The sequence below is a fragment of the Janthinobacterium sp. FW305-129 genome (assembly GCF_020858115.1).
Lineage (GTDB): Bacteria > Pseudomonadota > Gammaproteobacteria > Burkholderiales > Burkholderiaceae_D > Janthinobacterium.
Map to the genome: position 1 here is coordinate 342,211 of NZ_JACYMM010000005.1, position 57,169 is coordinate 399,379.

The 57,169-nt window shown below is 59.5% G+C and carries 57 protein-coding genes and 1 tRNA gene (2 of these 58 running past the window's edge); 12 read left to right on the forward strand and 46 right to left on the reverse strand.

Annotated elements, in window-relative coordinates; all coding sequences use genetic code 11:
* From IGS61_RS12595 to IGS61_RS12685, 19 genes are all read right to left on the reverse strand, one after another.
* Positions 1–968 carry the start of a polysaccharide biosynthesis protein gene (locus tag IGS61_RS12595; RefSeq protein ID WP_230539885.1) on the reverse strand. The gene continues 979 nt to the left of window position 1, outside the view, so only the first 968 of its 1,947 coding nucleotides appear in the window; it begins with the start codon at positions 966–968; its stop codon lies beyond the left edge, outside the window.
* Positions 969–1,083: 115 nt separating this feature from the next.
* A complete protein-coding gene (locus IGS61_RS12600; protein WP_230539886.1) occupies positions 1,084–1,644 on the reverse strand; it encodes a sugar transferase in 561 nt (186 codons plus the stop codon).
* Positions 1,628–2,614, reverse strand: a complete 987-nt coding sequence (locus IGS61_RS12605; RefSeq protein WP_230539887.1) for an NAD-dependent epimerase/dehydratase family protein — start codon at positions 2,612–2,614, stop codon at positions 1,628–1,630. Before IGS61_RS12605 ends, IGS61_RS12600 begins: the two co-directional genes overlap by 17 nt.
* Before the next feature lie 61 nt (positions 2,615–2,675).
* The gene (locus tag IGS61_RS12610; protein ID WP_230539888.1) at positions 2,676–3,464 is read right to left on the reverse strand and encodes a glycosyltransferase family 2 protein; all 789 of its coding nucleotides are present in this window, start codon (positions 3,462–3,464) and stop codon (positions 2,676–2,678) included.
* Positions 3,424–4,992, reverse strand: a complete 1,569-nt coding sequence (locus tag IGS61_RS12615; RefSeq protein WP_230539889.1) for a capsular polysaccharide export protein, LipB/KpsS family — start codon at positions 4,990–4,992, stop codon at positions 3,424–3,426. Before IGS61_RS12615 ends, IGS61_RS12610 begins: the two co-directional genes overlap by 41 nt.
* A 13-nt stretch (positions 4,993–5,005) precedes the next feature.
* The gene (locus tag IGS61_RS12620; protein ID WP_230539890.1) at positions 5,006–6,289 is read right to left on the reverse strand and encodes an oligosaccharide repeat unit polymerase; all 1,284 of its coding nucleotides are present in this window, start codon (positions 6,287–6,289) and stop codon (positions 5,006–5,008) included.
* Positions 6,290–6,310: 21 nt separating this feature from the next.
* Positions 6,311–7,309 (reverse strand): acyltransferase, encoded by a 999-nt coding sequence (locus tag IGS61_RS12625; protein WP_230539891.1) that lies wholly within the window; start codon positions 7,307–7,309, stop codon positions 6,311–6,313.
* Positions 7,306–8,565, reverse strand: a complete 1,260-nt coding sequence (locus tag IGS61_RS12630; protein WP_230539892.1) for a hypothetical protein — start codon at positions 8,563–8,565, stop codon at positions 7,306–7,308. Before IGS61_RS12630 ends, IGS61_RS12625 begins: the two co-directional genes overlap by 4 nt.
* A gap of 23 nt (positions 8,566–8,588) precedes the next feature.
* The gene (locus IGS61_RS12635) at positions 8,589–9,539 is read right to left on the reverse strand and encodes a hypothetical protein (RefSeq protein WP_230539893.1); all 951 of its coding nucleotides are present in this window, start codon (positions 9,537–9,539) and stop codon (positions 8,589–8,591) included.
* An 85-nt stretch (positions 9,540–9,624) separates the two neighbouring features.
* Positions 9,625–10,563 (reverse strand): UDP-glucuronic acid decarboxylase family protein, encoded by a 939-nt coding sequence (locus IGS61_RS12640; protein WP_230539894.1) that lies wholly within the window; start codon positions 10,561–10,563, stop codon positions 9,625–9,627.
* A 115-nt stretch (positions 10,564–10,678) separates the two neighbouring features.
* Complete coding sequence (locus IGS61_RS12645) at positions 10,679–12,004, reverse strand: UDP-glucose dehydrogenase family protein (RefSeq protein ID WP_230539895.1); 1,326 nt, start codon at positions 12,002–12,004, stop codon at positions 10,679–10,681.
* A 118-nt stretch (positions 12,005–12,122) separates the two neighbouring features.
* On the reverse strand, positions 12,123–13,178 hold the full coding sequence (pseI, locus tag IGS61_RS12650) for a pseudaminic acid synthase (RefSeq protein WP_230539896.1): 1,056 nt from the start codon (positions 13,176–13,178) through the stop codon (positions 12,123–12,125).
* Between the two features lie 4 nt (positions 13,179–13,182).
* Positions 13,183–14,715, reverse strand: coding sequence for a UDP-2,4-diacetamido-2,4,6-trideoxy-beta-L-altropyranose hydrolase (gene pseG / locus IGS61_RS12655; protein WP_230539897.1), 1,533 nt, complete (start codon positions 14,713–14,715; stop codon positions 13,183–13,185).
* On the reverse strand, positions 14,712–16,001 hold the full coding sequence (locus IGS61_RS12660; protein WP_230539898.1) for an aminotransferase class III-fold pyridoxal phosphate-dependent enzyme: 1,290 nt from the start codon (positions 15,999–16,001) through the stop codon (positions 14,712–14,714). Before IGS61_RS12660 ends, pseG begins: the two co-directional genes overlap by 4 nt.
* Position 16,002: 1 nt before the next feature.
* Complete coding sequence (locus IGS61_RS12665) at positions 16,003–16,782, reverse strand: cytidylyltransferase domain-containing protein (protein WP_230539899.1); 780 nt, start codon at positions 16,780–16,782, stop codon at positions 16,003–16,005.
* Positions 16,779–17,681, reverse strand: a complete 903-nt coding sequence (locus IGS61_RS12670) for an aldo/keto reductase (RefSeq protein ID WP_230539900.1) — start codon at positions 17,679–17,681, stop codon at positions 16,779–16,781. The genes IGS61_RS12665 and IGS61_RS12670 overlap by 4 nt, the downstream gene beginning before the upstream one ends.
* On the reverse strand, positions 17,678–18,835 hold the full coding sequence (pseC, locus tag IGS61_RS12675) for a UDP-4-amino-4,6-dideoxy-N-acetyl-beta-L-altrosamine transaminase (protein ID WP_230539985.1): 1,158 nt from the start codon (positions 18,833–18,835) through the stop codon (positions 17,678–17,680). The genes IGS61_RS12670 and pseC overlap by 4 nt, the downstream gene beginning before the upstream one ends.
* Before the next feature lie 9 nt (positions 18,836–18,844).
* The gene (gene pseB / locus IGS61_RS12680; protein WP_230539901.1) at positions 18,845–19,855 is read right to left on the reverse strand and encodes a UDP-N-acetylglucosamine 4,6-dehydratase (inverting); all 1,011 of its coding nucleotides are present in this window, start codon (positions 19,853–19,855) and stop codon (positions 18,845–18,847) included.
* Between the two features lie 1,142 nt (positions 19,856–20,997).
* Complete coding sequence (locus IGS61_RS12685; protein WP_230539902.1) at positions 20,998–22,536, reverse strand: DEAD/DEAH box helicase; 1,539 nt, start codon at positions 22,534–22,536, stop codon at positions 20,998–21,000.
* Positions 22,537–22,923: 387 nt separating this feature from the next.
* Here IGS61_RS12685 and IGS61_RS12690 point away from each other — a divergent pair, with 387 nt between their 5' ends.
* The gene (locus IGS61_RS12690; protein ID WP_230539903.1) at positions 22,924–23,142 is read left to right on the forward strand and encodes an oxidoreductase-like domain-containing protein; all 219 of its coding nucleotides are present in this window, start codon (positions 22,924–22,926) and stop codon (positions 23,140–23,142) included.
* On the opposite strand, the gene IGS61_RS12695 is transcribed toward IGS61_RS12690, so the two are convergent.
* Positions 23,143–24,828, reverse strand: a complete 1,686-nt coding sequence (locus IGS61_RS12695; protein ID WP_230539904.1) for a methyl-accepting chemotaxis protein — start codon at positions 24,826–24,828, stop codon at positions 23,143–23,145.
* Between the two features lie 68 nt (positions 24,829–24,896).
* Here IGS61_RS12695 and IGS61_RS12700 point away from each other — a divergent pair, with 68 nt between their 5' ends.
* The 3 genes from IGS61_RS12700 (at position 24,897) to IGS61_RS12710 (ending at position 26,725) form a co-directional block, all read left to right on the forward strand.
* Positions 24,897–25,082 (forward strand): hypothetical protein, encoded by a 186-nt coding sequence (locus tag IGS61_RS12700; protein WP_230539905.1) that lies wholly within the window; start codon positions 24,897–24,899, stop codon positions 25,080–25,082.
* A 250-nt stretch (positions 25,083–25,332) separates the two neighbouring features.
* On the forward strand, positions 25,333–26,052 hold the full coding sequence (locus IGS61_RS12705; RefSeq protein ID WP_230539986.1) for a Crp/Fnr family transcriptional regulator: 720 nt from the start codon (positions 25,333–25,335) through the stop codon (positions 26,050–26,052).
* Between the two features lie 67 nt (positions 26,053–26,119).
* A complete protein-coding gene (locus tag IGS61_RS12710) occupies positions 26,120–26,725 on the forward strand; it encodes a glutathione S-transferase (RefSeq protein ID WP_230539906.1) in 606 nt (201 codons plus the stop codon).
* 9 nt (positions 26,726–26,734) lie between these two features.
* On the opposite strand, the gene IGS61_RS12715 is transcribed toward IGS61_RS12710, so the two are convergent.
* The gene (locus IGS61_RS12715) at positions 26,735–27,142 is read right to left on the reverse strand and encodes a GFA family protein (protein ID WP_268993861.1); all 408 of its coding nucleotides are present in this window, start codon (positions 27,140–27,142) and stop codon (positions 26,735–26,737) included.
* A 121-nt stretch (positions 27,143–27,263) separates the two neighbouring features.
* On the opposite strand from IGS61_RS12715, the gene IGS61_RS12720 reads away from it, so the two are divergent.
* The 3 genes from IGS61_RS12720 to IGS61_RS12730 all read left to right on the forward strand — a co-directional run bounded on the left by IGS61_RS12720 (position 27,264) and on the right by IGS61_RS12730 (position 28,645).
* Positions 27,264–27,758 carry a DUF4265 domain-containing protein gene (locus IGS61_RS12720; protein ID WP_230539908.1) on the forward strand — a complete coding sequence of 165 codons (495 nt, stop codon included), beginning with the start codon at positions 27,264–27,266 and terminating at the stop codon, positions 27,756–27,758.
* A gap of 144 nt (positions 27,759–27,902) precedes the next feature.
* A complete protein-coding gene (locus tag IGS61_RS12725; protein WP_329958055.1) occupies positions 27,903–28,118 on the forward strand; it encodes a BPSL0067 family protein in 216 nt (71 codons plus the stop codon).
* Positions 28,115–28,645: an STY0301 family protein gene (locus IGS61_RS12730; RefSeq protein WP_230539910.1), complete on the forward strand. Its 531-nt coding sequence runs from the start codon at positions 28,115–28,117 to the stop codon at positions 28,643–28,645. Before IGS61_RS12725 ends, IGS61_RS12730 begins: the two co-directional genes overlap by 4 nt.
* Here the strand turns inward: IGS61_RS12730 and IGS61_RS12735 are convergent.
* Positions 28,636–29,361: a pyridoxine 5'-phosphate synthase gene (locus IGS61_RS12735; RefSeq protein WP_230539911.1), complete on the reverse strand. Its 726-nt coding sequence runs from the start codon at positions 29,359–29,361 to the stop codon at positions 28,636–28,638. The two genes, IGS61_RS12730 and IGS61_RS12735, sit on opposite strands and share 10 nt — an antisense overlap.
* 125 nt (positions 29,362–29,486) lie before the next feature.
* On the opposite strand from IGS61_RS12735, the gene IGS61_RS12740 reads away from it, so the two are divergent.
* Both IGS61_RS12740 and IGS61_RS12745 read left to right on the forward strand, forming a co-directional pair.
* The gene (locus IGS61_RS12740; RefSeq protein WP_230539912.1) at positions 29,487–30,200 is read left to right on the forward strand and encodes a YjjG family noncanonical pyrimidine nucleotidase; all 714 of its coding nucleotides are present in this window, start codon (positions 29,487–29,489) and stop codon (positions 30,198–30,200) included.
* 97 nt (positions 30,201–30,297) lie between these two features.
* Positions 30,298–30,786, forward strand: a complete 489-nt coding sequence (locus tag IGS61_RS12745; RefSeq protein ID WP_230539913.1) for a DUF2726 domain-containing protein — start codon at positions 30,298–30,300, stop codon at positions 30,784–30,786.
* Between the two features lie 15 nt (positions 30,787–30,801).
* Here the strand turns inward: IGS61_RS12745 and IGS61_RS12750 are convergent, their stop codons facing one another.
* From IGS61_RS12750 to ybiB, 11 genes are all read right to left on the reverse strand, one after another.
* Complete coding sequence (locus IGS61_RS12750; RefSeq protein WP_230539914.1) at positions 30,802–31,137, reverse strand: FKBP-type peptidyl-prolyl cis-trans isomerase; 336 nt, start codon at positions 31,135–31,137, stop codon at positions 30,802–30,804.
* A 231-nt stretch (positions 31,138–31,368) separates the two neighbouring features.
* Positions 31,369–32,145: a hypothetical protein gene (locus IGS61_RS12755; protein WP_230539915.1), complete on the reverse strand. Its 777-nt coding sequence runs from the start codon at positions 32,143–32,145 to the stop codon at positions 31,369–31,371.
* 67 nt (positions 32,146–32,212) lie between these two features.
* Positions 32,213–32,812 carry a hypothetical protein gene (locus IGS61_RS12760; protein ID WP_230539916.1) on the reverse strand — a complete coding sequence of 200 codons (600 nt, stop codon included), beginning with the start codon at positions 32,810–32,812 and terminating at the stop codon, positions 32,213–32,215.
* 48 nt (positions 32,813–32,860) lie between these two features.
* A complete protein-coding gene (locus tag IGS61_RS28005; protein WP_442908063.1) occupies positions 32,861–33,037 on the reverse strand; it encodes a tyrosine-type recombinase/integrase in 177 nt (58 codons plus the stop codon).
* A 462-nt stretch (positions 33,038–33,499) separates the two neighbouring features.
* Positions 33,500–33,578: transfer RNA gene (locus IGS61_RS12765), tRNA-Ile, on the reverse strand.
* A 107-nt stretch (positions 33,579–33,685) separates the two neighbouring features.
* Entirely contained in the window at positions 33,686–35,929 is a 2,244-nt protein-coding gene (rpoD, locus tag IGS61_RS12770; RefSeq protein WP_076567827.1) for an RNA polymerase sigma factor RpoD, read from the reverse strand.
* Positions 35,930–36,393: 464 nt separating this feature from the next.
* Positions 36,394–38,190 (reverse strand): DNA primase, encoded by a 1,797-nt coding sequence (dnaG, locus tag IGS61_RS12775; protein WP_070287782.1) that lies wholly within the window; start codon positions 38,188–38,190, stop codon positions 36,394–36,396.
* A gap of 130 nt (positions 38,191–38,320) precedes the next feature.
* The gene (locus tag IGS61_RS12780; RefSeq protein WP_070223119.1) at positions 38,321–38,773 is read right to left on the reverse strand and encodes a GatB/YqeY domain-containing protein; all 453 of its coding nucleotides are present in this window, start codon (positions 38,771–38,773) and stop codon (positions 38,321–38,323) included.
* Positions 38,774–38,969: 196 nt separating this feature from the next.
* A complete protein-coding gene (gene rpsU, locus IGS61_RS12785) occupies positions 38,970–39,182 on the reverse strand; it encodes a 30S ribosomal protein S21 (RefSeq protein WP_008451879.1) in 213 nt (70 codons plus the stop codon).
* Positions 39,183–39,364: 182 nt separating this feature from the next.
* Positions 39,365–40,579, reverse strand: coding sequence for an NAD(P)/FAD-dependent oxidoreductase (locus IGS61_RS12790; protein WP_230539917.1), 1,215 nt, complete (start codon positions 40,577–40,579; stop codon positions 39,365–39,367).
* Between the two features lie 56 nt (positions 40,580–40,635).
* Positions 40,636–41,628: a DNA-binding protein YbiB gene (gene ybiB, locus IGS61_RS12795; RefSeq protein WP_230539918.1), complete on the reverse strand. Its 993-nt coding sequence runs from the start codon at positions 41,626–41,628 to the stop codon at positions 40,636–40,638.
* A gap of 160 nt (positions 41,629–41,788) precedes the next feature.
* On the opposite strand from ybiB, the gene IGS61_RS12800 reads away from it, so the two are divergent.
* Together IGS61_RS12800 and IGS61_RS12805 are read left to right on the forward strand one after the other, a co-directional pair.
* Positions 41,789–42,415, forward strand: a complete 627-nt coding sequence (locus IGS61_RS12800) for a hypothetical protein (protein WP_230539919.1) — start codon at positions 41,789–41,791, stop codon at positions 42,413–42,415.
* Positions 42,416–42,521: 106 nt separating this feature from the next.
* A complete protein-coding gene (locus IGS61_RS12805) occupies positions 42,522–43,583 on the forward strand; it encodes a 3-deoxy-7-phosphoheptulonate synthase (RefSeq protein ID WP_230539920.1) in 1,062 nt (353 codons plus the stop codon).
* An 88-nt stretch (positions 43,584–43,671) separates the two neighbouring features.
* Here the strand turns inward: IGS61_RS12805 and IGS61_RS12810 are convergent, their stop codons facing one another.
* Entirely contained in the window at positions 43,672–44,079 is a 408-nt protein-coding gene (locus tag IGS61_RS12810) for a nitrite reductase (NAD(P)H) small subunit (RefSeq protein ID WP_230539921.1), read from the reverse strand.
* 210 nt (positions 44,080–44,289) lie between these two features.
* Here IGS61_RS12810 and tsaD point away from each other — a divergent pair, with 210 nt between their 5' ends.
* Positions 44,290–45,330, forward strand: a complete 1,041-nt coding sequence (tsaD, locus tag IGS61_RS12815) for a tRNA (adenosine(37)-N6)-threonylcarbamoyltransferase complex transferase subunit TsaD (RefSeq protein ID WP_230539922.1) — start codon at positions 44,290–44,292, stop codon at positions 45,328–45,330.
* Here the strand turns inward: tsaD and eutC are convergent, their stop codons facing one another.
* From eutC to IGS61_RS12875, 12 genes are all read right to left on the reverse strand, one after another.
* On the reverse strand, positions 45,331–46,104 hold the full coding sequence (gene eutC, locus IGS61_RS12820) for an ethanolamine ammonia-lyase subunit EutC (protein WP_230539923.1): 774 nt from the start codon (positions 46,102–46,104) through the stop codon (positions 45,331–45,333).
* Between the two features lie 9 nt (positions 46,105–46,113).
* Complete coding sequence (locus IGS61_RS12825) at positions 46,114–47,502, reverse strand: ethanolamine ammonia-lyase subunit EutB (RefSeq protein ID WP_230539924.1); 1,389 nt, start codon at positions 47,500–47,502, stop codon at positions 46,114–46,116.
* Positions 47,503–47,538: 36 nt separating this feature from the next.
* The gene (locus IGS61_RS12830) at positions 47,539–49,002 is read right to left on the reverse strand and encodes a TIGR01777 family oxidoreductase (RefSeq protein WP_230539925.1); all 1,464 of its coding nucleotides are present in this window, start codon (positions 49,000–49,002) and stop codon (positions 47,539–47,541) included.
* On the reverse strand, positions 48,999–49,643 hold the full coding sequence (locus IGS61_RS12835; protein ID WP_230539926.1) for a DUF4166 domain-containing protein: 645 nt from the start codon (positions 49,641–49,643) through the stop codon (positions 48,999–49,001). Before IGS61_RS12835 ends, IGS61_RS12830 begins: the two co-directional genes overlap by 4 nt.
* Entirely contained in the window at positions 49,640–50,194 is a 555-nt protein-coding gene (locus IGS61_RS12840) for a GbsR/MarR family transcriptional regulator (protein ID WP_230539927.1), read from the reverse strand. The genes IGS61_RS12835 and IGS61_RS12840 overlap by 4 nt, the downstream gene beginning before the upstream one ends.
* A gap of 67 nt (positions 50,195–50,261) precedes the next feature.
* Positions 50,262–51,380, reverse strand: a complete 1,119-nt coding sequence (locus IGS61_RS12845) for a fatty acid desaturase family protein (protein ID WP_230539928.1) — start codon at positions 51,378–51,380, stop codon at positions 50,262–50,264.
* Positions 51,377–52,492, reverse strand: a complete 1,116-nt coding sequence (locus tag IGS61_RS12850) for a sterol desaturase family protein (protein WP_230539929.1) — start codon at positions 52,490–52,492, stop codon at positions 51,377–51,379. Before IGS61_RS12850 ends, IGS61_RS12845 begins: the two co-directional genes overlap by 4 nt.
* The gene (locus IGS61_RS12855; RefSeq protein WP_230539930.1) at positions 52,489–53,127 is read right to left on the reverse strand and encodes a phosphatase PAP2 family protein; all 639 of its coding nucleotides are present in this window, start codon (positions 53,125–53,127) and stop codon (positions 52,489–52,491) included. Before IGS61_RS12855 ends, IGS61_RS12850 begins: the two co-directional genes overlap by 4 nt.
* Entirely contained in the window at positions 53,124–54,419 is a 1,296-nt protein-coding gene (locus tag IGS61_RS12860; RefSeq protein WP_230539931.1) for a F390 synthetase-related protein, read from the reverse strand. The genes IGS61_RS12855 and IGS61_RS12860 overlap by 4 nt, the downstream gene beginning before the upstream one ends.
* A complete protein-coding gene (locus tag IGS61_RS12865; RefSeq protein ID WP_230539932.1) occupies positions 54,416–55,246 on the reverse strand; it encodes an MBL fold metallo-hydrolase in 831 nt (276 codons plus the stop codon). Before IGS61_RS12865 ends, IGS61_RS12860 begins: the two co-directional genes overlap by 4 nt.
* The gene (locus IGS61_RS12870; protein ID WP_230539933.1) at positions 55,239–56,276 is read right to left on the reverse strand and encodes an NAD-dependent epimerase/dehydratase family protein; all 1,038 of its coding nucleotides are present in this window, start codon (positions 56,274–56,276) and stop codon (positions 55,239–55,241) included. Before IGS61_RS12870 ends, IGS61_RS12865 begins: the two co-directional genes overlap by 8 nt.
* A 10-nt stretch (positions 56,277–56,286) precedes the next feature.
* Positions 56,287–57,169 carry the 3' portion of a 3-oxoacyl-[acyl-carrier-protein] synthase III C-terminal domain-containing protein gene (locus IGS61_RS12875; RefSeq protein ID WP_230539934.1) on the reverse strand. 98 nt of this gene lie beyond the right edge of the window, so only the last 883 of its 981 coding nucleotides appear in the window; its start codon lies beyond the right edge, outside the window; its stop codon occupies positions 56,287–56,289.

A 57,169-nucleotide genomic window follows, 5' to 3' on the forward strand; every position in this document is an offset into this window, starting at 1 on the left:
TGTTCGATGGAATACAAGGCAAATTCCGACATTTCATACAGAATCAGACAAGCTGGCCGCTGACGCAATATCTGGCGGCACAATTCGGAGCCGATCGAACCACCTGCGCCAGTCACCATAACTGTCTTGCCAGAAATGCACATAGCCATCAAGTCCTGATCCGGCTCCACCGCGTCGCGCCCCAGCAAATCCTCGATTTCGATTTCGCGCAAATCCTGCACCTGCGTACTGGCGCGTATCAAGCTCTTGATCGGCGAAGTCACCAAGGTCTTGATTTTCAGCGGTTCCAGCTTTTCCAGAATACGGCGTTGCTGCGCCTTGCTCAGGGACGGCATGGCAAGCAGCACCTTACTGATGTCCTTGCTTGCCACCAAATCAGACAAAGCTTCGGGTGCATATACCCGTATGCCGCCGATACTGGCGCCATGCAGTTCTTTCTTGTCGTCAATCAGAGCGACTACCTTGTACTCGCCAGCATGGTTCAGGGCCTGGGCCAGTTGATTGCCGGAAGCGCCAGCGCCATAAACGACCACGCGTATGCCATCCGCACGCCGGTTAGCGTACAAAAAATACGCGCGCGCCAGGAAACGGCTGGCCGCCACATACATGATGGCGCACACCCAGAAAATACCGAAAACGCCGCGCGACAAACCATTCATGCCATTCAAAAACACGGCCATGGCCAGCAATACGGCCACGGACAAACTGACGCCAAGAAAAACCACATAAACGATCTTGTAGTCGATAAAGCGGATCACTGCGCGGTACAAGCCCAATTTGATAAAAATAGGCAATGAGACGAGCGGCGCCGCCAGGATCAGCCAAATGTAGGGGGAAAACTGGGCATTTGCCAAGCCATCGAAACGCAATGCAATCGCAATGCAAAAAGTCAGCGGCAAGAAAAACAGATCAGCAAACGCCGCCACAATTTGCTTGTGAAAACGCGAAAAATTGAATATCGGCTTCATTCAAAGGTTCCTTTTTCTACAGCGGCTGGCGCCAATGCCAGGCAGCACCTGGCCTGCGCCATGAGCGATACGCGATTGCCAGGCACAATCTCTGGCAAACCGGACGAGATATTCATCAATGGGTCACTCCATCCCGGCGCACCACCTTCAGGAACGTCAGGAACAGAATGCGCAGATCCAGTGCCAGTGAACGGCGCTGCAAGTACTCGGCATCCAGTTTGACCTTCTCCACGATAGGCAATTCATCGCGCCCATTGATTTGCGCCCATCCCGTCAAGCCAGGCAAGATGCCATCGACACCATGGCGGCTGCGCAATTCGATCAGATCGTACTGGTTGAACAAGGCCGGACGTGGCCCCACAAAGCTCATGTCGCCCTTCAATATGCTCCACAATTGCGGCAATTCGTCGAGGCTGGACTTACGCAAAAAGGAACCCACCGGGGTCAGGAATTGCTTGGGGTCCGGAAGCAAATGCGTCGCCACAGCGGGAGTATCGACACGCATGGTGCGAAACTTCGGCATCTTGAATATCTTGTTTTGCCGCCCCACACGATCAGACCAATAAACAATGGGCCCCGCGGACGTCAGCCGCACCATCAGAGCGACCAGGCCAACCGGAATCAGCAGCAACAACGACGCGATCAACGCCAATACCAAATCAAATACTCGTTTCATTCATCTTCCCTGATATGTATTCCCGTCCCGCGCGCTCGAGTGCCGCGCTACTATTGTATGGCGCGCGCCAACCAAGAATGGACTTTGCTTTAGTTGTATCTACCAGCAATTGTGCGGTCAATTTCGCATACATCTGCCGCTTCCCGCAGAGCGTCGCCACGGCCCGTACCACGGCCGCAGGAATGGGCCATATATGTTGCTTTTTTCCCATGCCCGTCCCTATGTGCCGGAAAATATCTCCCAGCGTCAAACTTTGCTCATCGGACACAAGAAATGTTTCTCCGGCAGCGGCCGGATGCATGGCGCACACATGCAGAAAATCCACCAGATTCCAGATGCTTAACAAACTGCGCCGGGCGGCGATTCTACCAAAGGGCAATGGTAGGGACTTTGCTGCCAGCTTGAGCAACAAGGCAAAATTGCCCGGTGCATCAGGGCCGAAAACCAGCGTCGGACGCACAATGACAAATTGCATTTCGGATGCTGGAATCAGCTCCCCTATCATTTGCTCTGCTTCATACTTGCTGATCGCATACAAGTCATGCGGAGCTGCCGCATCGGCCTCCGTAAATGGATGCGCAGCGCTGGCATTCCCATTCACGCCGATCGAGCTGACAAAGACGAAGCGCTTGACGCCGCAACGCGCCGCATCGGCGATCAGGTGCCGCGTCAGCTCCACATTTACCTTGCGAAACTCCGCCAGCGGATCGGCCACCTGATCGTGCAAGACATGGGCACGCCCGGCAAGGTGGACGACGACATCGCAGCCCTCAAACACCCGACTGTCCGGCGCCAGCGCAGCCAGATCCTGGACGACTTGCCTTACCTTGACCGGCTGCGCGCCCTGCGCACGCACGATCGCCCGCACCTGGTGCTGCTTATCGCTCAAGTGGACGCATAACTGCCTGCCGATAAAGCCATTTGCACCAGTGACGGCGATGTGTCTGGATTCACCTTGATTATTTTGCACAATATAATTACCTGAAGAAAAACTACGATGCCAGCTCACGCTGGCAAGGGCGAATGGCCATCTATAAATTGCGATACTTTCTGGATGCATTCCAGGCATAGTTCACGAAATACCACGACGAAGCCAGGACGCCCAATTTTTCCAGGTCGCGATAGGCACGCCACACTTTCATGGCCGACTTGCTCTTGTTGCGGGAGAGTGATTGATTCACCACACGGTAACGCATCAGGTCTTCGCGCAAGCCATGCGCGACCAACCCGCGCTTGAGCACGGTCAGCCACAGGGCAAAATCATCATAATAGGTATGCGTGATGGCAAATGGCCCCGTCTTTTCGCGATCGATGATGGCCGTGGACGTGGCGATTGCCGTATTGCCCAGCAACTGCCGATACGTGAGGCTCAAGGGGATGGCAATCGGTTCGCCACAGCTATCGCCGTTCTCGGAAATGCGCCGGAAACTGGTGTAGGACAAGGGGGCCGCAGTACTTTCCATGAACGCCAGCTGGCGCGTGAGCTTTTCCGGCAGCCACACATCATCGCTATCGAGAAACGCGATATAGCGGCCGCTGGCAGCCTTCAAGGCCGTTTCGCGCGCCACTGCCGCGCCACCGTTTTTTTCATGGCGAATCAGGCGAATGCGTGCGTCATCCGCAGCCAGGCGCTCGATGACCGCGCAAGTATCATCTTTCGAACAATCATCGACGATCAACATTTCCCAGTGCGGGTAAGACTGGCTTTGCGCCGAACGTATCGTCTCTTCCACAAACCTGGCCGCGTTATAGGCCGGTGTGATGATCGATACCAGTTTATTATTTTCCATGCCACAAATCCCCTGTAGGTAACTTTTCACGCGCGCGGTCCAGCCAGCGCAAACCAACGCGACGGCCGATGTCAATTTCCGGACGTACAGGCCTTGCCTCATCGAATACAGCCAACTGATCCCATTTCTTGTCCAGCATCTTGGCAACCACCTCCATTTCGCTACTGTCGTCGGCGGCCACTTCCGGGTCGTCGGCTTCGAGCATGCCGGAACACAACGCGCGCACGATCCTGTCGGCGTCGGCACCCGCAAAATAGCGGTAGCGCGTGGGCGTCAGCGCTTCGACAAAATCCGTGAATTGAGCAAAGCGGCGCGCCATCGTATAGCCGTAGCGCAAGGTGCGGCGAATCACATCCAGCGGTTCATGTTGTTCCAATGCCTGCAGCTTGTGCAATTCGCTACGCTTGTCCAGATGCACGGCGATACCCGCTTCCTGATACGTGGAATGCCCCAGACAAATAATTTTCTTGCCGCAGGCACCCGCCTCAAACGCCGCGCTGCTGCCATTGACCAGCAAGATGTCGCATTGCTGGATCAAGTCAAAAGTACTGGCTGTTTCGCGTGCGCCGATGCAGCGGATGCCCTGGCCTTTTGCCCAGTCGGCATAATAGCGTTCGGAGCTGGCACCGTCGGCGACGCCAATCTTTTCGCTCCAATTGGGATGACAACGCAGCACTACATTCGCCGCGGGAATACCCAGCGATGCCAGCACCAGTTCAAAGCCTTCCACATAGCTTTCCCAGCCGCTTTCCTGTTCAGGGTGTCCCTGAAATTCATTACGGCTGCTTGGCAGTATCAACACCTTGGGCCCGGCAACGGCATCGGTCGGCCAGTCGGCCTGGGTGGCATTCAGGTTATAGGCACGCCACTCTTTCAGATTCGTGCGCACAAAGCGCGAGGCGATTAACTGGGCCGCCACGCCAGCCTGGCGCGCGGTCAACGGCACGTCGCGGTACTGGATATTCAGACGGTCGACGTCTTTCAAGGACAGACAATTAGCTTGTGGGATGAATTGCAACCCATCACTAAACCATGGCCGTTCCATCGTCAGGTAAGGAATGTCCAGCTGTTCGCACGCATAAGTGATGGCACGCGTGCCATCCATCCTGCCATTAAAGCAAATCACGCCATCCAGCTGATTGCTCTTGATCCATTGCGCGGCATTGCCAAACATCGTTTCGACGGGCTTGTAGAATGTTTCTCTAAGCGCCAGATAGTCCGGCAAATGCGTATCGGCCTCCGTTTCGGTACGCAGCAAGGTGCATGCGCTCGATGAGGCCAATAAGTTACGTTCATCTTCGGACAAGTTGACGCGATGCTTGGCGCGGACCGACGTGATTTGCGAAACCGGGAACGAACGGATACCGCCTGCCATGCAAGTAGGACATTCCGCCAACTTGGAGGTTCCCTTCAAGGCCCGCCCATAACAATTGTCCAGCGCACCGTCGCATGTCAGGAAGAACAATTCATGGCCGGCCTCCTTCAGCAGTGTCGACACATAATACAAATGTTCGACATGGGGCCGAAACGAATACAGGGAAACTAAACCTAAACGCATTTTTACACCTACTTTATTTTGTAATTCTGAATTTGGAAAACAATACGCCAAACATGATAAATTCAAACACGATGAAGGGGAAGCTCATGATGTCCGGCGCGAAAAGCAATGGCGACAAGAAAAGAATTGTATAGACGGAAGAGACGAAACCGACACGCATGAGCGACATCTGCTTTGCCTTGGTGAAAAAATTCGCTACACCAACTAATCCACCCAATATCAAAGTCCCCACAAACAATAAAACATATCCGCCATCATGAAATAATGCTCCTGGCAAAGACGGAAAACGTCCAGCCAGGAACCAATCGGTACTTTGAGGGCCTATCATGCCCAGTTTCGCGAAAATCCCACGCATATGATTGAACAGGATAAATGGATCACCCGCATAATCAGTCTGATGCTGCAAGTACTCGGCAAAGATGAAGGCGCTATGACATAAATATGTGATGATCAACATGCCAAATGCGACCAGGGATCCAAGCGCAGGAAACGATTTTTCCAGAAGCGCCGGCCAGGTCGCAGTTTTCAATTCCATATACTCTTGCATCGCCTCAAGATATTCGGCGCCAGAAACGCCGTCATGGGTAGCACTGGCGCGCGACATGAACACATAGAAAATATACATGATGGCGATCCCACCCAATATCAGCAAACCTATTTTTGTTTTTTTTGAAAAGGTATATGCCCTGTCACCGCGTTCCCGGCGGATAACATAAAACGCCACTGCGAAACATAGTGTCAACAAAATAATCGACCTGCCGCCGATCAAAATCGAATTCAACATTAAAAAGAAGAACAAGCCAAGCAAGGCAATGCCGATCTTTGCCGGACGCAAGAGCCTGGGGCTCAGCATGAGTGGAACGAGCGTCAGGATAAAACAGGTCGAGAGTGCATATCCAATCATGCTATACGGCGATGACACACCTTCGCGTCCCTCGCCCAACTCGCGCCATTCTTCTCGAGCACGCGCCAGTTCACCGCTATAGTCAATATGCTGCACCTGGATTTTATCGAACATCAACGCCAGCAAACCGACCAATGCCAATAACAAAGTGAAGCGAATTAACTTATCCGAAATACCTTGTACCTGTTGCAGATAATAGCCACTATCCACGCGCAGTTTTTTTTCAAGAAAATAATTGGTCAATACCGCCACCAACGACGTCAGCGCCACAAATCCGGCATCCAAAAATACCACCTGATTCATTTCCGACGTCATTGAATATGCCGGTGCAAGTAATACCAGCAAGAAATATAATATCCAGACCCCTACAAATACACGCAAGCTATAAGGCATAAATCCTGCTTTAATAAAATTTCAATTTGACAATTCGCAAGACAATAATGTCACGCTATTGTTCAGGGCTGAGCCAGACAGAATGAACTCATACAGGACTGCGCCTGCGTAACTCTGCCCCGTCGCCTGCGTAACAGGAAAAGACAGCAGGTTGTCACCAGCGACCAAATCCTGCTCATGTTCACCCAGACGCAAACGCCCACCTGCAGCAGCATGCAGCTTCATCCTAAGGCTGGCCGCAACTTCTGACGATAGCGCAATCCTGGTACGTTCACCCATGCGCGCGACCAGCATCTGCGCCTGTAACTGGCAATCGAACCCCTCATATAAATAGGGTATTGCGTCACGCTGTGACGCATCCAGTTTGACCGGCGGTAGCCATATCAGCCGCTGGCCTATCGGCTTGGCGGGCACCCCTGCCACGATACTGTATGGCGCAACAGATTTGCTCACCACGGAGCCGGCGCCCACCACGCAGCCCCGCCCTATCGTCACGCCAGGGAGGATCATCGCGTTGACACCAAGCCAGCAGTCCTCGCCAATCTCCACCGGACGGTCATAATCGCTAGCCAGCCTGGCGCCCGCAGGAGCTGCGACACCTTCGTGAAAAAACTGTTCCTGCCATTGAATAGGCAAGCCTGGCCAACGGTCAAAAATATGCGTACCCGAAGAAATGAAGATATTCGGTGCCAATATGCAGTTCGCACCGATTCTGACATTGCCATTCAAAGTCACACCTTTTTGCAGCGTGGTCCTGCTACCGATCGACAGCACGCCATTGCTGCGTATTTCAATATCACGATAAAACCAGCAATGCGAGCCGATCGCGACCCGAGATGCAGGTCCGATCTCCAGCACAGAAGCAGCGCCAATTTTTGTGGAATGACCAATCCGCAGACGGGCAGCACTACCTTCAATACGGACAGAAGGATGCAACCGGACACGCTGACGCGCCCAGAAAAAACAGCTCCACCAGCGCCAGAACGGTGAAAGCTCGAAAATTCTTTTTATTTTTTTCACGAACCAACCTTATATCCTGCAAAAAATGCAACAACAGCATTCACAATATAGTTTCCCACTGCCAAAAATAAGGCCAGCAAAGTGAAATTATATGGGTCGCTCATCCAATCAGTACCCTGCAAGCCATAACGGCAATACAGGAATGCCGTCAAAATCAAAAAAGATTGCGTGACCAGCAAACTAATGTGCCGATGCACGATGATCAAGTAGCTTGACCAAAAATCCGATACCCTGAAGGCAGCGGCCAACAGTAAAGGCAGGAACAAAGGCAACGCCTCAGTATATTGCCCATACCATTTTGGAATAATCCAGGCAATCAGGTAGTTCGCCAAAAATGCTGCCGCAAATGAAAACAGCAATAAACCAATTGAAACCATGGCTGTGACGCGCAGCGCTTTTCCGTCCGATCCGGCAACCCGCCGCTGCGCAATGAGTGGAAACAGGCCGGCATTCAACAAGCTCTGTATCGACATGGCAGCCACCAAGGGTATCCACGAAAATGAATACAAACCGAATTGTTTGGCACTCAGGGCATCGGCAGCGATCCACCGATCGGCACTGCTGCTCAGGAAAGCCAATGTCGTCCCCAACAACAATATTCCCGCGACAGACCACTCTTTACGCGTAAATCCCTTCTTGCACAAACGTAGGAAAATACCCCACGAAAAATGGGCAGCAGACAATAACTTCTGCATGATCCGGCCAGCCAGGACAAGGGTCACCAATAACTCGCCCAACAAGATGCCGATACCGCCTCCCCCCAGCAATGCGATGACACTAGCCAGTACCATAGAGAAAACTGTTCTCGACAGAATATGCATGGAGTAAGGGATCATTTCCAGCCGGCTACGGCTGTCCAATACCAGCAGCATAAAATTCTGCAAAGCCCAACCATGTAGGACTGCAATCAAAAAAACCAGCGCACTGACTTGCAGCGGAACGAAACGCAACAACGGCAGAAAACACAGCAACAATGCCGCCATCGATGTAATCATGCCGGCCTTGCCCAATATCACCAGGCCATGGCGATAGCGGTGATGCGCAAATACGCTAGGCAAATCACGCTGCGCCAGTATTTGAAAACCAAAGCTGCCAGCCACACAGAAGAATCCGGATATCAACAGCGCCTTGGACAGCAGTCCAAACTCAGCAACGTCCAGCAGTTTGGCGTATATACCTATCCGCACCAGGCCGAGCATGGCTGCAAAACCAAGTATGGGTGTATATTTCAGGTGCGCAATGATGCGCGCCGTCATTGATCTGGTGCGAGCAGCTATATTCAACAATTCACATCCGCAATCTGTTTCAGCCTGTTCGGCGCGACATTGTCGTGCTGAACGCCGTAATCGAACAAGGCGAACTGCATCTGCAGCAGCAATCGTGGCTGATGCATGGGCGTACTGCCTTTATGCATGCAATACGTATCCTCCGCAAATCCGGTACCGGCCTTGCCGTTAATGCTCAGGATATTCTCTTCACCATAAAACTGTTCAATTTCCTGATCGCGCCAGCGTCGAACCAGAAAATGGTCACGCAAGCTCAAACGTGGCGGACGCGTATGCGATCCTGGCACGCAGACATGCGCCCCATCATTTTCAACGTCGCTCAGATAGAAAAAGAACTTGAAGAAACTGAAATCATCCAGGTCGCTATGAAATACATGCGCATGGCGCACCCTATCCTCCGCAGAGGCATCTACAGGGAAGGTCCACCAGCAATTTGTTCCGACGTGCGTCGGTATGCTTCCCAAATACTCGGCGGCAACTAACAACAGGAATGGATCATTACGCAACTGTTCTATCGCCGGGCAATTTTTTTCTGTGTTCAGGTATTGCGCCACCAATACCGGCTTGCCCAGGTGCGCTTCCGCATCACCCCGTTGCTGCGCCATAAAGCCTTTTTCAGGTTCACGGTCCGCATAACATGACGCTTGATCGGTATACGCGCAAATCTCCGCCAGCAAGGCAGGTGGCAAGGCCAAGCCAAAAGCGACACCATCGCGCCGCAACTCTGCTACAAAAGCATCCGGATCACAATTGGCAAAAACGCTATTGGGCAGAGCGGCGCGCAACTGTTGCTTGTATTCCTTCCAAGCATTTTTTTGCGCATAGTGCCGTCCGGCCTTCACCGCATGCCGTACCAGTCTGAAACGAGCAATACTACGCATCGCAACATATCCTGGATTTTTCTTGAATGATCCAGCCAATTGCATCAATTTTGCTACCGCCATTTATGCTCCCAAAGGCATGCATCAGAAAAAATTACCGAGGTCGCCAGGAAGGCTTGCCATTACGCCCCCTCCCTGGAATTCCTGGTTATAAACTTAATTCCTTCTTGAAATACTCGATAGTGCGCGTCAAGCCGTCTTCCAGGCTGACCTTCGGTTCCCAGCCCAGCTTTTCCTTGGCCAGCGCAATGTTTGGCTGACGCTGTTTCGGATCGTCCGATGGCAGGGGCTTGAAGACCAGTTTGCTGGTCGAACCCGTCAGCTTCAAGACCATTTCGGCCAGTTCCAGCATCGTGTATTCACAAGGGTTGCCGATATTCACCGGGCCGGTGAAATCGTCGGGCGAATTCATCATGCGCACCATTACATTGATCAAGTCATCGACATAGCAGAAGCTGCGAGTCTGCTGGCCTTCGCCATAGATGGTGATGTCTTCGCCGCGAATTGCCTGCACGATAAAATTGCTGACGACGCGGCCATCGTTCGGATGCATGCGCGGGCCATAGGTATTGAAGATGCGCACCACTTTGATCAGCAAAGCGTGCTGACGCCAGTAATCGAAGAACAAGGTTTCAGCGCAGCGCTTGCCTTCGTCGTAGCAACTACGGATGCCCACCGGGTTCACGCGGCCCCAGTACTCTTCCGGTTGCGGATGCACTTCCGGATCGCCATACACTTCCGACGTCGATGCTTGCAGGATGCGCGCTTGCAGGCGCTTTGCCAATCCCAGCATGTTAATGGCGCCATGCACGCTGGTCTTCGTCGTTTGCACGGGATCGAACTGGTAGTGCACGGGCGAGGCCGGGCATGCCAGATTGTAGATCTGCTCAACTTCTACATACAAAGGAAAGGTGACGTCGTGGCGCATTACTTCAAAATACGGATTGGTCATCAAATGCGCGATGTTGCGCTTGCTGCCCGTAAAGAAATTATCGACGCACAACACATCATTTCCTGTCCTGATCAATTCCTCACACAAATGTGAGCCAAGGAAACCGGCGCCGCCGCTTACTAGAATTTTTTTCATCGCAATATACTTTTAAAAGTTTGCCTATTCGGCAGGTTTGGCGGTCAAGCGCCCATATCAATATGCGGCGGTGCGGCAGCCAGCACGGAGCCGGCACGCTTCGCCTGAGCCGCTGCTATGCCCGGCGGCCAATCGGGAAATACTCAAAGCCATGCGCAAGCACCGTCGCCGGGTCGTAAATATTCCGTCCGTCGAAAATCACCGGCGTTTTCAATTTTTCCTTGATCGCAGCAAAATCAGGGCTGCGGAATTCTTTCCACTCAGTCACGATTACCAAGGCGTCGGCGCCATCCAGGGCGTCCTGATGCGATTCCGCAAAAGTAATTCCATCTTGCCCAGCATAAATTCGCTTGGCCTCATGCAAGGACACGGGATCGTATGCGCTCACCACGGCACCTGCCGCCAGCAAATCGGCGATCAGTTCACGGCTTGGCGCTTCACGCATGTCATCCGTATTCGGCTTGAAGGCCAGGCCCCAGATGGCGAAACGCATGCCCTTCAGGGTGGCGCCAAAACGGGCCTTGATCTTCTTTGTCAGCACATGCTTTTGAGCATTGTTGACCGATTCCACGGCATTCAATATCTGCAGATCCTGCTGATGTTCCTTGGCTGTGCCGATGAGCGCCTTCACATCTTTGGGGAAACAGGAACCGCCGTAGCCGCAACCGGGATACAGGAAGTGATAACCGATGCGGGGATCGGAACCCATGCCCAGGCGCACCGACTCGATATCGGCGCCGAGGCGCTCGGACAAATCGGCCAGCTCGTTCATAAAGGAAATACGCGTCGCCAGCATCGCGTTCGCTGCATACTTGGTCAGTTCGGCCGACTTCACATCCATGATGATCAGGCGCTCATGGTTGCGCTGGAACGGCGCATACAACTCGCGCATCAGGTGGATAGCCTGTTCATCATCGGCGCCGACGACGATACGGTCGGGACGCATGAAATCGTCGATGGCAGCGCCTTCCTTCAGGAATTCCGGATTGGACACTACGCTGTAGCCGATATCGGCGGAACGCAATGCCAATTCTTCTGCCACAACGGCTGCCACCTTGCTGGCCGTGCCTACCGGCACCGTCGATTTGTCGACAATCACCTTGTAACCCTGCATGTGCTGACCGATGCTGCGCGCTGCCGCGAGCACATACTTCAGATCGGCCGAGCCATCTTCATCTGGCGGCGTGCCGACAGCAATAAATTGCACCGAAGCATGATCAACAGCCTTCTTGACGTCGGTGGTGAACTGCAGGCGGCCGGCGGCGATATTGCGCTGTACCATTTCCAGCAGATGCGGCTCAAAAATTGGGATGCCGCCTTCATTCAGGATACGGATCTTCTCCGCGTCCAGGTCCAGGCACAGCACATTGTTGCCGACTTCCGCAAAACAGGTACCGCTGACCAAGCCAACATACCCCGTGCCAATGACAGTCACATTCATAATCTTACTCTTTTAAAAATCTTCTACTTTATCGATGGATAACGGCTATCCTGCCTGATGCTGGCAACAGAAGCAGGCATCAGGCATCAGGCCCATACGGGCATGGCGAACGCGATGCTTAACCGATCAGGTCCCAGGACAGGGGCGTACCGCGCGGCACATCGCTGGTCACGCACTTGCCCAGGAAAACGTCCATGAACTTGGTCGGCAGCCCCAAGCCAGGACGGATTGCACGCAGATTTTCCTTCGTTAACATCTCGCCCGCCTTGATATCTTGCGAAACATACAGCGAACGACGGAATTGCAGCGATTTCATCTCGGCTGCGGTCGGACCGTAAGCAACGTGACCCAGCGCTTGCCAGGCACGCTCGGTCTCTACCACCAGTTGCGCCATTTCAGCCGGTTCCATCGAGAACGTGCTATCGACGCCGCCGTCGGCACGGCTCAAGGTGAAGTGTTTTTCCACCACGCTGGCGCCCAGCGCCACGCTGGCGACCGACACGCCCACACCCATGGTGTGATCGGACAGGCCGACTTCACAGCCGAATAATTCACGCAAATGAGGAATCGTCAGGATATTCGTATTCGCGGCCGTGGCAGGATAAGTGCTGGTGCATTTGAGCAGGATCAAATCGCGGCAACCGGCCTCGCGCGCTGCGCGCACAGTTTCGTCTAGCTCGGCAACGGTTGCCATGCCCGTGGAAATAATCACTGGCTTGCCAGTGGCTGCCACGCGGCGTATCAACGGCAAGTCGGTGTTTTCAAACGAGGCAATCTTGTAGCAGTCCATGTCCAGCGTTTCCAGGAAGTCGACTGCCGTGTCGTCAAACGGTGTGCTGAACGGGATCATGCCCAGTTCACGCGCGCGCTGGAAGATCGGTGCGTGCCATTCCCAAGGCGTGTACGCTTCACCGTACAGCTTGTACAACGACGTGCCGGCCCACAGGCTCTTGGGATCGCTGATGTGAAATTCCCGCTCATCCAGATCCAGCGTCATGGTATCTGGCGTATAGGTCTGAATTTTCAGCGCATGCGCACCTGTCCTGGCCGCAGCCTCAACAATTTCCAGCGCGCGTTCCAGCGATTGATTGTGATTGCCGGACATTTCCGCGATCACGAATGGCGGATGGTTTTTGCCGATCAGGCGATTGCCGATTTTTATCGAATCAGTCATATTTTTAGTTCACCTTCTTAAAATAGCATGTGGAATCCCTGACATACGATGCAGCCAGGAACAGGCGGTGCGAAGGCTGGTTATCGCCCAGCACCTCGGCCCTTATTATCTTGATATCAGAACGCGCTGTTCGCAGCCATTGCTCGGCACTTGCCAGCAACTCTGCACCCAAGCCCCGTTGCTTCGTGCCGGGAACCAGGTAAATCGATACTTCGGCGCTATCGTCACGCACATCAAACCGCACCACGCCTGCAGCGTGGCCATCGGCGTGGTGTCCAATCAGCAAAATGCGCTGCGCATCGCTTAACACAGCATCAAACCAGCGTTGATGATTCTCCGCCGTGATCGGCGCCGTATTGCGCGACACAGCACGGATTGCATCATCGTTACGCCAGGCCATCAAGGCCGCCGAATCCCCGGCAGTGGCAAGGCGCAATGCGATGACATTGCTCCCCATCAAGCGGGCCACGCGCGCAGCACCACGGCCATCGACAATCTCGAGACTGCGGCGCGACAGGAAATTACGCAAACCCGGATTATCCAGCAATGCCAGATAATGGCGCAAGAAGGTCTCTTCCAAGGTATCGCCAAGCTCGATGCGCGGAGCATAAATGAAGCCGGCGTGCGCCGCGTCATTGACCAGTTGCCGCTGATTTTCCGCGACGCAAACGGTCAAAGCTGGCAAACCAAGACAGCAACGTTCCCAGGTAGCAGTACCGCCTGCTCCCATCGCCAAATCGGCTTGCGCCATCAATTCGGCCATGCGCGAGGTTTGCACGTGGCATTCATAGCCATGTTGCATGCAGCTGGCTTCGATCGCCGCACGCGCCGGATGTTGCGCACCAATCACGACATCGACCTGCACTTCCGGCCTGGCGGCACGCGCCAGTGCGGCAATGGCGGGCGCCGTGTAGTTGTCGGCATCTATGCCGCCAAAGAACACCAGGACGCGCTGCACAGCGGCGTCTCGCGGCCTGACGTGGGATTGCTGCACCACGAACTCCTGGCGCAGCAAGGCATACGCTGGACCCAGGAGCTTCTTGCACGATAAAGGCAACAAATGATCGTAGCGCTGCTGCATGCCCAGATAAAAATTCTGGTCCAACAAAATATCGCAGTCATGCCGGCGATCAGCAAGATCATCGACGACCATGATCGTGTTTGCGAATGATCTCGCCACGCGTTCCCACTGCTCATCAAGCGCGTAATGATCGACAATCAGGCAGTCATGCACCGGCCTATGTAACAAAGCCTCGCACACATCCGCAATTTCTTGCTCCAGAGACACACCCAGCCAGGAAAAATGCCCAACCTGACTGGCCGTGACCACCTTGTCATCCACAGGCGCGGGCAATGCAATCACCTCGAAGTCATTCGACACCAGCCAGTTGATATAGTTACCGGGCAGTTTTCGGCAAATAAAGGTGACGGATGCGCCACGCGACCGGAGCTCTTTCGCCAAGGTTGTACAGCGCATGACGTGACCGCTCCCCATCTGTACGGAAGCATCGACGCGAATGACAACGGAGCTACTCATCGCACCTTGAATAGTGGTTCCAAGGGTTTGCAGCGCAGCAAACCTTCCAGCGTTCCATCCTTGACGGCGCTAACCAGCATCGGCACGACTTCTTCATAAGCCGCAAACAGCTTCTCGAGATCGCTGTCGCTATGGCTGTAGTTGACGTTATGGGTACCGAACGTCAGAATGCCGCGCGCCAACATTTCTTGCATGAACAAGGTCTTGATATGCCATTGCGTGTACGGAGCAGCATCCTTGATCAGCACGAAACTCCAGCTCGGATGGCCAGCAACGCTCATGATGTGCTGCGCCGCATTCGTCTCGATGATGGCATTGAGGCGGTCAATAATTTTCTGCCCCTGCTTCTTGATCGTCGCCACGACAGGTTCGCGCTGTAATTTCTCCATCGTGGCCAAGGCCGCTGCCAGCGACAGCGTTTCGCCACCGAAGGTGAACGAGAAGAAGATTTCTTCCATGAGCTTCATGACATCGGCGCGGCCGGCGATGGCAGATACCGGGTAGCCATTTGCCAGGCCCTTGCCGAACGTGGCAAGGTCGGGCGTGACGCCAAACAGCTCTTGCGCACCACCATTGGCGTAGCGGAAGCCGGTGATGGTTTCATCAAAGATCAGCAGCGCGCCGTGCTTGTGTGCCAGTGCCTTGACGCCCTCGAGGAATCCTTCCTTAGGTGCGTACACATTCATCGGTTCGAGGATCACGGCCGAAATCTGCTCGGGGAAGTCGGCAAACAGCTTTTCCAGCGATGCCAGGTCATTGTACGCAAAGGTATGCGTGAGTTCGCGCGTGGCAACGGGAACGCCGCGGTTGCGCGCGGTCGAACCGATGTACCAGTCCTGCCAGCCATGGTAGCCGCACACGGCCACATGTTCGCGGTTGGTGTAAGCACGCGCCACACGGATGGCGCCAGAGGTGGCATCGGAACCATTCTTGCCGAAACGCACCATCTCGGCGCAAGGCACGATTTCGCAAATTTTCTCCGCGACCTGCATTTCAATCTGATGCGGCAGGCTGAAAATGACGCCCTCGTCCAACTGCGCCTTGACCGCATTGGTCACGTCCTCGTCGTTGTAGCCGAGCGTGATCGACGCCAGACTGCTGATGAAGTCGATGTATTCATTTCCATCCACATCCCATACATGGCTACCCTTGCCGCGTTGAATAAAGTACGGCGAAACACCCAATGGAAACTGGGTTTTGCTCTTGCTGAAAGTCTGCGAGCCGAGCGGGATCGTTTTAAGGGCGCGTTCCAATAACTCTTCAGAGCGTTGATAGCGTGTAGACATATTAGTTCTCTATGGTGGGGGGGGTAGTCGGTACGGCATCGGCGTCGAGCGATTTCTGATATCCCTCGTTACGTCCATGTATGGTGTTCCAATTTACTAATTCGGGGCGCTGCTCCAGCAGGGACAGGACATCCTGCATTGAAAACCGCGTGTTTTTCCGATACAGCGCGTCATAAATCATGGAAACCAGCTCGAAATCCTTCGGCTCATCCACCGTCCAGCGCAAGTGCGACAAATCCGTGGCGTGACGGTACACACCCACCTTATAGCGCCCGGTTTGCTGATGAATGAACGGCGTAACATGCTCGCGCTGCGACGGCAGACGCGCTTCGCGCCACGCCTCATCCAGGCAAGAGGCGCGGAAAATTTCCACATCGAGGCCATCGGGGTAGCTGGCCTCGACACAATTGCTGACGTAGTCGTAGCCGCCGGCCAGATAAAACGCGATAACCTCGTCGATCAACGCGGGGTCGGTCAGCGGACAATCGGCCGTCAAACGCACGATATGCTCGGGTGCAAACGTTTGCGCCGCCTGGTGAAAACGCTCCAGCACGTCGTTCAGATCGCCCCGGAAGCAAGCGATGCCGTTAGCCACGCACAATGCTTCAATCGCATCATCCGACGCTTCGCGGCTCGTAGCCACCAATAATTGATCGATCTGGCGGACGTCGCGCAAACGCTCGATCTGGCGCAGCAGCATCGGCTCGCCCAGCAAGGGCTTGAGCACCTTGCCTGGCAGCCGCGACGATGAAACACGGGCCTGCAGTATTGCCAATATCATGATTTTCCCTTTGCCTGCTGCCACAAGGCCGGATTGACGATCGCTTCGTCGCAGATCGCAAACGCGTCATAGCCGGCGCGCGCGGCGCCTGCGGCCGTGTGTCCGGCCGCCGCGCATATTTCCTGTAGTTGCACACTGGAATTGACGCCACATACCACCTGGTCGATCTCCTCCAGCCCGGTCACAAAGCCCAGCGCGGCTTGCAGCGGCGTCAGACCTTGTCCGGCAATAAAACGGTGATAGGCGGCCAAATGCTCGCGCACACCGTCAAAATGGGCCGGCAAGTCATGGGGCGCCATCAGCAGCAAGCCTTGCAGGAACGCGGAGCGGGCATGTATCTCGACGCCAGCCTGTTTCAATTTGCGCAAATGTCCGCTATGCAGCAGACGTTGGTCCAGCACGTTGATCGGCAGCTGAATCAGGTCGATCGGGAAGCGCGCCAGTACGGCATCAATCTGCTGCCCAGTATAGACGGACACGCCAATCTTGCTGACCAGACCCCGTTGCTTCAACAGTGCCATGCGCGCCATCAGCGCTTCTCCGCCCGGCAACAATAAATCGTCGACGCGGTGGATCAGCAGGCCATAGACGCTGGGGCGCTGCAGCTTGCGCAGCGAGGCGTGCAGGCTGTCTTCCAGTTGCTGCGCCTCCACTTCGGTCACGGCCGCCCCGGAAAACTGCGGCGTCTTGGTCACGATATCGAAAGGCGCGGCAGGCGACATCACACGGCCAAGCACCGCCTCGCTGTCGCCATACAGTGCCGCCGTATCGATCAATGTCAATTGCAACCGGGCCGCAGCGGCCAGAATCGCCGCCACTTCCCCTTCGCTTACCTTGCCTGCCGTATTGGCGATACCATAATCGAGCCCGAACTGAACTGCGCCCAAGCCTATTTTCATTTCAGCGCTTTCCGCAAGGCCTCGATAACGCGGTCTTGCTGCTCGTCCGTGAAGGTGGCATACATGGGCAGGCTGATGGCTTGCGAATAATAATGTTCCGCTTCCGGGAAATCGCCCGGTTTGAAACCTTTTGCCTCATAGTAAGGCTGGGTATGCACGGGAATATAGTGCAGATTGACACCGATCGATTGCGCGCGCAGGGCGTCGAAGACGTCGCGGTGCGTCTGCGTCAAGCGCTCGGTCTGCAGGCGGATCACATACAGATGCAAGCCTGAATAGCCGTCAGGATGCTGCCATGGCGTGATGACAGGGAAATCAGCCAGCAAGGCATCATAGCGGCGCGCCATGACATGGCGATGTGCCACGAACTCATCGAGGCGCACCATCTGGCTCAGGCCAAGCGCCGCCTGCATGTCGGTCATGCGGTAGTTGTAGCCGAGCGTGACCTGCTGGTAATACCATGCGCCATCGGGCGCATGTGTCATCAGCTCAGGATCGCGCGTAATGCCATGGCTGCGCAGTTGCTGCAGGCTGGTCGCCAACTGTGCATCTTGCGTGGTAGCCATGCCGCCTTCGGCACTGGTAATAATCTTCACAGGGTGAAAGCTGAAGACGGTAATGTCGCTGTAGCGGCAATTGCCTATGGCTTCGCCACGATACTTGCCGCCGATGGCATGCGAAGCATCTTCGATAATCTTGAAACCGTATTCCTGGCCCAATGCATGGATGGCAAGCATGTCGCAAGGCTGCCCCGTCAAATGCACGGGGATGACAACCTTCGGCAGACGCCCAGCCAGCTTCGCCTGTGCCAGCTTGTGCGCCAACGCCTCCACGCTCAGATTGTAGGTGCGCGCATCGATATCGACAAAGTCGACATCGGCGCCACAATACAAGGCGCAATTAGCACTGGCAACGAAGGTATTTGGACTGGTCCAGACCAGATCCCCCGGGCCGACGCCCAGTGCCAGGCATGCTATATGCAAGGCACTCGTGGCGCTATTGACTGCAATCGCGTGGGATACGCCGCAATATGTCGCCAGCGCTTGCTCGAACGCCGGCACCGCCGGCCCCTGCGTCAGAAAGTCGGAGCGCAAGACATCGACGACGGCCTGAATATCGGCCTCGGAAATATCCTGTCGACCGTAAGGAATCATCGTCATGTTTTACGCGGTATGGGTAGGGTCAACGTGAGCCTGGATCAACTCGCGCAATTGTTCCTTGCTCAGGAAATCGGTATTGCTGCCACTGTCATAGCAGAAACCTGGCGGCACCAATTTGGCGCCCATCTTGTCGCAATACTCTTGCGTCGAATACTTGGCGCTCATCGGCAGGATGGCGTAATACTTGCCCATATCAACGGTATTGAAACTGTCGCTGGAAGTGATCATTTCCTCATGAATCTTTTCGCCTGGACGCACGCCGACAACAGGGAAGCTGCATTCAGGACCAATGGCTTCAGCCACATCGGTGATGCGGTAGGAAGGAATCTTCGGCACCAGTACTTCGCCGCCCCAGGCGTTCTCGAGCGACCACAGTACCATGTCCACGCCTTCTTGCAGGCTGATGTTGAAACGAGTCATGGCCGTATCGGTGATCGGCAGGACACCCGTCGCGCGGCGCTCGAGGAAGAATGGAATCACCGACCCGCGGCTGCCCATTACGTTACCGTAACGAACGACGCTGAAACGCAGATCGCGATGACCAACGATATTATTGGCTGCAACGAACAGCTTGTCCGAGCACAGCTTGGTAGCGCCGTACAGATTGATCGGCGCGGCAGCCTTGTCTGTCGACAAGGCAACTACACGTTGCACTTTGGTATCCAGGCAAGCCTCGATCAGGTTTTGCGCACCCAATACGTTGGTCTTGATGCATTCGAACGGGTTATATTCCGCTGCGGGCACTTGTTTCAACGCAGCAGCATGAATCACGATATCAATCCCTTCCAGCGCACGGCGCAGGCGGGCTTCATCGCGGATGTCGCCGATGAAATAACGGATACCGGCATACTTTTCATCCGAAAACTCATGCGCCATTTCAAACTGCTTCAATTCATCGCGCGAAAATACCACGAGGCGCTTGATGGTCGGATAACGCTCCAGCACGGTTTTGACAAAGGCCTTGCCGAACGAACCCGTTCCGCCGGTAATGAGAATAGACTTATCTGATAACATTTTTATATTATTAATTAAATGAGAATAACGAATTAAATAAACGCAACATGCTCAGCAGATACCGATATCGTTAACAAATCGGCATCATATCCGTCGGGGCGACTCGGTAGCACATTGCACTAACCAGGAGAAGGAGAGGATAGATATTGCCCGAGACTCAGCCGGACATACATTTACCCTAGCCTGGTCAGCGCAACAAATTGACGTGCCTCAAAACGGGAACCGTAACAAGCTCAAAGTAATCGAGAGCCCGAGCAACACAGCCAGCCACTTTGACAACCGACTAATCGATGAATCATCCCACATCAAAGATGACATGAATCCAAGAAGATCAGAATGCGCTGAATGATGTGACGCAAGATATTTCTAATTGCTTTTTAAAAATACAGTCGCACCATTTTAACATTATTGTCTTGCTAAAAATACGAAATTCTCGCCTAAAAACCACATCCCGCCATGCAACCACAGCTCCATTTCTTCGCAACAACGATAGACAGAAAGCATATTGTCTGCATAAATATACTGCAGCAGATACAGAAAATATTTTCAATTAAGCAAGCAATGACGCAATGACTGATAATGCAATTAACGGCCTGCTCCGGCACGCCGCATCACACGGCAGAGCACCCCAGCTGCAACGCCATCCCTCCCTCCGGCATGCCAGCGACGGCACGCCGCCAACAGCCAACACTTTTCGACATTTCCAGATGCTGCCTTCCAAACCTGCATGATATATGCACAGCCTCCTATTTTCTAACCATCTTGTACGGTTTTACACCTTGTCACAATTCCGCAGCAACATAGCCACCGCCACCACCTATAATATTTGCCCTGCATGCCAGATTCTGCCGCACATGCTTTAAAGCAAGCCAATCCTCAACAATTCCCACCTGCTGCGGCCATGACAGCAAGCCAGGTCGTCTATGCGCCCATACCCGTCAAAGAGAAATACCACGCTATCAAATCTTTAAAGACAGCCTGCAGGCTTCACGCGGGAAAGTTGCTAGAGCAATAATTTCAGCAGACAACAAGACAGTCACGCCGCCTGCGGCATCGACCCCGAGGCAACAACACGCAAAAAAAAACGCTGGGGACAATGCCCCAGCGTCTGCGCCATCCAGAATACAGACTGATAAACGTTATTACTTCAACAAACCACCCAGCAACGCCGCCACCTTCTGCTTCGGCTTGACCGGCACCGGCGTCGTGCTGCTGGCAACCGGGGCTGCTGCCTTGGCCGGCTCATATGGCTTCAGGAACCAGGGATCGGCCTTTTCGCGGCGGGCGCCAGGACCGAAGGCGGGACGCGTGCCGCGTTCGGCGGAGCGGCTGTCGCGGCTCTCGCCGGCATGGCGGCTTTCGGAGGCGCGCGCGGGACGCGCCTCACCACCTTCGCTGCGGCGCGGCGGACGGCGCTCGCTGTCGCTGCTGCGGGCCGGAGCCGGGTTGAAGCCCGTCAATTCTCCGCGCTTGATGCTTTGCTTGATGAGCTTCTCGATATCGGCCAGCAAGCGCTCGTCTTTATCCGAGTAGATCGAAATGGCGTCGCCCGAGGCGCCGGCGCGGCCCGTGCGGCCAATGCGGTGCACATAGTCTTCCGCGTTGTACGGCAAGTCGAAGTTGATGACGCAAGGCAAGTCGGAAATGTCCAGGCCGCGCGCCGCCACATCGGTGGCCACCAGCACGTCGATCTCGCCCTTCTTGAACGCTTCCAGCGCCGCCATGCGCTCTTGCTGGCTCTTGTCGCCGTGAATCGCCGTGGCGCTCATGCCTTCCTGCTCCAGCACGCGGGCCAGGCGCGAGGCGCCGATCTTGGTGTTCGAAAACACGATGACCTGTTTCAGGTCGCGCTGGCGCAGCAGATGGGCGACCAGGGCATGCTTCTGGTCTTCCGTCACCTTGTAGACCACTTGCGTGACCTTGTCGGCCGTCTGGTTGCTGCGCGCCACTTCGATCGTCAGCGGATCGTTGAGGAAGGTGGCGGCCAGCTTCTTGATTTCTGGCGAGAACGTGGCCGAGAACATCAGGTTCTGGCGTTGCTTCGGCAACAAGTTGATGATGCGCTGCAAGTCCGGCAGGAAACCCATGTCCAGCATGCGGTCCGCTTCATCCATGACCAGCATCTGCACCTGGCTCAGGCTGATGTTCTTTTGCTCGATATGGTCGAGCAGGCGGCCCGGCGTGGCGATGACGATTTCCACGCCACCGCGCAGGATGACGGTTTGCGGCTTCATGTCCATGCCGCCGAACACGACGGTCGAACGCAGCGGCGTGTGCTTGGCGTAGGCCTTGACGTTTTCCGCCACCTGCACCGCCAGTTCGCGCGTCGGCGTGAGGATCAGCGCGCGCACCGGATGGCGTGCCGGCGACATGCTGCTGCTGGCATGCGCCATCAGCAACTGGATGATCGGCAAAGAAAAACCGGCCGTCTTGCCGGTGCCCGTTTGCGCGGCCCCCATCACATCGCGGCCTTGCAGCACCACGGGAATCGCTTGTTCCTGGATCGGTGTCGGATGGGTGTAACCCTGGTCGGTCAATGCGCGCTGGATTTCAGGCGCGAGGCCAAAGTCGGCAAAAGTCAGGCTGGGAGCAGCGGGTGCGGCAGGTGCAGGTGCGGCGGCAGGCGCCGCTTCAGGGGCAATCGCCGGGCTGGGCGTAGGAGTCGATTCGGTTTCAGACATAAATTTTCTGGTGTGCCTCCGCACTGCGGAAGCCATGCTTTCTCAATAAACAACATTTCGGGGCACAGGCAGCTCCGTCTTGCAAGCCATGGATCATTGTTCTTGCGGCACCTCCGTGCTCCGGGACATGCTGTATGGCGTATGCGGGAGCGTCGAAGAGATGTGCTGCGATGGCGGCGGAGATCGCGCCGGCGGAACATCGCGCGCAGAAGATACAATATCAGTGCTGTAAACGATACCCTAATTCACCGCAACTGTACACGGAAACCGTGATTTTTGAGCAAAAAGCGTTCCAGCAACGACGCGCCGGGATGCCGTATCATGCTAGGTCCTATGCCAGCTCCTATGCCTGCTCCGATGCCTGCTCCGCCGTCCCCTGCCCTCATCATGCCTACCCCGCCTTTCCCCCACGATCCGCCACCGCAAGCGCCCAGCAAACCGGGCAATGACGAGTGCTGCCACAGCGGTTGTACCTTTTGCGTGCTGGAAATGTACCAGGAAGACCTGGCCACCTACGAAGCAGCCCTGAGGGCGTGGCAACAGCGCCAGCAAGCCGCTGCAGCCCCCGTCCCCAAAGGCGTCAGGAAACCGCGCAAGCGCGCTTAATTAAAAGCTTTCCCACTCATCCACTGGCGCCGCGCGGCGCGCCGTGCTGGCCAGTTGACGTGGCGCAACTGCCGGCGTCACGGCTGCCGGCGCCTTGACGCTGACGGGCGCGCGCGGCCGGCTCGCGGCAGCGCCGGTCGCATTGAGCTTGAAGATGCTGACCACTTCGCTCAGGCTGGCAGCCTGCTCCTGCATCGATTCGGCCGCTGCCGCCGCCTCTTCCACCAGGGCCGCATTTTGCTGCGTCACCTGGTCCATCTGGGCGATGGCCTGGTTGACCTGCTCGATACCGGCGCTCTGCTCGCTGCTGGCGGCCGTGATCTCGCTCATGATGTCCGTCACGCGCGTGATGCTGGCAACGATGTCATCCATCGTGCGGCCCGCCTGGTCCACCAGTTTCGAGCCCGCCTCGACCTTCTCGACGGAATCGCCGATCAGCACCTTGATATCCTTGGCCGCCGCGGCCGAGCGTTGCGCCAGGTTGCGCACTTCCGTGGCGACGACGGCAAAGCCGCGCCCCTGCTCGCCTGCGCGCGCCGCCTCGACGGCCGCATTCAGGGCCAGGATATTGGTCTGGAAGGCAATACCGTCGATGACGGCGATGATGTCGACGATCTTGCGCGACGACGCGTTGATCGACGCCATCGTGCCCACCACTTCGCTGACCACCTTGCCGCCCTCGATGGCGATGCTCGACGAGGTCAGCGCCATGGTGTTGGCCTGGCGCGCATTGTCCGCATTCTGCTTCACGGTCGAGGTCAGTTCTTCCATCGACGAGGCCGTTTCTTCCAGCGAACTGGCCTGCTCTTCCGTGCGCGACGACAGATCCTGGTTGCCGGCGGCGATCTGGCTCGACGCCGTGGCGATGGTATCGGTGCCGCTGCGTACCTGGCCCACCAGGCTTTGCAGGCTGGCATTCATGTCTTTCAGAGCTTGCATCAATTGCCCCGTTTCGTCTTGCGATTGCACAACAATATGCGCCGTCAAGTCGCCGGCCGCCACCTGGCGCGCCACGCCGACGGCCTCGATCAGCGGACGCGCCACGCTGCGCGCCACCCACAGCGCCAGCAGCATGCCGATGACGACGATGCCTACCAGCAAGCCGATCAGGCTGGCGCGCGAGGCCGCATAGGTGGCGTCGGCACTGGCGCTCGAACGCACGCCGCCGTCCGTGTTAATGGCCACCAGTTTATCGAGCGCCACCATCATGTCCGCCATGACCTTGGCGGACGGGCCCACGGCCAGCGCGCGCGCCTCTTCCTTCTTCATCTCGCGCGACAGGCTCAGCATGGTCGCGTGCAGGCGCATGAATTCATCGTTGAGCGTCAGGAAACGCTCGAATACTTCTTTCTCGCCCGGTTCCGAAATCAGGCGGCGGTAGTTGTCGCCGTCCGTCTTCAGCTTTGCCTGCGTTTCCGTCATGCGCGTTTCATTCTGCGCCATGTCGGCATCCTGGGCGGCCAGCATGTGCGCCAGTTCCCAGCGGCGGAAATCACTGACATCGCTGCGCATGGACATGGCCGCCAGCACGCTGGGCATCCAGTTGGCGGACAGATCCGTCGACGCGGTATTGATGCGCGCCATGGACAGGATCGCCGACACGCCCAGCGCGGCCGTCAACAGCAGCACGGCGCCAAACGACAAGATCAGCTTGGTGGCAATTTTCAGATCAAAAAACCATTTCATGCGTTGCTTTCCTTCATTAAACGGATAAACGGGACTAGACAGGCGCGCGCGCCATCGCGGCGCAGGCCATGAGACGGCTCATTCCGACACGCCGGCAAAATTTCCGCAATGCAACATTTTATCACCATCGTCATGCCGCGCAGACTGCTTTGATCGCGGCACGCGGCCAAAGTTCAGATGTCGCGGGCAAGGTGCAGCATTTTTTTGTCCAGGCACTGTTGTTTCCACACGGAAAAATTAAGCGGCAGGCGTAGGAGTCGGATGACAAGAGGCAATGTTCCTAGCCTACATAAGCGCGTCGGCTCATCCGATGCCCGCCGCCGCCCCCTGGTTCTATAGTGGATACAAGATTCAGCACAACGCTAGCAAGCCAGAAAAGCAGCGCCATCCAACAAAATCAGAAGACGAGGCCCTACCATGTACAAAGCTTATAGCAACCTGACCCCAGCAACGAATAACCACGCCGCTGCCCAGCATAACTGGCAAGCCGCTCCCGCCACGCCCATGATCAGCATCACCGGCGCGCAACAGAACGAATTGCTGCGCGCCTTGTCGCGCACCGATCTGGAGCGCCTGTTTTGCCAACTGGAATTGGTCGCTTTGCCTGCCGGCAAGCACCTGTTCGATTGTGGCGGCAAGATTGACTACACGTACTTCCCCACCAACGCCATCGTTTCCCTGTTATATGTGATGGAAGACGGCGCCACCACCGAGATCGCCGTCATCGGCCGCGAAGGCGTGGCCGGCGTGGTGCTGTACGAAGCCGAGCGCGCCACCTGCACCGCCATCGTGCAGACGGCCGGCTACGGCTACCGCCTGAAAACGGCCTTCCTGCGGGAAGTCTTCAATGAAGGCGGCGCGCTGGCGCAATTGCTGATGCGCTACACCAGCGCCATGTTTGCGCAGATGGCGCAAAACGTGGTGGGCGGTCGCCATTGCAGCATCGAACAAAAACTGTGCCGCTGGCTGCTGGACCGCCTCGACCGTTCCCTGTCGAACGAGCTGAAGGTCACGCAAGACACCATGGCCAACATGCTGGGCGTGCGCCGCGAAAGCGTCACCGTCACGGCCCGCAAGCTGCAGGACGAAGGCTTGATCCAGTACCGCCGCGGCACGGTCGAAGTGCTCGACCGCGAAGGCCTGGAAGCGGCCGCCGGCAATTGCTACAAGGCAGCGCGCGCCGGTTTCGAACAATTCCGCAGCGGCATCAGCGCGCACAATTAAACGGCGCTGGCAAACGGCCAGGCAAGCGGGTATCGTAAGCATTCCCCGACTACCCCGGAGACTGGCCATGAAACTGATCGGTATGCTCGACTCGCCCTATGTGCGCAGGGTCGCCATTTGTTTGCAACTGCAGGGCATTAGCTACGAGCACCTGTCGCTGTCCGTGTTCCGCAACATGGATGCCGTGCGCGAGATCAACCCCGTCATCAAGGTGCCGACCCTGGTCCTGGACGACGGGCAAGTGCTGATGGACTCTACCTTGATCCTGCAATATCTATCGCTGCTGCGCCCGGACACGTCCACCCCTCCCCTCGCCGACAGCGTGCGGGCGCTGCGCCTGACGGGCCTGGCCTTGGCCGCCTATGAAAAAGCCGTGCAAATCGTCTACGAACGCAAGCTGCGTCCGCTCGACAAGCAACACGCGCCGTGGCTGGAGCGAGTCAGCATGCAACTGCATGCCGCCTGGAACGCGCTGGAACAGGAATGCGCGCACCTGCCCCTGCCTGGCGAGACGGGCCGTATCGACGAGGCGGGCGTGACCATTGCCGTCGGCTGGAGCTTCGCCCAGCTGGAAACGCCCGATATCGTCAAGCCGGCCGACTATCCTGCCGTGCACGCCTACACGCGCTCGGCGGAAACCCTGCCTGCCTTCCTGGCCACGCCGCCAGTCTGACGCGCCCGGCTAACTGCCTGCGACAGGCGCCATGGCGGCCGGATCAAAATGCCACCAGCCCGGCCTGACATCGTCAAACGAGTGATATTCTGGCGCAAAGGCCGCCTGGGTAGGATCATCAAAACTGCCCACCAGCAAGGCCACCGTCGGCGCGTCGTCGATGGCGCCGATGGAACTGCCGCACGCGGCGCAAAAGGCCCGGCTGGAATAATCGGAAGAGCGGTAGGTGGCCGGAGCGCCAGCCGTGCCCGTCCAGCGCACTTGATCGCGCGCAAACTCCACCCACGCCACCGTCGGCGCGCCCGTATGCTGCTGGCAATTGCGGCAGGAGCAGCTGTGCGCATTGCTACCCTCGCCGCTTACTTCAAAGCGCACCGCGCCACATAGACAGCCGCCTGTTTGCACCGCATTTTCCATCGCTTCTCCTCGTTTGCACCGTTGCGCACCCTGCCAGCAGATACGTACCCGGTACAATATTGCCACAACCCTCTACCTGGCGCGCCTGGCAGCACATGGCGCCGGCACTATGAAAGAATAAATGGAAGACATCAATTGCGAAGGCTTGCCGCACATCCGCGTATTGGCAGGCGAAAACACCAGCGGTCCCGTATATGAAACCCTGCCGGCGCGCCAGATCGACGAGCACGTCTACGAACTGCTGGCCTCGCCCGGCCTGACCCTGAACCTGGCACGCGGCGACATCGTCAACATCGCCAACCCGCTCGCCCCCGCCGAAGTCTTAAAGCGCGGCGGCAACTTCTGCATCCATATCTACGATGCCGACGACGTGTCGCAAGAGGCAGTGGACCTGCTCGAGCGTGACGTGCAAAGCCAGCTGGGCGGAACCCTGGACGGCCAGTACAAGGGCAACCTCACCTTCAGCGTGCCGGGACACCACGGCATCTACAACGTCAACGGCCCCTTCGACGCCTTCCGAGAAGCAACGGGCGTGGAATGGTACTTCGCCAATATCTACGTCAACCTCGATGACGACGATGATGAAACCTTGCTCAACTGGTGGGTGGATATGTAAGGTTGTCCGTGCACCAGGCGGGGCCATGACACATGTCAATGTTCTGTATTGCTCTGGCCCCCATCAAGATGCTAACCCACGCCTTGCATACGCTCTCTCTATCATCAACCACAGAGAGAAACGCTATGCCTTACAAAAAGCGGTATCGCGAAAGGCACAGTGATTGCCACCTTCGTCAACGGCCGCTATCAGAATCTGCGGCAGGGCAATCATGCGGCGCTGTTCATCCGCCAGGTGCCTGGAGGCATAGAAATTTTCGACCAGTGGCGTCACCACAAGCCCAGCGCCCGCGTGATCTACTTCGGCCGTTCGGCGGCCGGGGCATCGAATCGTCCCGAACTCTATTCGGTAGTGGAATGAAGCCGCTCGCACTGGCGACATTGGTCATCGCTGCCGCGGCGATGCGGCCAGCTGCCGCAGCCCCCATTGCGTCCGTTTCTTGCCCGCAAGCGCCTCCCTCAAGCTGGAACCTGCCGGCCAGCAAACTCGATGGCGTACGCGTGCTGTCCTATCCGGCGGATCAGCCGCCAGCAGCTGGCGAAGCCTTGCCTATCCTGGCCCCGGACAAGGAATGGACACGCAACGGTACCTTGCATCAACGCTGGGACATCAATTTTGATGCGCCCGAGTATCTGTTTCAGGTGGACTGCCTGTATGCGGGTACCGAACGCTACCTGCGCATGGCTTTGCCAGGCGTAAAACAGTGCGTTGCAGCCATTACACAGCAAACGAAAATAGTCAGTTTTCAGTGCAATAGTGCGCTCAATACCACTCCTCAAGCCACTCCCCGCAGTCGCGTCAAACATGCAAAAATCCATTCAGAAATGACTGGTAAGCAAGGTCAGCAAGCGGCAAGCGCGTTCGATGTGCGGCAGCCCTACGATTGACATATCTCAAGGTAGCGGCCCAGCACCTTGTCTATGCCCTGCTCGATACACTCGACCACCAGCGCGTGGCCGATCGACACTTCCAGGATGCCGGGAATGTCCAGGAAGCGCGCCAGGTTGTGCAAATCGAGGTCGTGCCCGGCATTCACGCCCAAGCCCAGCGCCTGTGCCCGCCGCGCCGCCTGCAGATACGTGTCAAACACGGCCTCGGCCTGCCCGCCGCCATAACTCTCGGCAAACCGTTCCGTGTACAGCTCGACCCGCGCCGCGCCCACCTCACGCGCCCATTCCAGCGCCGGGTAGTCGGCATCGACGAACAGGCTGACGCGGATGCCCAGGTCGTTCAATTCCCCAATGACGGGGCGCAACAGCGCCGCGTGCCGTTCGATGTCCCAGCCGTGATCGGACGTCAGCTGGCCCGGCATGTCGGGCACCAGGGTGCATTGCGCCGGGCGCGCGCTTTTCACCACTTCCAGAAAGTCCGCCGCCGGATAGCCCTCCACGTTCAGCTCGCGCCCCCGCTCCGCGCACAGGCGCTGCAAAGCGGCAACATCATCGTAGCGCGCATGGCGCTGGTCCGGGCGCGGGTGCAAGGTGATGCCTGCCGCGCCCAGGTCGAGAAAGCGCGCGGAAAACGCGAGCAGGTCCGGGAAATTGCGGCCGCGCGAATTGCGCAGCAGGGCGATTTTATTGACGTTGACGGAGAGCTGGGTCATGGCAGGAATGAAGTGAAAGTGACGGGTCCGGCAGCGATTGTAGCGGATCGCCCGCGCAGGGCATGGCCAACCGAACTCGGCGCTACGTGCTACGATGCAAGACAAGTTCCTTTCAACAACATGCCATGAAATACAAATTATTCCTGTTTGACCTCGACGATACCCTGCTCGATTTCCGGGCGTCCGAAAAACGCTCGTTCCTGCACACCATGCACGAACTGGGTTTGCGCAACGGCATCGACGCGCTGTTTTCCCAGTACCAGGCGATCAACGTCGACCTGTGGAAACGTTTCGAAACAGGTGAGGTGAGCAAGGATTTCCTGAAGGTCGAGCGCTTCCGCAAGACGTTTGCGCTGAACGGCATCGCCATCGACCCGGAACTGGCCAGCCGTCTGTATCTGGAATCGCTGCCGGACACGGTCGTGCTCATCGATGGCGCCAAGCAAGTATGCGAAACCCTGTCGCGCATCGGCGAAGTGGGCATCATCACCAACGGCGTCGAGTCCATCCAGAACCGCCGCATCGCCGCCTCCGGCCTGAGCGACTACATTTCCTTCGTCGCCACCTCCGAAGCGTGCGGCCACGCCAAGCCGGACGTGCGCTTCTTCGACTACGCGGCCAACATGGCCCGCGCATTCAGCAAGGAAACAACGATCATCATCGGCGACCGCCTGGACGCCGACATCCTGGGCGCCAACCGCTACGGCATCGCCAGCTGCTGGTTCAACCCGGACGGCATGGCCAATACCTCGGCCGCCATTCCCACCTGTGAAGTGGCCAGCCTGCACGACATCGTGCCGGCGCTGGACATGATGCAGGTCAACTTGAAACAGGCTTGATCTTCCACAAGCGCACCACCTGAAATACGCTGGCAGGGGCACGAAAACACGCCGCTGTTCGCGTACCATCAGGACTCGTCCATTCTGGTGCCAGCCCATGCCTTCCTACACCGTCCTGCTCGCCATCGCGGCAGTGATCCTGTTCCTTGCCATGCTGGCCACGCGCCAGGCTGCCAAATCGCGCAGGCCGCTGCGTCTGCAAAGAAAACCCGTCATGACGACACGCGAACAGCAGATGTACCACCTGCTGCAAACGGCCTTGCCGGAATGCACGGTGCTGGCACAAGTGGCGTTTTCCGCGCTGGTGACGGCGCAGGGATGGGCAAACAGAAACCGTTTCGACCGCAAGGTGGCCGATTTTGTGCTGTGCAGCCAGCAACTGCACGTCATCGCCGTGATCGAACTCGACGACCGCAGCCACGCCGGCCGCGAACGCCAGGACGAGGAGCGCGACGCCATGCTTAGGCTGGCCGGTTACGTGACCTTGCGCTATGCCAACTTCCCCACCCAGCAGGCGCTGCGTGCCGACATCGAACAACTGCTCACGCAACAAACCGGAGTCAACGCAAGTGCCCTGCCCGCCTGATTGCGCGTCAAGCGATCAATCGCGCGTCAGCACTTCCAGCAATTCAATCTCGAAGGTCAAATTGGAGTTCGGTGGAATCAAACCCACCTGCCGCTCGCCATACGCCAACTCCGCCGGCACCCACAGCTTGCGCTTGCCACCCACCTGCATGCCGTGCAAACCCAGAATCCAGCCCTGGATCACCTTGTTATTGCTCAACACACAGCGAAACGGCTCGCCCCGCTTGTGCGACGAGTCAAACTCCGTGCCGTCTTCCAGCCAGCCCCGGTAATGCGCCGTAATCAGAGCGCCGCGCGCCGCCGCCTTGCCCTCACCCACCACAATATCGTCAATTTTCACGTCAGCCGTCATCTCGTTTCATCCCTCATCAAAGCACCAAGCCGCGATTGTACGACAGCACGAAAAAAGCCCCGGCAGTTACCTGTCGGGGCTTGTTCTATTATTGCTCAATTCTGGTGGGCCTCCCGTGAATCGAACACGGCACCAATGGATTATGAGACAGATGCCCTATCAAGGACATCATCAGAAATTGCCAAAAAGAAAAATAAATTATAGTCTTTTACTGCATTAAATATAACGCTGTTAGTGTGAGAAAAACCGCTTAATTGCTGCTGCAACCTTGCACAACCACGCGCCCAAACTCTGCGCCATCAACCCTACCAAAAGGGTAATTCCTGCAGCTAGCCATATTGGAAAATTGAGGCCAGAAACCAAACCTAAGATAACGAAACATGCCACTAGACCAACTGGCAATGCCCGCTTTAGTGGCACGCCATGAACCTCAGGCACAATTTCCTTATGAACTGCTCTTACCCCTTCTTGCTGAATATCCGCCCATACACCTGGCCCACCATTCCCTACAGGCACAGTTGTCAAATAAGTAAATGTTGCACTTTGCTCACGGTTCAAAGCAATAATTTTATATTCTCGCCCATGCCGATAAATCTTCAATTGTTCCTCGCTAAAGGGTTCAGTAGGAGGAATAGGCACTTTCTTCTTGTATTCCTCTGTGTACTCAGGAATATATGTAGTACCATCAATTACGCAACGCTCTGACAACAGAACCGTGTCGCCAGAATAAATCTTAACTACAACATCTTTAAAATCTCTCGCCGTATCATTGAATAAAACCAACTTTGTATTATAAAGGTTTTTTAATTCATTACCTTGCCAACTTGCTTTTACGCTACCAAAAATTGCATCATCAGCTGATATAGCGACACTCTCGTGCTTTACCGTATATTGCAACTCTTGTACACGCCCCTTCATTAGAGACAGTATCCGAGCAGCTAAAGCGCCAACCATACCCGAACCAAGAGCAATAATTAGTTTATTATCAAGAATAGAAGAAATATCCATTTTTATATTATTTATTAGAATTATATTTAAAAAATATACCTTTATTTAGATCTGAGAACATATGCTGCTAAAAACCTGTTTTCACGTTACACAAAAGAAAAATGGCGTCATCGAATTGCCCGACAGTCCACCATATCCCCAATAACGTTGATACAATAAGTGCTCCCAACGACATCCATTTCGTCCATTTAAAAATAGATTCACCGCGCTTCACACGTTTCCACTCATAACGCAGTACTCGCTGAGTTTCTTCGAGCAAACGCGCAGTCAATGCGTCCCCACGATCAGAGCCTCTCGGCTTGCTCGAGAAATCTTCTAACATATCATCAATATAATTCGCAATGTAGCCCACCAAAATTTTATGTTCAATAGGATTTAGCCTCAGCAAGAGTGCTATCCGCAAATGTTCACTCCGTTGCAAAACTGCCAAATTATCGAAATAGTATTTTTTCCTTTCCTCATATTCTTCCTCTCTCAAATTCGCCGTAACGGAAACACTTTGACGTATGGAAGCCATGAACTCAGCCATTTCTTGTCGAAATTCATTAATCCATGATTGCCGGAATTCAGAGGTTTTCTGCTCTTTAGAGAAGACCGTGCTTAAGAACACCATCAACGCGCTTATCATAGCGGCGCATACAGCGCCAATTGCAACATCAGGCAACATTTCCAACCTCTTGAGCAATTAAAGATGGTAATTTTGCCACGTAAACAGCTAGATGCCCAGCAGAGAAATACGCATATCGTCACACCTTTGTGGACATTCCCATCCGCCGAGCTCCTGCAACACCTTCAATGGTATCCCATTTTGCACATGCCAACCTGCCCAAGTATGTAGCAAATCATGCCACCTAAAATCTTCAATTCCCGCTCGCTTTAAAGCTTTTTCCAGGCAGCTGTATTGACTTTAACAATTGATTCCCCCTTCAATACGAAAACATATTGAGGATGGCGACCAACTCGCAGAGTCAAAACGCGCATAGCGTCCTCATTAAAGGGAATTGGGATTGCCCTACGACTCTTTGACTGGTCTGGATGGCCCCACCCCATTGCACGAGACAAGTCAATTTGCAAGGTAACAGGTAACAGGGTCAGGTCCGCCATTCATACACAAGCCCAACCATAGCCGCATTGAACAACGATAATGACCTGTAGCGTACTTAATTGCAAATACAAGGTCGAACGGCAGGCAAAGTGCACAGCACCTCCTATGCACTCCATACCGCTATAAGATGAAATTAGTGACAAAGCCAGAACCAGCCCATCCAAACGGCCAAACCTTGCGACGATTGTCTCGCGCATAAAAAAAGCCCCGACAGTCACCCGTCGGGGCTAATTCTCTACTGCTAAATTCTGGTGGGCCTCCCGTGAGTCGAACACGGCACCAACGGATTATGAGTCCGCTGCTCTAACCAAGCATGAGCTAGAGGCCCGGGGACTGCGGCTTGGCGGCGCTGTTGAGCCCGCCTCGCGCGGCCGTTTTGGAAACGGACACGCGAGGATAGGGGTATCAGGGGCGTACGTCAAGCCCTATTGGCTTCTAGTTGCCTTCCAAGAAGCTTTTCAGCTTGTCGGAGCGCGATGGGTGGCGCAGCTTGCGCAGCGCCTTGGCTTCGATCTGGCGGATGCGCTCGCGCGTCACGTCAAATTGCTTGCCCACTTCTTCCAAGGTGTGGTCGGTGGACATCTCGATGCCGAAACGCATGCGCAGCACTTTCGCTTCGCGTGGCGTCAGGGAATCGAGCACGTCCTTGACCACGCCCCGCATGGACGCGTGCAACGCTGCGTCGGCCGGGGCCAGGGTGTTGTTGTCCTCGATGAAGTCGCCCAGGTGCGAATCGTCGTCGTCGCCGATCGGCGTTTCCATCGAGATCGGTTCCTTGGCGATTTTCATGATCTTGCGGATCTTGTCCTCGGGCATCTCCATCTTGATCGCCAGGGTGGCCGGATCGGGCTCCGCGCCTGTTTCCTGCAGGATCTGGCGGGAAATCCGGTTCATCTTGTTGATCGTCTCGATCATGTGCACGGGAATGCGGATCGTGCGCGCCTGGTCGGCGATCGAGCGGGTAATCGCCTGGCGGATCCACCAGGTCGCATACGTCGAGAACTTGTAGCCGCGGCGGTACTCGAACTTGTCGACGGCCTTCATCAGGCCGATATTGCCTTCCTGGATCAAATCGAGGAATTGCAGGCCCCGGTTCGTGTATTTCTTGGCGATCGAAATGACCAGGCGCAAGTTGGCCTCCGTCATTTCGCGCTTGGCCTTGCGCGCCTTCATTTCACCGGCCGCCATCTGACGGTTGATATTGCGCAAGTCCGGCAGCGGCAGTACGACACGCGCCTGCAGGTCGATCAGGCGCTGCTGCAGTTCCTTGACGGTCGGAATGTTGCGGCCCAGGATGGCGCTGTACGCGTGTCCTGCGTTGACTTCGCCATCGACCCAGTCGAGGTTGGTTTCATTGCCCGGAAAGACCTTGATGAAGTGGGCGCGCGGCATGCCGCAGCGGTTCACGGCCACGTCGAGGATCTGCTTCTCGATATGGCGCACTTCGTCGACCTGGCCGCGCAGGGTGTCGCACAGCTTTTCCACGACCTTGGCCGTGAAGCGGATGCCCAGCAACTCTTGCGAAATGGCTTCCTGCGCCTTGGCGTACGGTTTCGAGTTGTAGCCTTCTTTCTCGAAAGCACGGCGCATCTTGTCGAATTGCTGCGAAATGACGGCAAATTTTTCCAATGCCGTGCGTTTCAGCGTTTCCAGCTGTTCGGCGGAGAAGCCGGCGGCGCCCGAAGCGCTCGCTTCTTCTTCCTCTTCTTCTTCCTCTTCTTCCGCTTCGCCCTCTTCCTCGTCTTCTTCGACGGGAGCGGCCACGACAGGAGCGGCCGCGACCGGTTCGTTCTCATCGACGAGGCCGTCGACGATTTCGTCGATCTTGATCTCTTCGTTGGCGATGCGGTCGGCGGCGGCGATGATTTCGGCGATCGTCACGGGACAGGCGGAAATGGCCTGGATCATGTCTTTCAAGCCATCTTCGATGCGCTTGGCAATCTCGATCTCGCCTTCGCGCGTCAGCAGCTCGACCGAGCCCATTTCGCGCATATACATGCGCACGGGGTCGGTGGTGCGGCCGAAATCGGAGTCGACGGTCGACAAGGCGGCCTCGGCCGCCGCTTCCGCCTCGTCATCGCTGGTAACGACGGCAACGTTATCGGACAGCAACAACGTTTCCGCATCGGGCGCGTGCTCGTAGACGGCAATGCCCATGTCATTGAAGGTCCCGATGATGCCTTCGATGGCTTCCGGATCGACGATGTTTTCGGGCAAGTGATCGTTGATTTCCGCATACGTGAGGAAACCGCGCTCCTTGCCGAACTTGATCAGGGTCTTGAGTTTCTGGCGCCGGCGCTCGAGTTCTTCCTCGCTCGCTTCCGTATCGGACGAGAACGCATCCTTCAGCAGCGCGCGCTCTTTCGCCTTGCGGTCCTTGGCCTTGGCCTTGTCGACGGCCTTCAGTTCGGCCCGCTCGACGGCGTTCAGCGCGGCGACTTCATCATTTTCTGGCTGGAATTCTTTGGGCTTGCGGCCGCGGCGGCCTGGCACTTTTACCGACGGCAAAACGTAACCGGACGTATCGATGGCCGCCAGGGTGGCGGCGTCGGTGGTCTGGCTGACCACAGGCGGCGCGCTGGTCACGCGCGCTTCTGGCCGGTCGAGCGCCTTTTCGGCTTTCGTGGTAACTTTAGTGGGCTTTGCAGCCGCTTTGGATTCGGGTTTCTTGATTGGCACAGGCGCTTTCGATTACACAACGACTTGCTTTACGGTGGATTAGGATAAAGTTTGCTGCCAGTTCCCTGTCTACCTGCGGGAACCACCATCTTCGAACCTGCCGACTACGCAAATTCGACACTGTTACGTTACTTACACCTCATCGGCCACGATCCGCGGGAAGCGCAGCAATTCCTGTCCACCGGCTGTTGCCAGCCGCCTCGGCAAAAATTCCTGCATCGACCGCGTTGGGAGCGAGAGCCTGGCGCGGCTTGCCAGCGTCTGCGAGCCTTGCCCGCAACGCCGAAACCGCCAGTTGGCCCTGGCTGCCGACACGATCCACCGCGCCGATCAAGAGCCTAACTTACTGAAAACAAATACTATTTACGAAACAGAACTAGCTTGCCAAAGCACACAATACTTAGCATTTAATTATAGCACGCGAAAAATGTTTTTCCAGTGCGCGACATACCCTCAGAGCAAGGTTAGCGATTCACCAACTCGGCATCGCGCTCGCGTTCCAGCTCGCCTTGCTCCTGCATGATTTCGCGGTAGCGTACACCAATTTTCTCCGATGGCAAACCCGACGCAAACAATTGCTGCAATTCCGCCTTCAAGGCATTCAGTTTGATCTCGCGGATGGTGCTCACCAGCCACGACAATTCGCTGTCGTAATCGGATTCCGTGCCGGCCGCGATCTCGCCGATGATCTCGTCGTATTCGCTGCCCAGCTCCTTCAACTGCTGCGCCAAGGCGGCGAAACTGCCATGCTCGCCCAGCGCCTGGCCCACGGCCACCAGCTGCCCCAGGCTGTGCGCCGCATCGGGCCCCAGGTGCTGGAAGGCCGTCAGCGCCGCTTCGTCGATGCGCAAGGTCAATGGTGGATGCGCCACCAGCATGCGCATGATCTTCAATTCCAGGCCCACGGGCACGGGACGGCCCGATTTCGGCGGCGCGCGGTGCGCCACGGCAACGGGTTTCGCCAGTTCGAACAGGGCTTCGATCTCGGCCGGCGTGGACTGCGTCAACTGCGCCAGCCCCCGCACGATCTGCAGGCGCAGGGACGACGGCGCCATCAGCTGCAGCAGCGGTTTGGCGTCGAACTGCACGCGGGCGCGCCCTTCCGGTTCCGACAGATCATGCTCGCCCGACACTTCTTTCAGCAGGAATTGCGACAGCGGCATCGCTTCATGCACTTGCTGCTCGAAGCCCTCGGCGCCGAACTCGCGGATATAGCTGTCCGGATCGTGTTCCGACGGCAAGAACAGGAATTTGATCGTTTTATTGTCCGATACGTGGGCCAGGCTCGCTTCCAGCGCGCGGCGCGCGGCGCGGCGGCCGGCCTTGTCGCCGTCGAAGCTGAAAATCACGTTATCGGTCTGGCGCAGGAGTTTTTGCACGTGGGTGGGCGTGCACGCCGTGCCCAGGGTCGCCACCGCCTGCGGGAAGCCCATCTGCGCCAGCGCCACCACGTCCATGTAACCCTCCGTCACCAGCACATAGCCGGCGTCGCGGATGGCCTGGCGCGCCTCGAACAGCCCATATAGTTCGAAACCCTTGGAAAACAAGGGGGTTTCCGGCGAGTTCAGGTATTTCGGTTCGCCATGGTCGAGCACGCGGCCGCCAAAGGCGATGACCTGACCCTTGGTATTGCGAATCGGAAACATGATGCGTTCGCGGAAACGGTCGTAGCGCTTGCGGTTGTTGCCCTCTTCATCGACCTTGTCGATCACGAGACCGGCCTCGGCCAGGGCCACCACGTCGTAATCGGGGAACACGGAACGCAGGTTATCCCAGCCGCCGGGCGCAAAACCCATACCGAAGCGAGCGGCCACTTCGCCCGTCAAGCCCCGGTTTTTGAGGTAGGCGATGGCTTCCGGCGCGTGGCGCAATTGCCCGCGGTAATAATCGCAGGCCTGCGTCATGGCGTCGGACAGGGCCAGGCTCTGCGCCTGGATCTGCGCGCGCTGGGCCGGCGGGATCTTGTCGTCCGCTTCCGGCACGACCATGCCCACGTTCTGCGCCAGGTCCTTGACGGCATCGACAAAGCCCATGCCCGAGTACTCGATCAGAAAGCCGATCGAGGTGCCATGCGCGCCGCAGCCGAAGCAGTGGTAGAACTGCTTGGTGGGACTGACGGTAAAGCTGGGCGATTTTTCACTGTGGAACGGGCACAAGCCCATGAAATTGGCGCCGCCTTTTTTCAGCTGCACATAGCGGCCCACGACATCGACGATATCGACGCGGTTGAGCAAATCGGAAATGAAGGATTGAGGTATCACTGGCGAGGGCGGGTCTTGTTATAGGTCAGACTATACTACCGCACGCGGCCTGAGGTTGAGCCAGGTCAACGTGTGGGCTGTTAACAGGCTGCCAGCGCGACGGCTGGCAGCCCTTGCTACTATTGTATGCTTACGCTGCCGGCGTCAAGGCTTTCTTGACCAGCGCGGACACCACCGTCATGTCGGCGCGACCCGCCAGCTTCGGCTTGACGATGGCCATGACCTTGCCCATGTCTTGCGGACCGGCGGCGCCCGAGGCGGCCACGGCGGCAGCCACTTCGGCCGCCACTTCCTCGTCCGACAGGCCGGCAGGCATATAGCCGATCAAATGCACCAGTTCGGCTTTTTCGATGTCGGCCAGGTCGGCACGGCCACCGGCTTCGAACTGGGTGATCGAATCCTTGCGCTGCTTGATCATCTTTTCCACGATGGCCGTCACGTGGGCATCCGTCAATTCGATGCGCTCGTCGACTTCCTTGCGCTTGATTTCCGCCAGCAACAGGCGAATCGTGCCCAGCTTGCCCGTTTCCTTGGCGCGCATGGCGTTTTTCATGTCTTCGGTAATTTGTTCTTTCAAGCTCATGGCAATCCTCGTTGGTCAGTATGGGAACGGTGCTCGTGCGCGGCCAGAAACAAGTACGGGCCACAAAAGCGAAAACCCGCTGCGGCGAACCGGAGCGGGTATGCGACTCATCTGAAGTATCACTCCAGGCGAATCAAAACAAAACCCGTGGCGAACAATGCGCCGAACTACCCGGGTTGGTTCTGACTGAACAGTCTTAGAATAATTTTTTCGGCAGTTGTTGGCTGCGGATGCGTTTGTAATGACGCTTGACAGCAGCTGCCAGCTTGCGCTTGCGCTCAGCTGTTGGCTTTTCGTAGAATTCGCGTGCGCGCAATTCGGTCAGCAGACCCGTTTTTTCGATGGTGCGTTTGAAGCGACGCATTGCGACTTCGAACGGCTCGTTTTCTTTAAGGCGAATAGTGGTCATGTAAAATTCAAACCGTTGAGGTGGTGTATAGGAAGAGATAGATAGTAGCAGCTTTTATTGCGAAAGGGAAGCCCCTCCCCACTTGCGTGCGGCATGCAGCCTGCAGTCACTGGCGGAATGTGGCGTAAACCACGCACCGGGGGCGGCGCACCGGGCGCCAGAACCCCATCCTACAGACTTGCTTACTGCAAGGCAATACCTGCCGCCACGCCGGAAGCCCAGGCCCACTGGAAGTTGTAGCCGCCCAGCCAGCCCGTCACGTCGACCGATTCGCCGATGAAATACAGGCCCGGCACCTTATTGGCCATCATGGTCTGCTGCGACAGCTCGCGCGTGTCGATGCCGCCGCGCGTCACTTCCGCCTTGCGGTAGCCTTCGGAACCGTTCGGCACGATGGACCAGGCATTGATGGCCTGGCCCAGCTTGCGCAGCTGCGCGTCGGGCATGTCGGCGATGCGTGCGTCCGGCGCCAGGCCGTTCGTGGCCAGCAGGCAGTCGGCCAGGCGCTGCGGCAGCCATTGGGCGACGATATTGCCCAGCTGCTTCTTCAGGGTGCCCTTGCCTTCGATCAAGGTCTGCGCCACGTCCACTTCCGGCAGCAGGTTGATGACGATGGGCTCGCCCGGCAGCCAGTAGCTGGAAATCTGCAAAATCGCCGGGCCCGACAGGCCGCGATGCGTGAACAGCAAATCTTCGCGGAAACGCGCGCCCGTTGCCTTGCGGCCTTTCAGGCTGCCCGTTTCCACATCGACTTCCAGCGCGATGCCGGACAATTCCGCGAACGGCGCCCAGCTGGCCGGGTCGAACGTCAGCGGCACCAGGGCCGGACGCGGCTCGACCATCGCCAGGTCGAATTGTTTGGCGATGCGGTAGGCAAAGTCGGTGGCGCCGATCTTCGGGATCGACAGGCCGCCCGTGGCGATGACGATGCTGGCCGTCTCGATGTCGCCGCTGTCCGTCTGCAGCACGAAGCCGCCGTCCGCTTGCTGGACAACATTGTCGATCTTGCATGGCATGCGCCAGTGCACGCCGCCGGCGGCGCACTCGTCCTTGAGCATGTCGATGATCTGCTCGGCCGATTCATTGCAGAATTGCTGGCCCTTGTGCTTTTCGTGGTAGCCGATCCGGTATTTTTTCACCAGCGCGAGGAAATCCTGCGGCGTGTAGCGCGACAGCGCGCTCTTGCAGAAATGCGGGTTTTCCGAGAGGAAATTTTGCGGGGTGGCGTTGATATTAGTGAAATTGCAACGCCCACCACCCGAGATGCGGATCTTTTCGGCCAGCTTGGCCGCGTGATCGATCAACACCACGCGCTTGCCTTGCTGGGCGGCAACAGCCGCACACATCATGCCGGCCGCGCCCGCGCCGATCACTGCCACATCAAATTGTTTTGCCATAAGAATTCCGGTCACCGCTGATTACAAAGACGCCATTGTAAACTGCGGCGGCGCGGCTAGCGCGGCCGTGCTGCAATCTGCCGCGACGCCATCAGGCATTGCTCCACCTGTCCGGCGATCGACGGCGGCACAGGAATCTCGCCGCGCAGCACGGCGGCGATCCAGGCCGCCGTGGTGGCCGCGTCGCGCTCGGCCGGCAAGTGCGGCAGTTCTTCCACCAGCAATTGCTTTTCCACCAATACCGTGCGTTCGCCTTCGTGAAACCAGTCGATTTGCTGCGCCTTGTTGGCGTTGGCCACCGTTTCGCCCTCCGTGCCGCGCATCAGGAAGGCGTCGCCGCGCGCGGGATCACAGGCGGTCAGGAAATATTCACCGAGCATTTCCAGGTATTCCGGGTGCGTGTACGACACCAGGCGCAGGGCGGGCCCGGCGAACGGCTGCATGATTTTCACGAGGGTATGCGTGGAATTGCGCACGCCCAGCACGCGCCGCAGCGACAGCATGTGCGCCAGGCGCGGCGCCAGCGCCTCGATGGGCAGGAAGGCCGCTTCGCCGCGCGCCATGGCGGCCTCGGCTTGTGCATGGTCGAGCGAGGCGGGCACGCCCAGCGCGGCCAGCACTTCGGCCGTCGTGATGCGGCCCGGGTCGCTGGTCACGCCATGCACGAGCACGGGTGCGCCCGCGCGCGCCAGCAGCAGCGCCAGCAAGGCCGTCAGATTCGCCATCTTGCGCGCGCCGTTGTAGCTGGGAATGATGATCGGGGCAAATTCGCCGGCCGGCGCGGCCAGCGGGACGAACGACGCTTCGGCCGCGTCGAGGAAGCCGGCGATCTCGTCCACGGACTCGCCCTTGATGCGCATCGACAACAAAATGCCGCCCAGTTCCAGGTCCGACACGCGGCCCTCGAGCATGGCGCGGTACAAGGCGCGGGCGTCGTCGCGCGTCATGCTGCGCGCGCCGTTCTTGCCGCGTCCTATTTCTTTGATGAAACGCGCGGCGGGAAATGGCTCACCGGCCACATCGGTATGGGGGATGGATACAGTCGTCATGGCGCCAGCTTACACGGATTTTTCCCCGTGCAGAGGGGCTGGAAGACGCCATAGGCGCCGATGCAACAGTCTTTTCAACATATTTCTTTGAGGAATGTACAGCGCGACTGCATCCAAACGCGCCGCCGCTGCGTATAAGACTGCACAGGGGGAACTCATCATGGCACACGCGATCAAACAGGAAACTGCCTTCGTCGGCATCGAAACGGGCAAGCTGCTGCTGAAAGCCGTGCTGCTCTCGGGCGGCGAGGTGCTGTGCAAGGTGCTTGAAAACGACCTGGCCGGCTACCGCTGGCTGCGCAGCTGGCTGCAACGGAACGACGTGCCCGTCATGGGCTTGCGCGTCTGTCTGCGCCTCGATATGCCGTACAGCGAGGCGCCAGCCCGCGCGCTGGCCGAGATGGGCATGCTGCTCTGCGATGCCGAGCCGGGTCCGCTGGAAGCCTATGCGCGCGGCTGCGGCTTGCCCGACGGCGCGGCGCGCGGCGCCGTGGTGCTGGCCCAGTATTGCGCGGCGGCACGCCCCGCCCCCTGGACGCCGCCCTCGCCCGCCCACGTGGAGCTGCGCCTGTGGCTGCGCCGCCTGCGCGCCGTACGGCAGCTGCGCAAGCAGGAGATGGCATGCCTGGACGGCCACCTCCACGCTGGCCAGATTGCGCTGCATCAATTACTGCGCCAGCAAATCGCCTGCATGGACGCGCAGATACGCCAGTACGAAGCCGCCATCCTCGATCACAGCACGTGCGGCGCCAGCCTGGCCGGCGGCGGCGGGCCGGGCCTGCCATAAAAACAACTCATCCATTCCCGTTTTGGCCCCATCCCCGCCGCCAGGCCGCATTTCCGCTACACTATTGCCTCTTAAAGAACGCAATAGCGAAAGCCGAGCCAGAATCATGAATACGCCAGACATCGAAAATATCAACGTCACCTCCTTCGCACCCATGCCGACGCCAGCCGAACTGCACGCCAGGCTGCCGCTGTCGGAGAGCGCGTTCGACACCGTCAGCCGCGGCCGCGAAGCGCTGCGCAACATCATCGACCGCAAGGACCAGCGCCTGTTCGTCGTCGTCGGCCCTTGCTCGATCCACGACCCGGTCGCCGGCCTCGATTACGCGCGCCGCCTGAAAGCGCTGCAAGAGGAAGTCAAGGACACGATGCTGCTGGTGATGCGCGTGTATTTCGAAAAACCGCGTACCACCACGGGCTGGAAGGGCTATATCAACGACCCGTACATGGACGATTCGTTCAAGGTCAACGAAGGCATGGAGAAGGCGCGCCAGTTCCTGCTCGACGTGTGCGAACTGGGCTTGCCCACCGCCACCGAAGCGCTGGACCCGATTTCGCCGCAATACCTGGGCGATCTGATCGCCTGGACGGCCATCGGCGCGCGCACGACGGAATCGCAGACGCACCGCGAAATGTCGTCGGGCCTGTCGACACCGGTCGGCTTCAAGAACGGCACCGATGGCGACATCAGCATCGCGGTGAACGCGATCCTGTCGTCGGCACACCCGCACTCCTTCCTCGGCATTAACGCCGAAGGCAACGTCGCCATCGTGCGCACGCGCGGCAACGCCTACGGCCACGTGGTGCTGCGCGGCGGCGACGGCCGCCCGAACTACGATTCGGTCTCGATCGCCATCGCCGAACAGGCGCTGGCCAAGGCCAAGCTGCCCGCCAACCTGGTGGTCGACTGCTCGCATGCGAACAGCTATAAAAAACCGGAACTGCAGCCGCTGGTGATGGGCGACGTGGTCAACCAGATCCGCCAGGGCAACCGCTCGCTGGTGGGCGTGATGATCGAATCGAACATCGTCAGCGGCAACCAGAAGATCCCGCAAGACCTGTCGCAACTGACCTACGGCTGCTCCGTCACCGACGGCTGCATCGACTGGGACACGACGGCCACCATGCTGCGCGACGCGCATGCGCACCTCGTCAATCGTCCGAAATAAACGGCCGGGGTCAGCCCCCCGCTTGCGTTGGTGCTGAACCTGACGTTAGCGGCATCGAGGGTCTGACCCCATACCGCCCGTTCCCTGATCACGCCATCTGCACATGCGGCAGCACGGCGAACGAACCGGCCAGCGCCTGCTCCGCCTTGCTGGCCGGGATATTGAGTTCATTGAAGTCCAGGCAGATGCGCCCGTCCAGGATGCGCACGGCGTACATGCGCGCCATGCCCTGCACGGGCGCCACCAGGCGGCCAGAATCGAGCTCGATGATCCAGCCGTTCTTCGGCCCCATCAGGTTTTTCTCCATCAGCACCCCATGCGCCAGCGGGCCGCCCAGGCAAGGCACCGCGTCGAGCAGCGCGTACACCGTGTCGTCCGCCGCGCGGAACAGCGCCACGCCGGGCAAATCCTGCCAGGCCAGGCCCCGCTGCACCATGCGCGCGCCCGCCAGCGGCATGTCCTTCAGGCGGCAAATCATTTTCCATTGTTCCGGCATTGCTAGCTCCCTCGAGAAAGGCACACGCTTGACTAAGCAAGAGCGGTGCCAGTGCCGGCACAAGCGCAAAGCAGCCGGAATCGCGGGCAAAACCGGCCCGCGCCGCACTGCGCAAGTGCACACTGCCGCCGAAATGGTGCGCCGGCCGCACGGTGGACTGCCCGGCTTTCCTTTACAATGGCGGATTACTCCTCCCTTTTTAGCACCTTCATGATTGTTCTTGGCGTCGAATCCTCCTGTGACGAAACCGGCCTGGCCTTGTACGACACGCAACGCGGCCTGCTGTCGCACGCCCTCTACTCGCAAGTAGCCATGCACGAGCAGTACGGCGGCGTAGTGCCGGAACTGGCGTCGCGCGACCATATCCGCCGCGCCATCCCGCTGCTCGATGAAACCCTGACGAAGGCCGGCATCGGTCTGTCCGAAATCGACGCCATCGCCTACACGCAAGGGCCGGGCCTCGCCGGCGCGCTGCTGGTGGGTTCCTCGGTTGCCTGCAGCCTGGGCCTGGCTATCAACAAGCCGGTGCTGGGCATCCACCACCTGGAAGGCCATCTGCTGTCGCCGCTGCTGGCGTCCGAGCCGCCGGAATTCCCCTTCATCGCGCTGCTGGTGTCGGGCGGCCACACGCAGCTGATGCGCGTCGACGGCGTGGGCCAATACACGATGCTGGGCGAAACCCTCGACGATGCGGCCGGCGAGGCGTTCGACAAGTCGGCCAAGCTGCTGGGCCTAGGCTATCCGGGCGGCCCCGCCATCTCGCGCCTGGCCGAATTCGGCGACCCGCTGGCGTATAAACTGCCGCGCCCCATGCTGCATTCGAAGGATTTCAATTTCAGTTTCTCCGGTTTGAAGACGGCCGTACTGACCGTGGTCAAGAACCATGAAGAAAAAGTCATCGCGAATATCTGCGAACAGGACAAGGCGAACATCGCGCGCGGCTTCGTCGACGCCATCGTCGACGTGCTGACGGCCAAATGCGTGGCGGCCCTCAAGCACACGGGCTTGAAACGCCTGGTGATCGCCGGCGGCGTGGGCGCCAACGCGCAGCTGCGCGCCTCGCTCAACGCGGCGGCCGCCAAGAAGCGTTTCAAGGTGTATTACCCGGAGCTGGAATTCTGCACCGATAACGGCGCCATGATCGCCTTTGCCGGCGCCATGCGCCTGCAGATCAACCCGCAGGCCGCCAAGCACGATTACTCGTTCAACGTGCGCCCGCGCTGGCCGCTCGACGAAATCCGCGAAGTCTGATCACGCCAGCAGGAAATTGCGCGCGCCCGCCAGGGCCGCGCCCTCTTCCACCGTTTCATCCTTCAGCTCCACGCCCGACAACTGCCTGGTAAATGCCTGCGACAGCAAATAATGCAGCCGGTAGGCGGCCGGCGCATATGCCAGGCCTTCCGGGCGCACGTTCGAGATGCAGTTGCGGCGCTCGTCCAGCAAGCCTGCTTTCGGCGCCCACGTCAGGTACAGGCCCAGGCTGTCCGGGGAACTGAGGCCCGGCCGCTCGCCGATCAGCACCAGCACGGCCCGCGCTTTGATCAATTCCCCCACCTCGTCGCCGATGGCCACCCGCCCCTGCGCCACGATGTGCAGCGGCGACAGCGTCCACGCTTCCGGCGCCAGCCGTGCGCGCAAGGCGGCCAGGAAGGGCGCCGCGTGGCGTTGTATCGCCAGCGCCGACAGGCCATCGGCCGCCACCAGCGCCAGGTCCACGCCCTTGCTACCTCCGGCCAGCCGCGCCCGTGAAACATCGTCGAGCCGGCGTCCCAGGTCGGGGCGTTGCAGATAGTCGGCGCGCGTGGCGGCCGCGCTGTGCAGCTGCACGCAGTCTTGCCCTTGCGTGGCCAGGACGCTTGCCAGGGCCGCGCCATCGAGTTCCAGGTGCACGGCGTCGCGCGCCTGCGCGTGCGCCAGCTGGAACGCCAGCTGCGCGCGGGTCGGCACGCTCACGCCGCTGCGCCCCAGCGCGATGCGCGCCGCCGTATGCGCGCGCAGCGCCTGCCACAGATGGTTTTCGTCCATGCCTACCCCCTAGGCATCCAGGCGCAGCAAGGCCGCCTGGAAGGCGGGCGCCAGCGCCGTGTTCAGGTTCCCCTGCGCATCCGTGATCCGCATGCGCGCCAGCCAGGCGTCGAATTCCGGTGCGGGACGCAGGCCCAGCACGCGGCGCGCATACAGGGCGTCGTGGAACGAGGTGCTCTGGTAGCCCAGCATGATGTCGTCCGCGCCCGGCACGCCCATGATGAAATTGCAGCCGGCCACGCCCAGCATGGTCAGCAAGGCGTCCATGTCGTCCTGGTCCGCTTCCGCATGGTTGGTGTAGCACACGTCACAGCCCATGGGCAGGCCCAGCAGCTTGGCGCAGAAATGGTCTTCCAGCCCCGCGCGCATGATCTGCTTGCCGTCGTACAGGTATTCCGGGCCGATGAAGCCCACCACCGAATTGACCAGCAGCGGCCGATACGCGCGCGCCACCGCATACGCGCGCGCCTCGCACGTCTGCTGGTCCATGCCGTGGTGGGCGCCGGCCGACAGGGCGCTGCCCTGCCCCGTCTCGAAATACATGACGTTGCTGCCCACCGTGCCGCGCCCCAGCGACAGGGCCGCCGCCCGGCCCTCGGCCAGCAGGGACAAGTCGATGCCGAAGCTGCGGTTGGCTGCCTGCGTGCCCGCCACCGACTGGAACACCAGGTCGACGGGCGCGCCGCGGCGTATCGCTTCGAGCGTGTTGGTGATGTGCGTCAGCACGCAGGACTGGGTGGGAATCTGATATTGAGCTATGACGGCGTCGAGCAGGTGCAGCAGCGACACCACCTGCGCCACATTGTCGGTGGCGGGATTGATGCCGATCACGGCGTCGCCGCTGCCCAGCATCAAGCCATCGAGCATCGACGCGGCAATCCCCGTGGCGTCATCGGTCGGATGATTCGGCTGCAAGCGCGTGGACAAACGCCCTTCCAGGCCCAGGGTATTGCGGAAAGCCGTGACGACACGGCACTTGCGGGCCACCAGCACCAGGTCCTGCAGGCGCATGATTTTTGAGACGGCGGCTGCCATTTCCGGCGTGATGCCGGCGGCGACGCGTACCAGCGTTGGCGTATCCGTCGCGTCGTCCAGCAGCCAGTCGCGGAAATCGCCCACGCACAGGTGGGAAATGGGCGCGAACGCGGCGCGCGCGTGGGTATCGACGATCAGGCGCGTGACTTCATCGTCTTCATACGGCACCAGCGCCTCATTGAGAAATGTCAATAATGGCACCTCGGCCAGCGCCAGCTGCGCCGCCACGCGCTCGCGCGCGCTCGATGCCGCCACGCCGGCCAGCACGTCGCCCGAACGCAGCGGCGAGGCTTTCGCCAGCAGCTCCTTCAGGCTGGCGAACTGGTAAACATGGCTGTCTATCGTATGGCTGAAGCGGGGCATGGTTCGGTTCCTCCAAGGCCCCCATCTTACGCCAACTTATAAACTGCGCAGCGCCCCTTCCAGCTGCGGATAGCGGAAGCTGAATCCCTCTTCCAGCAGGCGGCGTGGGGCGACCCTCTGGCCTTCCACCAGCAAGTCAGCCTGCTCGCCCAGCAAGGCGCGCATGACGAAGGCCGGCGTCGGCATGAAGGAAGGCCGGTGCAGCACTTTGCCCGCCACCTGGGCGAAATGGCGCTGCTGAATGGCTTGCGGCGCGCAGAAGTTATACGCGCCATTCACGGCACCCTCTTCGCTGCGGTGCGCCACATGGGCGATGCCGCGGATGACGTCGCGCACGTGCACCCACGTGACCCACTGCCTGCCGCTGCCCAGCGGGCCGCCCGCGCCGAAGCGGACTGGCAGCAGCATCTGCGGCAGCGAACCCTGGTGGCCGAAGACGAGGCCGAAGCGCATGCAGCCCACCTGCACGCCATAGCGCTCCGCCTGGCGCGCGGCCGCTTCCCACTCCTGGCACAGCTGCGACATGAAGATGGCTTGCGGCGCGCTCTCCTCCGTCAATTCCGTGGCGTCGCCCTGCGGCTGCACGCCGTAATAGCCGATGGCCGACGCCGACAGCAGCACCCTCGGCTTGTGCTGCGCGCGGGCGATCCACGCCACCAGGTCCTGCGTCAGCGCCACGCGGCTGCGGCGCAGGGCCGCCTTGCGCGCGTCCGTCCAGCGCTGGCCGACGATGCGCGCGCCGGCCAGGTTGACCACCATGTCGATGCGCTGCGCATCCGATAATTCGCCGAACGACCGGATGCAGCGCACCTGGCCGTCGAAGGTCCACGCGGCCTGCTTGGGCTGGCGCGTCAGCACCGTCACCGCATGGCCGTCGGCCAGCAAGGCGCTGACCAGCTGCTGGCCGATAAAACCCGTGGCGCCCGTCACCAGCACGGACTGCGGCGCGGCGGCAAAGCGCAGGTGCTCCTCTTGCTCTGCAATCTCTTGCACCTTGCGCCGGCCCAGCTGCCATACGGCATACGCGTCGCGCAGACCGGACAGGCCCACGCCCACGCCGCACAGGGCGAGGAAGACGCTGAGCCAGCCATACGGCTGCCATACGAGGGCTGTCGGCAAGGTCGCCCATTCGCTGCTGTTCAGGGCCAGCAGGGCGATGAAGGCGCCCGCATTGATCGCCAGCACCGTGTGCGTGACCCGCTCCGTGGCGGGCAAGAGGCGGGTTTGATCTTCCACAACAAAATCCCACAGGGTCAGCACGATTTCCACGCCAAACACGATCACCAGCACCCAGGCCCAGGCGCCATGCCACTCCCAGGCGGCCAGGCCCACGAACAGCAGGCTGTAGATCAGCGCGCGCGTGGCGTGGATGGTCAGTTCCAGGCGCGCCGACGCCTTTTGCGGCAGCGCTTCCGTGATTTCATGGTGGTAGATGGTGTCGAAGGCGCCCAGGCAGCCTTGCGCCGCCATCAGTTGCAGGGCCAGCAGATGCGTATTCATGGTGTCTCCTTGTGAATTTCCGGCGCGGCGGATTCGCGGAACACGCCGGCCTGGGTAAACGTGGTGCCGAACAGCGCGTGGCGGATCTCGATGCGGATGTTGAACTGCTGCGGCGTGTCGTTGCGGTGGCACAGATAGGTCTTGCCGGGCGTGAGCACGCCGGGCAGCGGCATGCGCCAGCCGAAAAGATCCCAAAAATAGCCGTCGCTGGTGAAGTGCAGATTGCCATCCTCGACGTGGAGCAGCAGCTTCATGCCCAGTCCCATGCCCACGTATTCGAGCACTTCGCCCTTTGCGCTTTCAGCCATGTAGGACGTGAAGCGGATCGGCGCGCGCCCGTGCAGGCGGTAGGTGCGCTGCTTGAAGATGAAGGGGCAGCCGGGGCGCGAATAGACTTCGATATCGACGGGGAAGTCGTGATCGTCATACGGGATCAGGGCGCCGTCGATGAAGGGGCGCGTGAGCCAGCCCAGCACCTTGCCCAGGCGCGAACTGGTGAGTTCACTGAGCTCGCCCCGGTAGTACAGGGGCTGGCCGGGCGCGGGATTTTTCTCGAAGCGGCGGCGGATGTCCGGGTGCAGGGTGAGCCATCGCTCTCCCATCACCTTCTTGAACAGCTCTCCTTCCGAGGGGCCGTTCATGCTTTTCCCGGCTTGCCCGGCTTGTCTTCCGGGCTGAGGAACTTGGCCACCTTGCCGCCCATCGACAGCATGCGCTGCAGGGTGGCCGGCGGCAGGTTTTTATAGTCGCTGTAGGTGGAACTGAGCATTTCCAGGAAGGCCAGCACTTCGCCCATGCGCGCCAGCGTCTCTGGCGGTATCGCCGCATCCTGTTCGCCCTCGATCGCGCATTCGCGCAGCACCGTCAGGGTGGGGTCGATCTCGCGCCGCTTGCGCTCCTCCATGATGACGCGGAAGATTTCCCACACATCCTGCAGGGCGACGAAGTGGTCGCGCCGGTCCCCCATCACATGCGTGATGCGCGCCAGGCCCCAGCTTTGCAATTCCTTCAGGCTGTTGCTGACGTTGGACCTGGCCACGTTCAGGCTGGCCGCGATGTCTTCCGCCGTCAGCGGTGCATTCGCCAGGAACAGCAGCGCGTGGATCTGTGCCACGGTGCGGTTGACGCCCCAGCGGGTGCCCATCTCCCCCCAGTGCAGAATATATTTTTGCGTCGTCGGACTCAATTCCATGGTTTTCTCTTATTTCTGTCGTTACAGAAATGTAAGACAGAACAGAATCCCAGTCAAGCGCAATTCGTCAGGACTGTGCCGGTGGCTGGCCCATGGCGCGCAGGAAGGCTTGCTGCGAGGCGTGCAACTGGCCGTAACCGAGTTCGCGGTACACGAGGCCGTGGCGCGGCGCCAGTTCGGCCAGGATGCGCGCCAGCGCCGGATAGTGGCGGTGGCTCCAGGTGGGGAACAAATGGTGTGTCAGGTGCAGATTCAGGCCGCCGAGCCAGTAGCTGAGCCAGCGCAGCGCGCGCGGTTTCGGCGTCCAGTCGCAGGCCGTGTAAAACGTGTGCTGGTACCAGTCGTGCGGCAGGGTGCCGTCCTCTCCCGGCTGAAAGAATTCCACTTCGGCCCAGTGCGTGCCGAGGATCAGCGCCACCAGCACGCACGAGGCGAGCATCTGGCCCAGGAAATACGCGCCCAGCACCACGCCCCAGCCGATGCCGTGCTGCTGCAGCACCCACATGGGCAGCGCCAGCACCAGCGCCACGTGGCCCAGCTTCCAGCCCAGGAAGGACATCCAGCCGCGCCAGCCCTGCAGGCGGCTGTGCGCGGCCACGGGCGTCTTGCCAAAGCGGTCCAGCCAGTCGCCATACCAGTTCAAATACGGCAGCGACAGGGCAGCCACTACGGGCCAGTACAGGTATTGATAGCGGTACTGGGGCGCCCAGCGTTGGAACGGCGTCTGGCGCAGGAAGGGGTTCGGTTCCGTGTCGAGGTCATAGCCTTCCACGTTCGCATACGTGTGATGGAAATGCACGTGGCGGATGGTCCAGAAATCCGTGTCCACGCCCACGGGCAAGCCCACCAGGCGGATCAGGATGCGATTCAGGCGTCCCTGGCGGAAGACGGCGCTGTGGGCCGCGTCGTGCAGGGTATTCATGGCCAGCGCCATGGCCGCCATCAGGCAGGCGACATAGCTGGCGACAAACGGCCAGGTGCTGTCGGCGTGCAGCGCCAGCGCATACAGCCCCGCCGTCAGCGCTGCCAGGAAGACGCCTTTCGCATGCATGCGCAGGTCGGCAAAGCGGTGCCTGCCCTCGCTGGCAAGGTAGGCGTCGGCGCGTGCGCGCAGTTCGCGGCGGAAGGCGGAATCGCGGGCGGGCTGGAAGCGCAGCGGCGGCAGGGAAGGTACCGGCGGCGTCACGCGCGCGTCCCCGCCGTAGCCGGCCACCACAGGCGGCGCGCGCCGTCGAGGCCATGCGCCAGCAGCGCGGCCAGGAACACCATGCCCCACGCATCGCGCGGGCCATACCAGCCCAGATACAGGGCAGGCATGGCCAGCGCGATGGCGACCCAGGCGATGGCGCCCCAGCGCCGCGCGTCCGACAAGCCGCCCAGCGCCAGCGTGCCGCCAAAGATCAGCGCGAACAGGATCGCTTGCTGCGCGCCGGCCAGCGCCGCTTCGTGGTTGACGTAGTAGATCACGAGGCCAAACAAAATCACGCCGCCGATGCCGATGAACAGTTCGGGTACCTCGAAAGTGCCGCGCGACTGCCAGTGGGGAAAGCGCGCGCGCAGCCACTTGAACAACTTGCCGTTGCTGGCCAGGAGCGGATTGTGGGTTTGTGTCATGCCCTTCACGCCATAGCGCATTTCCACGCCCTCGAGTTCCGGCTGGAAGCTGCCGAAGAGTTTGTCCCAGATCAACAAGGTGCCGCCGAAATTGCGGTTGATGTAGCGTTTATCCGTGCCATGATGGACGCGGTGGTGCGAGGGCGTGACCATGAAGCTATCCAGAATGCCGGACTTGTTCACCAGCGCATTGTGGTTATACAACTGCACCGTGTAATGCAGCGACGAGACGACGAGGAAGATTTCCAGCGGCACGCCCAGCACGGCCAGGATGGCGATGAACGGGAAATTCGTCAGCGACGAATACCAGGAATTGCGCACGCCCAGCGACAGGTTGAAATGCTCGCCCTGGTGGTGCACCACGTGCACGGCCCACAGCAGCGGAATCTTGTGGTGCAGCCGGTGCATCCAGTAAAAGCACAGGTCCCAGGCAAAAAAGGCGAACACCCACTGCGCCGCCACGGGCCACCGGTCGACGATGTGCAGGTTCACATGGCGCAGCAGCAGGGCGAACGCCGCCACTTCCACGCCGCGGAACACCCACATCAGGATATGGCCGGAATTGAGGTTGAAGATGACGTCCTTCCACGGCACGGGCGTCTTGCGTACCCATTTGAGGATCAGCAGTTCGGCCAGCACAAAGGCCAGCATGACAAGGAAAGAGAGGGCAAAGGGATTCATCATGATGCGGTTTCAGTGGCAATGGCGCGGCGAGCTGTCCAGAATACCTGCATTTTCGCCAACATGCCGCCCGCCACGCCCACGGCCAGGCCCGCGGCCAGGTCGATGCTCACGTGCCGGCGCAGCGCGATGATGGCGTAGCAGATGGCCACGCCCAGCACCAGCGCCAGCGCGGAACGCAGCAGATGGCGTTTGTCGCACAGGGCCCACACGCACAGCAAGGTCAGGGCGCCATGCAGCGAGGGCAGGCAGTTTTGCGCGGAATCCGCCGCCTGCAGCAGGCGCAGCGCCTGCGTGCTCCAGGCGGCACCGTCGCCCACGGGCGGATATGCGAGCGTGGTCGGATACAGCAGGAAGACCACGCCGCAGGCCAGCGCGGAAAGCGCCATGGCGCGCGCCAGCCAGCGTACGCGGGCCGCATCGGCCGCCAGGTAGGCGTAGGGGATCAGGATAAAGAACGACAGGTACAGCCAGATGGCGGCATCCGTGTAGGGAATGGCGCGGTCGATGGCCGTTTCCGGCAGGAGTACCCCCTGCCCTTGCAGCACATCGCTGGAAAAATACACGAGGCCGACGCTGCCCCAGCCGGCCAGTAAATGCAGCAGGCGGCCGCGCACGGTCATGGAAGAAGGGTTCATGCGGTCGCAAGGCGCCGGATGCGGCGCCGTTTCATGGTGGGGTCAAAGGGAGGCAGTTCGCTGCCCGTCGTCCAGGCCAGGGCGTCGATGGCCACGCCCAGGCCGCGCAGCACCGTTGCCAAGTGTTCGCGCAAGGCGGCCAGGCCCGCGTCGTCGAGGGCCGCGTGCAGCTGCAGGGCAGCGTCGCCCGATTGCAGCAGGCGGTAGTCGGCGTCGGCCGGCAAGGCTTGCGCGAACGCGCGCGTCAGCACGTCGGCAAACACGGCGACGGGGGCGCCGCCGCGTGCAGAGGGAAGCAGCAGCATGTCGTCACAGCGCCCTTCGATGCCGTCGATGGCGCGCGTGGCGCGGCCGCACGGGCATGGCGTGGCGCGCGCGATCAGGATGTCGTCCAGGCGGTAGCGCACGATGGGCTGCGTCATGCGCGTAAAGTCGGTAATCATGGGCACGAAGCGCCTTTGTTCCGCATCAAGCCATTGCGGCTCGACGTGCACATATTCTTCGTTCAAATGCAGCACGCCGTGTTCGCAGCTGCTGGCAAGGAAACCTTCCGTGGCCTGGTAGATTTCATGCACGGCGCCGAACGCGTGCGCGATCAGGGCGCGGTCCTGCGCTTCGAGCACTTCGGCCACCGAGATGACTTTTTTCGGCGCCAGCTCCAGGCTGCCGTCGATGACGCGCAGCGCCAGCTGGCGCAGCACCTGGGCCGGCGCGACGATGACGGTGGGTTGATATTGCGCAAGCTGCGCGCACAGGCTGTCGAACGGTGCGAACAGGTCGTAGAAGGCAAACGTGAGCCAAGGCGAACGCACGGCCGTGTACAGATTGCTGTTCGCGCGCAGGAACAGCGCCACCTTTTCGCCGGAAAACAGGCCGTCGGGCAGCGCCTTGGCCAGCATCACGCCCGCCCATTGGGCCTTTTCGCGGGGGCTGACGGTAAATACGGCGCGCCGCGACGAGGTGCCCGACGACAGGCCCACGGTGATGTCGCCCACGGCGGGCGTGAAGTCGCGGCTATGTTCGGCCGCCATGGCCGCGTCCATCGCCTGCGCCAAAGTCACCCCTTCGGTGTTCATGGCGTCGAAATGCTCGAGCATCAGCGCCTTGTTCATGGTCGGCCACTGCGCCAGGGGCCGATCGCGGAACGGCGCAAAGTAGCTGCTGCGCGCGCACAGCACATCGATGAAGCGTGACAGCTGTTTGCGCTGGTAGGCGTCGAGCTGCGCGCGGCCGGCAAAGCGCAGGCGGCGCGTGCGCCAGTACGACAGCAACAGCCAGACAATACGCTTCACGGGCGGCCCGCCACGGGCAAATAATCGTTGGTATCTTCATGCGTGATGCGGATCTGCGCATTGCCCGACCGGTGCAGCTGGTGCAGCCGGTTCAGGGTGGCGTAGTACGGCGCGCGCTTGTGCTGGATGAGGAACGACAATTCGGACGGCCCGCGCAGCTGCTGAAAACTCTCCGGCACCCAGGCCGCGTCCGACGCCAGCAGGGTCCAGCCGCCGTCCTGCAGCACGAAGGCGCCCAGATGGCCGATGGCGTGGCCGGGCAGGTCGACGATGTAGATTTCGCCCGTGCCGCTGACGTCGCGCCCGTGCGTAAACGGCAGCAGGGCCGCCGGCAAGGCCGTCTCGGGCACGCTTTCGACGAAATCGAGGCGGTCGGCAATATCGTTCGGCAGCAGCTCGGGCACGAAGGCCTGGCGCACGGCGGCCACGCCGGACAAACCGCGCACGGCGTCCCAGCCCGTTTTGGAGGCCATCAGCCGCGCGCCGGGAAAGTCGCGCAGGCCGGCGATATGGTCGGCGTGGAAGTGCGACAGCAGCAAGGTGTGGATGTCGCCAGGCGATACGCCATGCGCGCGCAGCTGGCCGTGCAGCGACTCATTCTCGTCGAACGAGATGGGCGTGACCCACGCGTACATGCGGTACACGCCTTTCGACGTGGCGGCGCGGAAGTGTTCGGCATACCCCGTGTCCCACAGGTACAGGCCCGCGCGCGTTTCGATCAGGTAGGCGCGCGAGGGGAAGCAGCGGCTGGCCAGCCCGCTGCCTTTCAGGACCATGCAGGACGGATGGGTGCAGTGGCCGACGCGAAACGCGGTGATGCTAGCCATTGCGCTCCTTGCCCACCTTGTGCGCCGCCGCTTCCTGGCGCATCCATTGCGCCGTGCGGGCGATGCCGTCCTGCAGGCTGACGATGGGACGATAGCCGAGCACCTTGCGCGCCTTGGCGCCGTCGAGCGTCATGTCGAAACTGAGCGCGCCGATGCTGTAGGGCGTGAGCGACGGTTCGCGCCGCGTAAAGCGCGAGGCGAACTGCATCAGGCGCGCCACCACCGCCAGCACGCGGTAAGGCACGCTGACGATCTCGAACGGCTGCTGCAGGTGCTCGCAGAACAAAGTGCGCAAGATGTCGCACAGGCGCGCCGGTTCGCCATTCGTGATGTTGAAGGCGGCGCCGGAAGCGATGGTCTTGTGCACGGTGGCCAGCCACATCGCATGCACGACATTGTCGACATAGGTGACGTCGATGGTGGCCGCGCCGCCGTTGGGCAGGGGCAGCTTGCCGCCGCGCTGCTGCAGCACGCGCGCCAGGCGCGGAATCAAGACCTGGTCGTACGGGCCGAAGATGGCGCGCGGGCGCAGGATCACGCACGTCATGCCGCGGTGGCGGTCGACGCAATCCTGCACCAGCCTTTCCGCCATCGCCTTGGAACGCGCGTACGCGTTGACGAAGGCGTCGGGGCGGAAGGTTTCCGGCACCTCGTAGCGGTTGCGGTAGTCGAAATAGATGGCCGGGGTGGAGATGTGCACGAAGCGCGCCACGTGCAGGCTGGCGGCCGCGCGCAGCAGCTGGCCCGTGGCCGTGACGTTGGCGGCGATGAAGTCGCGCTCCGCGCCCCACGGCGAGGACAGCGCGGCGCAGTGCCAGACGGTGTCCATGCCGCGCACCAGCTCATCGACCTGGCGCGGGGTGGCTTGCGCCAGGTCAAGCGCGACGAATTGCGCGCCCATGCGTTCCAGTTCGCGGCCCACGGCGGCGTTGCGGCCCGTGGCGCGCACTTCCACGCCCTGCGCCAGCAAGGTGCGCACGGCATTGCGCCCCAAGCCGCCCGTCGCTCCCGTGACCAGTATCCGCCTCATCGCACCACCTTCACAGGTCAAGAATCATGCCGCCGATGGTCAGGCCCGCAGCCGTGCCCATCATCAGCAAACGCTGGCCTGCCACGGCCCGCCCCGTCATCACCGCCTCGTGCAGGGCGGTGGGCAGGGACGCGGCCACCTGGTTGCCATGCGTTTCAAAGATCTTGATGATTTTAGCATCGGGAACGTCAAGGATGCGCGCCGCATGCGCGAGCCCCAGCGGGCTGGCCTGGTGCGGCACGACCACGTCGACTTTTTGCAGTCCCGCGCCCGATTCGGCCATTAGTTCCGCGAGGAAATCCGGCATCACCTTGACGGCCAGGCGGAACACGGCCTTGCCATCCATGCGGAACAGGTAATCGCCCGGCTCGCAGCCGTTGCGCGGGTTGCGCTCGGTGCCGCCACCGCGGATTTCGCAGTAGCGCCGCCCTTCCGGATACGTGCCCATCTTGTAGGCGCGGATGCCGGCGCTGCCGTCGCCCCGCTCGACGATGACGGCGGCGGCGCCGTCGCCGAAGATCATCGACGCTTCCGGCTCGCTCCAGTCGACCCCGCGCGAGGCGAGGTCGGACGAGACGATGGCGATGCGCCGGTAGGCGCCGCCGGCCAGCATCGAGGCGGCCACGCGGAAGGCGGCCATGAAGCTGAGGCAGCTGGCGTTGACGTCGAAGCTTTGCGTGCCTGGCGGCAATCCCGCGTGTTCGGCCACGAAGCAGGCCGTGTTCGGCAACGCTTGCTCGGGCACGCCGTTGGCGCAGATCAGCAAATCGATGTCGGCCGGACGCAGGCTGGCGTTCTTCAGCGCGTCGAGCAGGGCGGCGGCGCCCAGCTGGCTTTGCGATTCATCGGGCGCGGCGACAAAGCGCGACAGCACGCCGCTTTTGCGCAGGGTA

Bases quoted from the DNA above. Each gene is read 5' to 3' on its own strand.
- IGS61_RS12600 (WP_230539886.1), bottom strand. From the start codon at position 1,644: ATGAAACGAGTATTTGATTTGGTATTGGCGTTGATCGCGTCGTTGTTG.
- IGS61_RS12615 (WP_230539889.1), bottom strand. From the start codon at position 4,992: ATGCGTTTAGGTTTAGTTTCCCTGTATTCGTTTCGGCCCCATGTCGAA.
- IGS61_RS12620 (WP_230539890.1), bottom strand. From the start codon at position 6,289: ATGCCTTATAGCTTGCGTGTATTTGTAGGGGTCTGGATATTATATTTC.
- IGS61_RS12630 (WP_230539892.1), bottom strand. From the start codon at position 8,565: ATGACGGCGCGCATCATTGCGCACCTGAAATATACACCCATACTTGGT.
- IGS61_RS12635 (WP_230539893.1), bottom strand. From the start codon at position 9,539: ATGGCGGTAGCAAAATTGATGCAATTGGCTGGATCATTCAAGAAAAAT.
- IGS61_RS12640 (WP_230539894.1), bottom strand. From the start codon at position 10,563: ATGAAAAAAATTCTAGTAAGCGGCGGCGCCGGTTTCCTTGGCTCACAT.
- IGS61_RS12645 (WP_230539895.1), bottom strand. From the start codon at position 12,004: ATGAATGTGACTGTCATTGGCACGGGGTATGTTGGCTTGGTCAGCGGT.
- pseI (WP_230539896.1), bottom strand. From the start codon at position 13,178: ATGACTGATTCGATAAAAATCGGCAATCGCCTGATCGGCAAAAACCAT.
- pseG (WP_230539897.1), bottom strand. From the start codon at position 14,715: ATGAGTAGCTCCGTTGTCATTCGCGTCGATGCTTCCGTACAGATGGGG.
- IGS61_RS12660 (WP_230539898.1), bottom strand. From the start codon at position 16,001: ATGTCTACACGCTATCAACGCTCTGAAGAGTTATTGGAACGCGCCCTT.
- IGS61_RS12665 (WP_230539899.1), bottom strand. From the start codon at position 16,782: ATGATATTGGCAATACTGCAGGCCCGTGTTTCATCGTCGCGGCTGCCA.
- IGS61_RS12670 (WP_230539900.1), bottom strand. From the start codon at position 17,681: ATGAAAATAGGCTTGGGCGCAGTTCAGTTCGGGCTCGATTATGGTATC.
- pseC (WP_230539985.1), bottom strand. From the start codon at position 18,835: ATGATTCCTTACGGTCGACAGGATATTTCCGAGGCCGATATTCAGGCC.
- pseB (WP_230539901.1), bottom strand. From the start codon at position 19,855: ATGTTATCAGATAAGTCTATTCTCATTACCGGCGGAACGGGTTCGTTC.
- IGS61_RS12685 (WP_230539902.1), bottom strand. From the start codon at position 22,536: ATGTCTGAAACCGAATCGACTCCTACGCCCAGCCCGGCGATTGCCCCT.
- IGS61_RS12690 (WP_230539903.1), top strand. From the start codon at position 22,924: ATGCCTACCCCGCCTTTCCCCCACGATCCGCCACCGCAAGCGCCCAGC.
- IGS61_RS12695 (WP_230539904.1), bottom strand. From the start codon at position 24,828: ATGAAATGGTTTTTTGATCTGAAAATTGCCACCAAGCTGATCTTGTCG.
- IGS61_RS12700 (WP_230539905.1), top strand. From the start codon at position 24,897: ATGAGACGGCTCATTCCGACACGCCGGCAAAATTTCCGCAATGCAACA.
- IGS61_RS12705 (WP_230539986.1), top strand. From the start codon at position 25,333: ATGATCAGCATCACCGGCGCGCAACAGAACGAATTGCTGCGCGCCTTG.
- IGS61_RS12710 (WP_230539906.1), top strand. From the start codon at position 26,120: ATGAAACTGATCGGTATGCTCGACTCGCCCTATGTGCGCAGGGTCGCC.
- IGS61_RS12715 (WP_268993861.1), bottom strand. From the start codon at position 27,142: ATGGAAAATGCGGTGCAAACAGGCGGCTGTCTATGTGGCGCGGTGCGC.
- IGS61_RS12720 (WP_230539908.1), top strand. From the start codon at position 27,264: ATGGAAGACATCAATTGCGAAGGCTTGCCGCACATCCGCGTATTGGCA.
- IGS61_RS12730 (WP_230539910.1), top strand. From the start codon at position 28,115: ATGAAGCCGCTCGCACTGGCGACATTGGTCATCGCTGCCGCGGCGATG.
- IGS61_RS12735 (WP_230539911.1), bottom strand. From the start codon at position 29,361: ATGACCCAGCTCTCCGTCAACGTCAATAAAATCGCCCTGCTGCGCAAT.
- IGS61_RS12740 (WP_230539912.1), top strand. From the start codon at position 29,487: ATGAAATACAAATTATTCCTGTTTGACCTCGACGATACCCTGCTCGAT.
- IGS61_RS12745 (WP_230539913.1), top strand. From the start codon at position 30,298: ATGCCTTCCTACACCGTCCTGCTCGCCATCGCGGCAGTGATCCTGTTC.
- IGS61_RS12750 (WP_230539914.1), bottom strand. From the start codon at position 31,137: ATGACGGCTGACGTGAAAATTGACGATATTGTGGTGGGTGAGGGCAAG.
- IGS61_RS12755 (WP_230539915.1), bottom strand. From the start codon at position 32,145: ATGGATATTTCTTCTATTCTTGATAATAAACTAATTATTGCTCTTGGT.
- IGS61_RS12760 (WP_230539916.1), bottom strand. From the start codon at position 32,812: ATGTTGCCTGATGTTGCAATTGGCGCTGTATGCGCCGCTATGATAAGC.
- IGS61_RS12780 (WP_070223119.1), bottom strand. From the start codon at position 38,773: ATGAGCTTGAAAGAACAAATTACCGAAGACATGAAAAACGCCATGCGC.
- rpsU (WP_008451879.1), bottom strand. From the start codon at position 39,182: ATGACCACTATTCGCCTTAAAGAAAACGAGCCGTTCGAAGTCGCAATG.
- IGS61_RS12790 (WP_230539917.1), bottom strand. From the start codon at position 40,579: ATGGCAAAACAATTTGATGTGGCAGTGATCGGCGCGGGCGCGGCCGGC.
- ybiB (WP_230539918.1), bottom strand. From the start codon at position 41,628: ATGACGACTGTATCCATCCCCCATACCGATGTGGCCGGTGAGCCATTT.
- IGS61_RS12800 (WP_230539919.1), top strand. From the start codon at position 41,789: ATGGCACACGCGATCAAACAGGAAACTGCCTTCGTCGGCATCGAAACG.
- IGS61_RS12805 (WP_230539920.1), top strand. From the start codon at position 42,522: ATGAATACGCCAGACATCGAAAATATCAACGTCACCTCCTTCGCACCC.
- IGS61_RS12810 (WP_230539921.1), bottom strand. From the start codon at position 44,079: ATGCCGGAACAATGGAAAATGATTTGCCGCCTGAAGGACATGCCGCTG.
- tsaD (WP_230539922.1), top strand. From the start codon at position 44,290: ATGATTGTTCTTGGCGTCGAATCCTCCTGTGACGAAACCGGCCTGGCC.
- eutC (WP_230539923.1), bottom strand. From the start codon at position 46,104: ATGGACGAAAACCATCTGTGGCAGGCGCTGCGCGCGCATACGGCGGCG.
- IGS61_RS12825 (WP_230539924.1), bottom strand. From the start codon at position 47,502: ATGCCCCGCTTCAGCCATACGATAGACAGCCATGTTTACCAGTTCGCC.
- IGS61_RS12830 (WP_230539925.1), bottom strand. From the start codon at position 49,002: ATGAATACGCATCTGCTGGCCCTGCAACTGATGGCGGCGCAAGGCTGC.
- IGS61_RS12835 (WP_230539926.1), bottom strand. From the start codon at position 49,643: ATGAACGGCCCCTCGGAAGGAGAGCTGTTCAAGAAGGTGATGGGAGAG.
- IGS61_RS12840 (WP_230539927.1), bottom strand. From the start codon at position 50,194: ATGGAATTGAGTCCGACGACGCAAAAATATATTCTGCACTGGGGGGAG.
- IGS61_RS12850 (WP_230539929.1), bottom strand. From the start codon at position 52,492: ATGATGAATCCCTTTGCCCTCTCTTTCCTTGTCATGCTGGCCTTTGTG.
- IGS61_RS12855 (WP_230539930.1), bottom strand. From the start codon at position 53,127: ATGAACCCTTCTTCCATGACCGTGCGCGGCCGCCTGCTGCATTTACTG.
- IGS61_RS12865 (WP_230539932.1), bottom strand. From the start codon at position 55,246: ATGGCTAGCATCACCGCGTTTCGCGTCGGCCACTGCACCCATCCGTCC.
- IGS61_RS12870 (WP_230539933.1), bottom strand. From the start codon at position 56,276: ATGAGGCGGATACTGGTCACGGGAGCGACGGGCGGCTTGGGGCGCAAT.